Annotated in this window: 51 protein-coding genes (1 of these 51 running past the window's edge); 20 read left to right on the top strand and 31 right to left on the bottom strand. The window is 71.1% G+C overall.

The annotated features are described in order from the left end of the window. Positions 1-1121 carry the 5' portion of an amidase gene (locus IEZ09_RS24530; protein ID WP_189256092.1) on the bottom strand. Its footprint begins 352 nt before the window's first position, so the window shows 1121 of its 1473 coding nt (coding positions 1-1121); it begins with the start codon at positions 1119-1121; its stop codon lies off the left edge, out of view. Between the two features lie 4 nt (positions 1122-1125). Then, positions 1126-2067 carry a patatin-like phospholipase family protein gene (locus tag IEZ09_RS24525; protein WP_189256091.1) on the bottom strand — a complete coding sequence of 314 codons (942 nt, stop codon included), beginning with the start codon at positions 2065-2067 and terminating at the stop codon, positions 1126-1128. 215 nt (positions 2068-2282) lie between these two features. Between IEZ09_RS24525 and IEZ09_RS24520 the strand changes: the two genes are divergently transcribed. The 4 genes from IEZ09_RS24520 (at position 2283) to fxsT (ending at position 9010) form a co-directional block, all read left to right on the top strand. Then, the gene (locus tag IEZ09_RS24520; protein ID WP_189256090.1) at positions 2283-3884 is read left to right on the top strand and encodes an ABC-F family ATP-binding cassette domain-containing protein; all 1602 of its coding nucleotides are present in this window, start codon (positions 2283-2285) and stop codon (positions 3882-3884) included. Then, the gene (locus IEZ09_RS24515) at positions 3877-5460 is read left to right on the top strand and encodes an ABC-F family ATP-binding cassette domain-containing protein (RefSeq protein WP_189256089.1); all 1584 of its coding nucleotides are present in this window, start codon (positions 3877-3879) and stop codon (positions 5458-5460) included. The genes IEZ09_RS24520 and IEZ09_RS24515 overlap by 8 nt, the downstream gene beginning before the upstream one ends. 53 nt (positions 5461-5513) lie before the next feature. Then, positions 5514-5942 (top strand): effector-associated domain 2-containing protein, encoded by a 429-nt coding sequence (locus IEZ09_RS24510; RefSeq protein WP_189256088.1) that lies wholly within the window; start codon positions 5514-5516, stop codon positions 5940-5942. Positions 5943-6502: 560 nt separating this feature from the next. Next, positions 6503-9010 carry an FxSxx-COOH system tetratricopeptide repeat protein gene (fxsT, locus tag IEZ09_RS24505; protein WP_189256087.1) on the top strand — a complete coding sequence of 836 codons (2508 nt, stop codon included), beginning with the start codon at positions 6503-6505 and terminating at the stop codon, positions 9008-9010. A 60-nt stretch (positions 9011-9070) separates the two neighbouring features. On the opposite strand, the gene IEZ09_RS24500 is transcribed toward fxsT, so the two are convergent. After that, on the bottom strand, positions 9071-9808 hold the full coding sequence (locus IEZ09_RS24500; RefSeq protein WP_189256086.1) for a class I SAM-dependent methyltransferase: 738 nt from the start codon (positions 9806-9808) through the stop codon (positions 9071-9073). A 68-nt stretch (positions 9809-9876) separates the two neighbouring features. Between IEZ09_RS24500 and IEZ09_RS24495 the strand changes: the two genes are divergently transcribed. From IEZ09_RS24495 to IEZ09_RS24485, 3 genes are all read left to right on the top strand, one after another. After that, positions 9877-11076 (top strand): GNAT family N-acetyltransferase, encoded by a 1200-nt coding sequence (locus tag IEZ09_RS24495; protein ID WP_189256085.1) that lies wholly within the window; start codon positions 9877-9879, stop codon positions 11074-11076. A 188-nt stretch (positions 11077-11264) separates the two neighbouring features. Further along, positions 11265-12527, top strand: a complete 1263-nt coding sequence (locus IEZ09_RS24490; RefSeq protein WP_229812907.1) for a cytochrome P450 — start codon at positions 11265-11267, stop codon at positions 12525-12527. A gap of 135 nt (positions 12528-12662) precedes the next feature. Then, positions 12663-13589 carry a hypothetical protein gene (locus IEZ09_RS24485; protein ID WP_189256084.1) on the top strand — a complete coding sequence of 309 codons (927 nt, stop codon included), beginning with the start codon at positions 12663-12665 and terminating at the stop codon, positions 13587-13589. A gap of 50 nt (positions 13590-13639) precedes the next feature. On the opposite strand, the gene IEZ09_RS24480 is transcribed toward IEZ09_RS24485, so the two are convergent. From IEZ09_RS24480 to IEZ09_RS24470, 3 genes are all read right to left on the bottom strand, one after another. Next, positions 13640-16123: an FtsX-like permease family protein gene (locus tag IEZ09_RS24480; RefSeq protein ID WP_189256083.1), complete on the bottom strand. Its 2484-nt coding sequence runs from the start codon at positions 16121-16123 to the stop codon at positions 13640-13642. Between the two features lie 3 nt (positions 16124-16126). Continuing rightward, positions 16127-16858: an ABC transporter ATP-binding protein gene (locus IEZ09_RS24475; RefSeq protein ID WP_189256082.1), complete on the bottom strand. Its 732-nt coding sequence runs from the start codon at positions 16856-16858 to the stop codon at positions 16127-16129. A gap of 105 nt (positions 16859-16963) precedes the next feature. Continuing rightward, on the bottom strand, positions 16964-17836 hold the full coding sequence (locus IEZ09_RS24470; protein ID WP_189256081.1) for a LysR family transcriptional regulator: 873 nt from the start codon (positions 17834-17836) through the stop codon (positions 16964-16966). Between the two features lie 69 nt (positions 17837-17905). Between IEZ09_RS24470 and IEZ09_RS24465 the strand changes: the two genes are divergently transcribed. After that, positions 17906-18502, top strand: coding sequence for a short chain dehydrogenase (locus tag IEZ09_RS24465; protein ID WP_189256080.1), 597 nt, complete (start codon positions 17906-17908; stop codon positions 18500-18502). Here IEZ09_RS24465 and IEZ09_RS46700 read toward each other — a convergent pair. Then, positions 18490-18738 (bottom strand): hypothetical protein, encoded by a 249-nt coding sequence (locus IEZ09_RS46700; protein ID WP_229812906.1) that lies wholly within the window; start codon positions 18736-18738, stop codon positions 18490-18492. The genes IEZ09_RS24465 and IEZ09_RS46700 overlap by 13 nt on opposite strands. After that, entirely contained in the window at positions 18717-18980 is a 264-nt protein-coding gene (locus tag IEZ09_RS46695; RefSeq protein ID WP_229812905.1) for a TetR/AcrR family transcriptional regulator, read from the bottom strand. The genes IEZ09_RS46700 and IEZ09_RS46695 overlap by 22 nt, the downstream gene beginning before the upstream one ends. A 140-nt stretch (positions 18981-19120) precedes the next feature. Between IEZ09_RS46695 and IEZ09_RS24455 the strand changes: the two genes are divergently transcribed. Beyond that, positions 19121-20644, top strand: coding sequence for an MDR family MFS transporter (locus IEZ09_RS24455; RefSeq protein WP_189256113.1), 1524 nt, complete (start codon positions 19121-19123; stop codon positions 20642-20644). 8 nt (positions 20645-20652) lie between these two features. Beyond that, positions 20653-21126: a universal stress protein gene (locus IEZ09_RS24450; protein ID WP_189256079.1), complete on the top strand. Its 474-nt coding sequence runs from the start codon at positions 20653-20655 to the stop codon at positions 21124-21126. 7 nt (positions 21127-21133) lie between these two features. On the opposite strand, the gene IEZ09_RS24445 is transcribed toward IEZ09_RS24450, so the two are convergent. Beyond that, positions 21134-22678, bottom strand: a complete 1545-nt coding sequence (locus IEZ09_RS24445) for a S8 family serine peptidase (protein WP_189256078.1) — start codon at positions 22676-22678, stop codon at positions 21134-21136. 161 nt (positions 22679-22839) lie between these two features. On the opposite strand from IEZ09_RS24445, the gene IEZ09_RS24440 reads away from it, so the two are divergent. Next, positions 22840-25683 (top strand): ATP-binding protein, encoded by a 2844-nt coding sequence (locus IEZ09_RS24440; protein WP_189256077.1) that lies wholly within the window; start codon positions 22840-22842, stop codon positions 25681-25683. Positions 25684-25690: 7 nt separating this feature from the next. Here the strand turns inward: IEZ09_RS24440 and IEZ09_RS24435 are convergent, their stop codons facing one another. Next, positions 25691-26263: a TetR/AcrR family transcriptional regulator gene (locus tag IEZ09_RS24435; protein ID WP_189256076.1), complete on the bottom strand. Its 573-nt coding sequence runs from the start codon at positions 26261-26263 to the stop codon at positions 25691-25693. Between the two features lie 54 nt (positions 26264-26317). Between IEZ09_RS24435 and IEZ09_RS24430 the strand changes: the two genes are divergently transcribed. After that, positions 26318-27568 carry an FAD-dependent monooxygenase gene (locus tag IEZ09_RS24430; RefSeq protein ID WP_189256075.1) on the top strand — a complete coding sequence of 417 codons (1251 nt, stop codon included), beginning with the start codon at positions 26318-26320 and terminating at the stop codon, positions 27566-27568. On the opposite strand, the gene IEZ09_RS24425 is transcribed toward IEZ09_RS24430, so the two are convergent. From IEZ09_RS24425 to IEZ09_RS24410, 4 genes are read right to left on the bottom strand one after another with little or no spacing between them, the layout of a single operon-like run. Further along, entirely contained in the window at positions 27553-28467 is a 915-nt protein-coding gene (locus IEZ09_RS24425) for a carbamate kinase (protein ID WP_189256074.1), read from the bottom strand. The two genes, IEZ09_RS24430 and IEZ09_RS24425, sit on opposite strands and share 16 nt — an antisense overlap. Beyond that, positions 28467-29459 (bottom strand): ornithine carbamoyltransferase, encoded by a 993-nt coding sequence (gene argF / locus IEZ09_RS24420; RefSeq protein WP_189256073.1) that lies wholly within the window; start codon positions 29457-29459, stop codon positions 28467-28469. The genes IEZ09_RS24425 and argF overlap by 1 nt, the downstream gene beginning before the upstream one ends. Positions 29460-29471: 12 nt before the next feature. Next, complete coding sequence (locus IEZ09_RS24415; protein ID WP_189256072.1) at positions 29472-30713, bottom strand: arginine deiminase; 1242 nt, start codon at positions 30711-30713, stop codon at positions 29472-29474. Beyond that, complete coding sequence (locus IEZ09_RS24410) at positions 30710-32077, bottom strand: amino acid permease (protein WP_229812904.1); 1368 nt, start codon at positions 32075-32077, stop codon at positions 30710-30712. Before IEZ09_RS24410 ends, IEZ09_RS24415 begins: the two co-directional genes overlap by 4 nt. A gap of 189 nt (positions 32078-32266) precedes the next feature. Here IEZ09_RS24410 and IEZ09_RS24405 point away from each other — a divergent pair, with 189 nt between their 5' ends. Beyond that, on the top strand, positions 32267-33304 hold the full coding sequence (locus IEZ09_RS24405) for a zinc-dependent alcohol dehydrogenase family protein (protein WP_189256071.1): 1038 nt from the start codon (positions 32267-32269) through the stop codon (positions 33302-33304). Here the strand turns inward: IEZ09_RS24405 and IEZ09_RS24400 are convergent. Continuing rightward, positions 33247-33540 carry a hypothetical protein gene (locus IEZ09_RS24400; RefSeq protein WP_189256070.1) on the bottom strand — a complete coding sequence of 98 codons (294 nt, stop codon included), beginning with the start codon at positions 33538-33540 and terminating at the stop codon, positions 33247-33249. The two genes, IEZ09_RS24405 and IEZ09_RS24400, sit on opposite strands and share 58 nt — an antisense overlap. A gap of 133 nt (positions 33541-33673) precedes the next feature. Between IEZ09_RS24400 and IEZ09_RS24395 the strand changes: the two genes are divergently transcribed. Further along, the gene (locus IEZ09_RS24395) at positions 33674-36859 is read left to right on the top strand and encodes a S8 family serine peptidase (protein ID WP_189256069.1); all 3186 of its coding nucleotides are present in this window, start codon (positions 33674-33676) and stop codon (positions 36857-36859) included. On the opposite strand, the gene IEZ09_RS24390 is transcribed toward IEZ09_RS24395, so the two are convergent. Genes IEZ09_RS24390 through IEZ09_RS24380 form a run of 3 tightly spaced genes read right to left on the bottom strand, consistent with a single transcriptional unit; the run spans position 36856 to position 38373 of the window. Next, positions 36856-37068: a PLDc N-terminal domain-containing protein gene (locus IEZ09_RS24390; protein WP_229812903.1), complete on the bottom strand. Its 213-nt coding sequence runs from the start codon at positions 37066-37068 to the stop codon at positions 36856-36858. The two genes, IEZ09_RS24395 and IEZ09_RS24390, sit on opposite strands and share 4 nt — an antisense overlap. 2 nt (positions 37069-37070) lie before the next feature. After that, positions 37071-37661: a CBS domain-containing protein gene (locus IEZ09_RS24385; RefSeq protein ID WP_189256110.1), complete on the bottom strand. Its 591-nt coding sequence runs from the start codon at positions 37659-37661 to the stop codon at positions 37071-37073. A gap of 25 nt (positions 37662-37686) precedes the next feature. Further along, complete coding sequence (locus tag IEZ09_RS24380) at positions 37687-38373, bottom strand: CBS domain-containing protein (protein WP_189256068.1); 687 nt, start codon at positions 38371-38373, stop codon at positions 37687-37689. Between the two features lie 187 nt (positions 38374-38560). Between IEZ09_RS24380 and IEZ09_RS24375 the strand changes: the two genes are divergently transcribed. The 5 genes from IEZ09_RS24375 (at position 38561) to IEZ09_RS24355 (ending at position 44272) form a co-directional block, all read left to right on the top strand. Further along, a complete protein-coding gene (locus IEZ09_RS24375) occupies positions 38561-39556 on the top strand; it encodes an Acg family FMN-binding oxidoreductase (RefSeq protein ID WP_189256067.1) in 996 nt (331 codons plus the stop codon). Then, positions 39553-41811, top strand: a complete 2259-nt coding sequence (ppsA, locus tag IEZ09_RS24370; RefSeq protein ID WP_229812902.1) for a phosphoenolpyruvate synthase — start codon at positions 39553-39555, stop codon at positions 41809-41811. The genes IEZ09_RS24375 and ppsA overlap by 4 nt, the downstream gene beginning before the upstream one ends. Positions 41812-41919: 108 nt before the next feature. Next, entirely contained in the window at positions 41920-42930 is a 1011-nt protein-coding gene (gap, locus tag IEZ09_RS24365) for a type I glyceraldehyde-3-phosphate dehydrogenase (protein WP_189256066.1), read from the top strand. 209 nt (positions 42931-43139) lie between these two features. Next, complete coding sequence (locus IEZ09_RS24360) at positions 43140-43634, top strand: flavodoxin domain-containing protein (protein ID WP_189256065.1); 495 nt, start codon at positions 43140-43142, stop codon at positions 43632-43634. Positions 43635-43720: 86 nt separating this feature from the next. Beyond that, positions 43721-44272 carry a DoxX family membrane protein gene (locus IEZ09_RS24355; protein WP_189256064.1) on the top strand — a complete coding sequence of 184 codons (552 nt, stop codon included), beginning with the start codon at positions 43721-43723 and terminating at the stop codon, positions 44270-44272. On the opposite strand, the gene IEZ09_RS24350 is transcribed toward IEZ09_RS24355, so the two are convergent. The 10 genes from IEZ09_RS24350 to IEZ09_RS24305 all read right to left on the bottom strand — a co-directional run bounded on the left by IEZ09_RS24350 (position 44237) and on the right by IEZ09_RS24305 (position 54865). Then, positions 44237-45229, bottom strand: a complete 993-nt coding sequence (locus IEZ09_RS24350) for a universal stress protein (RefSeq protein WP_189256063.1) — start codon at positions 45227-45229, stop codon at positions 44237-44239. The genes IEZ09_RS24355 and IEZ09_RS24350 overlap by 36 nt on opposite strands. Before the next feature lie 5 nt (positions 45230-45234). Beyond that, on the bottom strand, positions 45235-45828 hold the full coding sequence (locus tag IEZ09_RS24345; RefSeq protein ID WP_189256062.1) for an Rv1733c family protein: 594 nt from the start codon (positions 45826-45828) through the stop codon (positions 45235-45237). A 282-nt stretch (positions 45829-46110) separates the two neighbouring features. Next, positions 46111-46902, bottom strand: a complete 792-nt coding sequence (ppk2, locus tag IEZ09_RS24340) for a polyphosphate kinase 2 (RefSeq protein WP_189256061.1) — start codon at positions 46900-46902, stop codon at positions 46111-46113. Continuing rightward, positions 46902-49427 (bottom strand): HAD-IC family P-type ATPase, encoded by a 2526-nt coding sequence (locus tag IEZ09_RS24335; protein WP_189256060.1) that lies wholly within the window; start codon positions 49425-49427, stop codon positions 46902-46904. The genes ppk2 and IEZ09_RS24335 overlap by 1 nt, the downstream gene beginning before the upstream one ends. Next, positions 49408-49812: a CBS domain-containing protein gene (locus IEZ09_RS24330; protein WP_189256059.1), complete on the bottom strand. Its 405-nt coding sequence runs from the start codon at positions 49810-49812 to the stop codon at positions 49408-49410. The genes IEZ09_RS24335 and IEZ09_RS24330 overlap by 20 nt, the downstream gene beginning before the upstream one ends. Then, positions 49809-50264 carry a universal stress protein gene (locus IEZ09_RS24325; RefSeq protein ID WP_229812901.1) on the bottom strand — a complete coding sequence of 152 codons (456 nt, stop codon included), beginning with the start codon at positions 50262-50264 and terminating at the stop codon, positions 49809-49811. The genes IEZ09_RS24330 and IEZ09_RS24325 overlap by 4 nt, the downstream gene beginning before the upstream one ends. A gap of 23 nt (positions 50265-50287) precedes the next feature. Then, a complete protein-coding gene (locus tag IEZ09_RS24320) occupies positions 50288-52867 on the bottom strand; it encodes a bifunctional acetate--CoA ligase family protein/GNAT family N-acetyltransferase (protein WP_189256057.1) in 2580 nt (859 codons plus the stop codon). Continuing rightward, a complete protein-coding gene (locus IEZ09_RS24315) occupies positions 52864-53367 on the bottom strand; it encodes a universal stress protein (RefSeq protein WP_189256056.1) in 504 nt (167 codons plus the stop codon). Before IEZ09_RS24315 ends, IEZ09_RS24320 begins: the two co-directional genes overlap by 4 nt. A 70-nt stretch (positions 53368-53437) precedes the next feature. Continuing rightward, complete coding sequence (locus IEZ09_RS24310; protein WP_189256055.1) at positions 53438-54649, bottom strand: MgtC/SapB family protein; 1212 nt, start codon at positions 54647-54649, stop codon at positions 53438-53440. A gap of 3 nt (positions 54650-54652) precedes the next feature. Next, positions 54653-54865, bottom strand: coding sequence for a DUF1918 domain-containing protein (locus tag IEZ09_RS24305; RefSeq protein WP_189256054.1), 213 nt, complete (start codon positions 54863-54865; stop codon positions 54653-54655). Between the two features lie 139 nt (positions 54866-55004). Here IEZ09_RS24305 and IEZ09_RS24300 point away from each other — a divergent pair, with 139 nt between their 5' ends. Further along, a complete protein-coding gene (locus tag IEZ09_RS24300; protein ID WP_189256053.1) occupies positions 55005-55451 on the top strand; it encodes a universal stress protein in 447 nt (148 codons plus the stop codon). Positions 55452-55496: 45 nt separating this feature from the next. On the opposite strand, the gene IEZ09_RS24295 is transcribed toward IEZ09_RS24300, so the two are convergent. Genes IEZ09_RS24295 through IEZ09_RS24285 form a run of 3 tightly spaced genes read right to left on the bottom strand, consistent with a single transcriptional unit; the run spans position 55497 to position 57662 of the window. Then, a complete protein-coding gene (locus tag IEZ09_RS24295) occupies positions 55497-56375 on the bottom strand; it encodes a universal stress protein (RefSeq protein WP_189256052.1) in 879 nt (292 codons plus the stop codon). Then, a complete protein-coding gene (locus tag IEZ09_RS24290) occupies positions 56372-56941 on the bottom strand; it encodes a CBS domain-containing protein (RefSeq protein ID WP_189256051.1) in 570 nt (189 codons plus the stop codon). Before IEZ09_RS24290 ends, IEZ09_RS24295 begins: the two co-directional genes overlap by 4 nt. A gap of 28 nt (positions 56942-56969) precedes the next feature. Next, positions 56970-57662, bottom strand: coding sequence for a hypothetical protein (locus IEZ09_RS24285; RefSeq protein ID WP_189256050.1), 693 nt, complete (start codon positions 57660-57662; stop codon positions 56970-56972). Positions 57663-57671 lie beyond the last annotated feature (9 nt).

The raw sequence follows: 57671 nt of genomic DNA, 5'->3' as shown, positions 1-57671 counted from the left end.
AGCAGGTCGTAGGACTCGAAGAACGTGCTGAGCCGCCGAGTGTGCTCGTGCCGCCGCTGGACGGCGTCCACGTAGTCGACCGGGCTCGTGGCCCGTCCCAGCGCGGCCATCAGCAGCGTGTCGCGCTCGAACGCGATGTCCGGCGCCCCGGACACCCGCTTCGCGTCGGCGACCTTCCAGGCGAGGTTCACGAACCACGTCAGCAGGAAGTCGCGGGCCAGCGCGGCGTCGTCGAACGGCGCCTCCGGCAGCTCCTCGACGTGGTGGCCGAGATCGGTCAGCACCCGCACGGCGTTCTCGACGGCCGCGTAGGCCTCGGCGTGCGGCTGTGGGTTGATCGCGGACGGCACCCGTACGCCGATCCGCAGCTTCCCCGGATCCTCGCCGACGCACGACGCGAACGACGCCGGCGGCATGGCCGGCGAGTACGGCCCGGACGGCTCGCCGCCGCAGATGACGTCGAGCATCGCGGCCGTGTCCCGCACGGTCCGCGACACCACGCCCTGCACCGCCGCGCCGTGCATCATCTCGGCGGACTCCGGGCCGAACGGCGTGAGCCCGCGTCCCGGCTTGAGCCCGACGAGCCCGCAGCACGCCGCCGGAATCCGCGTCGAGCCACCGCCGTCGTTCGCACCGGCGCACGGCACGATCCCGGCGGCAACCGCGGCCGCCGATCCGCCAGACGAGCCACCGGGTGTGCGTTCCAGATCCCACGGGTTGCGCGCGGGACCCCAGGCGAGCGACTCGCTGATCGCCTTCGCTCCGAACTCCGGCAGGTTCGTCTTGCCGAAGATCACGAGACCGGCGTCGAGCCAGCGGCGGACCACCGTCGAGTGCTCGGCGACCGGGTGCGCCTTGAGCGAGCGCGATCCGTTCGACGTGGGCAGGCCCGCGTAGTCCTGGCCGAGGTCCTTGATCAGGAACGGCACCCCGGCGAACGGTCCGGTGAGGTCTGGCGACGGCTCGGCCGGAACGTCCCGCACGATCGCGTTGATCCGCGGGTTGACCTCCGCCGCGCGCTCCCGTGCCACGGCCAGCAGTTCGGCCGCGGACACCTCCTTCGCGGCGACCAGCTGCGCCAGCCCGGTGGCGTCGTGTTTCCGGTACTCGTCGAAGTCCATCCGGTCAAAGTAGCCGCTCAGCGCCCCTGGGGATCGCCAACGCGGTCGCCGCCGCCTCGATGCCGATGTCGACGACGGCGCGCAGCACCTCGGGCCGTCGTTCGGTGCGCCCGACCCGCAGGCTGCCGAGCGGCGGGCGGATCTGCAGGCACGCGGGGTGCGATGCGAGCAGGTGCTCCTCCTCGACCCTGAGCTCCTTGTGGCGCAACCATGTCTGAGCGACTCCCGGGGCGTGCCGGGCGAACCACCGCGACAGCACGATCCGTTCGCCGCGGGACGGGGCTGACGGCATCTCGTCGCTGCGGCGGGTGCGCAGGGCGACGATGTGCGTGGCCTTCTGGGCGAGTGCGGTCCGCACGCCGAACGACTCGCTCAGGCCCGCGTCGACGTACGGGCGGCCGTCGATCACGACCGGTTTGCCGGCGAGCAGCGGCATCGCGGTCGACGCCCTCAGCGCGGCCTGCAGGCTCGGGACGTCGTGGATCGTCGCGTGCAGGTCGGCGGGCTCGCCGGTGAGGGCGTCGGTGGCGATCGGGTGGAACTCGACGGGGTTGTCGAGGATGTCCTGGAAGCCCATCGGCATGATCTGCGTGTAGACGGTGTGCACGAGGTGCTTGGTGTCCACGACCGGTTGCCGGATCAGCGCGCGCAGCGGGTTGATGGTCGTCCGCATCACGCGCGGGTCCCACCACGCGTGTTTGGTGCTCTCGGCCCGGCCGCACAACAGCCACGCGGCGTTCAGCGAACCCGCCGAGCTGCCGTAGACCGCGTCGAACACCGGCAGCAGGCCGAGGCGTTCGATCGCGACGGTCATGCCGCTGGAGTACGCGCCGCGCGAGCTTCCGCCCTCGATGAGCAGCACCAGGCGTGCGTCGTCGGTGCGCAGGCCCGGGGTGCTGTGGTGCTGCGCGCGGTCTCGGATCAGCTGCAGAACGGCGTCGGACATCTTTCGACTGTCTCACGCCGTGAATTGCTTCGTCCTGCTAGCGTGGAGGAGAGATCAACGCCTCGTGGAGGAGTTCGACGTGCTGCTGGTGGGTGAAGACGACATCTCCGGGTGAGCCCGAGATGTGACAGGCCATCGCTCGTGATGGCCGTTTCGTCGTCCCCTTTTCCACTCGCGCGCCGTCGTCGCGCGCAGCACACTCCGAGGTCTCACCCATGTCCATCGTTCTGTCCAACCTGTCCTTCGCCTGGCCGGACAACACCGCGGTGTTCGACGGCCTGTCCGCGACGGTGCCGGACGGCCGCACCGGTCTCGTCGCCCCGAACGGCGCGGGGAAGTCGACGCTGCTCAAGCTCGTCGCGGGGGTGTTGACGCCGTCCGGCGGCAGCGTGTCCGTCGACGGCGTGCTCGGGCATCTGCCGCAGGACCTGCCGTTGACCGCGGACCTGACCGTGGCCCAGGTGCTCGGGGTGGCGGACGTGCTCGACGCGATCGCGGCCGTCGAATCCGGTGACGTCGACGAGGAGCACTTCACCGTCATCGGCAACGACTGGGACATCGAGGAGCGCACGCGCGCGCAGCTCGACCGGCTCGGACTCGGTGATCTCGCGCTGGACCGGCGGCTCGGCACGGTGAGCGGCGGGCAGATCGTGTCGCTCGGGCTCGCGGCGCAGTTGCTGCGGCAGCCGGACGTGCTGCTGCTGGACGAGCCGACCAACAACCTCGACCTGGCTGCCCGGCACCGGCTCTACGACGTGCTGGCCGACTGGCGCGGGTGTCTGCTGGTGGTGAGCCACGACCGGGCGCTGCTCGACCGGATGGACCGCATCGCGGAGCTCGACGGCGGCGAGATCCGGTTCTACGGCGGCAACTTCAGCGAGTACTCCGAGGCGGTCGCGGCCGAGCGCGAGGTGGCGGAGAAGAACATCCGCAGTGCCGAGCAGGAGGTCAAGCGCGAGAAGCGGGAGATGCAGCAGGCGCGCGAACGGGCGGCGCGGCGGGCGAGCAACGCGCAGCGCACCCTCTCGAACGCCGGTCTGCCGCGGATCTTCGCCGGCAACATGAAGCGCAACGCCGAGGTGTCCGCCGCCAGGGCCGACGGCACGCACGCGGCCCGGCTCAGCGCCGCCAAGACCCGGCTGGACCAGGCCGAACGGGCGCTCAAGGACGAGCAGAAGATCAGCCTGGAGCTGCCGCAGACCGCCGTTCCCGCCGGGCGCACGCTGTTCCTCGGCTCCGGCATCCGGGTGCGGGAGCTGTTCGACGGCGTGGATCTCGCGATCCGCGGGCCGGAACGCATCGCGCTGGCCGCCCCGAACGGCGCGGGCAAGTCGACGTTGCTGCGGGTGATCCACGGGTCGCTGGAGCCGGACAGCGGTGAGGTCAAGCGGGCCGACGGGCGGGTCGCCTACCTGTCGCAGCGGCTGGACCTGCTCGACGACGCCCGCACCGTGGCGGAGAACCTGGCCGCGTTCGCCCCTGCCATGCCGCCGGCCGAGCGGATGAACCTGTTGGCGCGCTTCCTCTTCCGGGGCGCGCGGGCACATCTGCCGGTCGGGGTGCTGTCCGGCGGGGAACGGCTGCGCGCCACGCTGGCGTGCGTCCTGTTCGCCGAACCCGCGCCGCAGCTGCTGTTGCTCGACGAACCCACGAACAACCTCGACCTGGTCAGCGCCGGGCAGCTGGAGAGCGCGCTGAACGCGTACCAGGGCGCGTTCGTCGTCGTCAGCCACGACGAGCGGTTCCTGAGCGAGGTGAGGATCGACCGGTGGCTGCGGCTGGACAACGGCACGCTGCTGGAGTCCGGCAATGGCTGAGGTCGCGCTCGTCGCGCACGACCTGGTACGGGTCTTCGGCGGCCGCCGGGTGCTCGACGGGGTGTCGCTGACCGCGGCACCCGGCCGCCGGATCGGGCTGATCGGCGAGAACGGCGCCGGGAAGTCGACGCTGCTACGGCTGCTCGCGGGCGTCGACCAGCCCGACGGCGGCACCGTGGAACGCCCGCCGGACCTGGGTTTCCTGCACCAGGAGATGCCGTTCGCCCAGTCCGCCGCGGTCGCCGACGTCGTCGACGACGCGCTGGCCCAGGCGCGGGCGGACCTCGCCGAGCTGGAGCGCCTCGGGGCGTTGCTGGCCACGTCCGAGGACGCCGCGGCCGCGTACGCGGAACGGCTCGAACTGGCCCAGCGGCACGAGGCGTGGGACGCGGACCGCAGGGCGGGGATCGTCCTCAATGGACTCGGACTCGGTGACGTGGCCGGGGAACGCCCGCTCGGGTCGCTGTCGGGCGGCGAGCTCCGCAGGCTGGCGGTGGCCGCGCTCCTGGTGCGCAGACCGTCCGCGCTGCTGCTGGACGAACCGACGAACCACCTCGACGACGCCGCGGCCGAGTTCCTCGCGGACCAGCTGCGCGGACTGCCCGGCGCCGTCGTCCTGGCGAGCCACGACCGGGCGTTCCTCGACGCGGTGTGCACCGACCTCGTCGACCTCGACCCGTCGGTCGACGGCCCTGTCCGGTTCGGCGGCACCTACAGCGACTACGTGCGGCAGAAACGCGCCGACCGCGCCCGCTGGGAACGCCGCTACCTCGAAGAGCAGGAGGAGCTGGCCGAACTGCGCGAGTCGCTCGGCATCACCGCACACCGGGTCGCGCCGAACCGCGTGCCGCGCGACAGCGAGAAGATGGGGTACGGCGTGCGCGCCAACCGCGTGCAGAGCCAGATCTCCCGCCGCGTCCGCAACACCACGCGCCGCATCGAGGACCTGGAACGCCGTCGCGTGCCCGCTCCCCCACGGCCGCTGAGCTTCACCCCTGACGCGCTGACGTCCGTGCCCGCCGGCTCGGTTCTGGTGTCACTGCGGCAAGTTCACGTTCCCGGCCGGCTGCGACTCGACCAGCTCGACGTCCGCGACGGCGCCCGGCTGCTCGTGACCGGCCCCAACGGCGCGGGCAAGTCGACCCTGCTGCTGGTCCTGGCCGGTCGGCTCCAGGCCGACGGCGTGCGGCGGCATCCCGATCTCCGCGTCGGCCTGCTCGCCCAGGACACCGAGTTCGCCAACCCGCGCCTCACCCCGCGCGCCACCTACGGCCGGGCGCTCGGCGCGGAGCGGGTCGCCAGGGTGCCGCTGGAGTCGTTGGGGCTGCTGCACAAACGCGACCTGGGCAAACCGGTCGGCGCGCTGTCCGTCGGCCAGCAACGCCGCCTCGCGCTCGCGCTGCTCGTGGCCTCGCCGCCGCACCTGCTGCTGCTCGACGAGCCCACCAACCACCTGTCACCGACGCTGTGCGACGAACTGGAGGACGCGCTGGGACCGGGGCCCGGCGCGATCGTGCTGGCCAGTCACGACCGGTGGCTGCGGCGGCGGTGGCAAGGCGAGTCTCTGGCGCTCTGACCGACCACAGTGGACAGTCGCCTTCCCGGGCGGAGCTGTGTCACGCTGCGAACGTGAACGAGCCCGAGGACACACCCGACGTGAGCAACCACGTGACGGACGCGGGCGACGGCCTGGTCCTGCAGGCGGGCACCGTGCACGGCGGGATCCACGTGTACGGCGCCGCCGCACCACGGCCAGGACCGTCCACCGGCGACGCGTTCGGGGCACTCGTCGACGCGCTGCTCGCGGTGCCGTCCGTGCGCGACGAGGCGAGCCGCAGGCTGGTGCTGGCGGGGATGCGGCGGGAGATCGCCGAGGCGGTGCCGCATCACGATCGCGCCCGGCTGCACGTGGTCGCGCTGGTGCGGACCTGTCTGGACTACGACGACGGGCTCGGTGATCTGCTGCGGGTGCTGCGGGAATTGGAAGGGGAATCCATCCCGGTGCGCCGTTCGGCGGAAGCCGTGCTCCTGCTTACAGAGGAAAGTCCTCGAAATTGACTACCGTGGGTAATACACGATCGGGATAAACCGACACCCACAGGTCGATCGATCGCTGCCATACTCCGAACACGATCTCGACAGGAGGGCAGACGTGGTGCGGGCGGAGGAAATGCCGAACCAGGCACTCCGCGCCCTCATGCCGACGTCTGCAGAAAAATCGCCAGTTCCAAGCTCGCCGACGTCGCCGCAAGCCGAAACCGCTCTACACTCGAAACGGCGAACTTGCTGGCCCTTCCTCTCCCCGAGCTCATAGAATGACCACCCGCCCCGCGCGAACCCGCCCAACACTCGCGAACATCACGCTCGGCGGATCGCTGCAACGGCCACCGGATCGAAACCCGATCCGACTCGAGTCGCCGACGAGTTGCATGGCGGCGTACACGAGGAACTGCTTGCGGCAGACGAACGAAAATTCTTTCCACCTGCACTCGAATACGAGGTTTCTGTATCGATTCAGACGATGACCGGTAAAACCGTCAGGAAGAGAACGAGGATGCAGAGTTCAAACCCCCTTCAACTACGGAGAACACGTGACCGCCCCGAGATCCCCTCTTACGGTGGAAACACGACGCGCCGGCGTCAGCGAGCCCCAGGTGTGGGGCCATGTCCCGCTGCGAAATCCTGATTTCGTCGGCAGGGAGCAGTTGCTGGAAACCCTCCGCCGGCGCCTGCTCGAACCGGGCACCACGGCTGTTCTTCCGGAGGCGCTGCACGGCATGGGCGGTGTCGGAAAGTCGCAGACGGTCGTCGAGTACATCTATCGGCACGCCGCCGAGTACGACGTCGTCTGGTGGATTCCCGCCCACCACCCGGCGCAGATCACGTCCAGCCTGGTCGAGCTGGCGAAGAAGATGGAACTGCCCACGGCGACGACCGCGGACACCGCGATTCCCGCCGTCCTGGAAGCGTTGCGGCGAGGCGAGCCCCACCACCGCTGGCTCCTGGTCTTCGACAACGCCGAACGTCCTGACACCCTGCGGCAGTTCTTCCCCGCGGGGTCCGGTCATGTCGTCGTGACCTCGCGCAACTCCGAGTGGGCCGGCATCGCCAGACCGGTCAACGTCGACGTCTTCACCCGCGACGAGAGCAAACAGCTGTTGAACCGCCGCGGCGGCGCGCTGACCGACGGCGACGCGGAACGTCTGGCAGAAGCTCTGGGCGACCTCCCGCTGGCCGTGGAGCAGGCGGCGGCCTGGCTCGCCCAGACCGGCATGCAGGTCCCGGAGTATCTCGACCTGCTCGAGCACAACCGCACGGAGTTGCTCGAAGCCGGTGCGTCCAGCGACTACCGGCTACCCGTGGCGGCGGCGTGGAACGTCCCGCTGAACCGGCTGAAGCAGGACCACCGCGCGGCCCTGCAGCTGCTGCAACTCTGCGCGTTCTTCGGCCCGGAACCCATCTCCCGCAAGTGGTTCAGCGGCATGCGCGGCGCACCGGTGCCCGCGGCACTCGCCTCGGCGTTCGCCGATCCGATCAAGCTCAACCGGGCGGTGCGCGAGATCAGCCGGTACAGCCTCGCCAAGATCGACCACAGGAACAACACGCTGCAGCTGCACCGGCTCGTCCAGGCGGTGCTGAAGAACCGCCTGGACTCCGACGAGCACGACGTCATGCGGCACGCCGCGCACCTCCTGCTCGTCAACGGTGACCCCGGCGACCCCGACAGCGTGGGCAACTGGTCGCGGTACGCCGCCCTGCTCCCCCACGCGCTCGCGTCATCGGCGTTGAGCTGTCACGACGAATGGGTGCGTGAGCTGGTGATCAACCTCGTCCGCTACCTGCTCGCCAGCGGCGACTACGGCGGCGCGCTCGACTTCGCCGAACGTTCCGTCAGCGTCTGGCGGGCCGCTCTCGGCGAGGCTCACCAGCACACCCTCGAGATGACCCGCCTCTACGCGATCGCGCTGCGCAGGCTCGGCAAGATCAACCAGGCGATGGACCTCAACGAGAAGACACTCGGCCTGGTGCGGGAAGAACTCGGCGAGGACAACGACATGTTCCTCGCCGTGCTCGACACCGTCGCCGCGGACCGCCGCATGAGCGGCAGGTTCGCCGAGGAACGCGAACTGCAGCAGACCGTCTACGACAGGTCGTGCGACATCCTCGGCGAGAACGAACCGTCCACGCTCTACTACGCGAGCAACCTCGCCAGCTGCTACCGGATCACGGGTGACTTCTTCCGCGCCCGCGAGCTCGACCAGGAAACCCTCCGTCGTCGCGCTGTCGTGCTGGGCGAGGACCACATCCTCACCTACCGCTCCCGCAACGCGCTCGCCATGGACGTCCGCGAGTGCGGGGACTACGCCGGTGCCCGCGAGCTGCAGGAGGAGACGCTGGAGAAGCAGAAGGAGCTCTTCGGCGAGGACCACCCGTACACGCTCGGCGCCATCCGCAACATGGCGGTCGCGCTGCGCAAGGCGGGCGACGCCGAAGGGGCGCGGCGGCACTCGGAGCAGTGCGTGGCCCTCTACCGGCGGCGGCACGGTGACAAGCACCTCGACACGGTGACGTCGTTGATGTGCCTGTCCACGGACCTGGGGCTCGCGGGTGAGCTGGAGGAGTCTCGCGAACTCGCGGAGCGGAGTCACCGCCTGTTCCAGGAGATTCGTGGCGAGAACCACCCGTACACGCAGATCGCCGCGACGAACCTGGCGGTGGCGTGCCGGCTGACCGGCGACGTCACGCGGGCCCGCGTGGTGAACGAGAAGGCCGTCACGTCGCTGCGGGACGTGTTCGGCGAGAACCACCCGTGGACCATGGTCGCGACGACGAACCTCGCCAGCGACCTCGCGGCGCTCGGCGAGTTCGAGCACGCGCGCAGGCTCGACGCGGATCTGCTCGCGCGGTCGGGCCGCGTGCTCGGCGAGGAACACCCCGCCACGCTCGCCGTGTCGCTCAACCTGTCGATCGACCTCACCGGCGTGGGGCGGCCAGACGAAGCGGCGATCCTGCACGCGAACACCACGGGCGGCTTCCGCAAGGCGTTGGGTGACGACCACCCGGCGACCGTCGCGGCGAGCCGGTCCGTCCGCGCGAACTGCGACGCGGACACGATGGAGCTTTGAGAGAGCAGCTCGCCGTCAGCCAGGCGGCGAGCTCTCCACGGCCGTACGCGCGCAGATGCCTCAGGTCAGCGGTGCGGTCGCCCTGGCGAGCACGCGCCGTCGCCCGTCGGACGCGTTCAGCACGCGCCGCGCTTCCTCCTGCATCGACTGAATCGCGAGATCGTCACCGGCGTCGAGGGTGAGCGACTCCTCCCAGAACCGCGTCTCCATCGCCTGCCACTCCGGCTTTTCGACGACCGAGACGTCGGCGAACCCTGCTTCCGGCAGCTGCGAGGCGAGGTTCAGCTGCCGCATCCGGGCCGGCAGCCGTTCGTCTGCGGGATCGATGGCCTCCCACGTCGTGAGGACCAGGCGCCCGCCGGGCCGCAGCACGCGGAGGCATTCCCGCAGCGCGTCGAGCGCGGGCTCGGCGAACTGGATGGCGTCGACGACGAGCACGGCGTCGACGGATGCCGTGTCCAGGCCGGTGCCGGTCATGGTGCCCACGCGGAAGTCGGCGTCGGCGCGGCGGTGGGCCTGTGCGATCGCGACGGCGGAGAAGTCCACGCCGATCAGCCGGCAGCCGGTGCGGCGGGCGATCTCCAGGCCGTAGCCGCCGCGGCCGCACGCCAGGTCCAGCAGGACCTGGCCGGGGCGCGGGGCGAGGATCGCCACGACCTCGTCCAGGCCGGCGCCGCCGAGCAGGCTCGTCGACTGCAGGCCGGGTGGCAGGCCGAGCACGCGCCGCACGAGGTCGTCCGCCACCGGTGATTCGACGCGCTCGGCGTACCAGCGGTCGAAGTGCTCAGCGCTCGTCACCCTTCGACCCTGCCACAACGGGCTAATTCGCTTGATCTCGCCGAGCCCTCACCGTTCCACTGTGGCCCGTGAAGATCCGTTCCACGACCAGCCTCGACCTCGACGTCCTCGTCGACACCGTGCACACCGCTTTCGGGCGGTTCCCGGAGACGCCCGGCGAGAACGGCGGTGGGCTCTGGTGGTCGGCGGTCGAGATGGACCGCGGCGTGCTGGCGTTCACCGACGACGGGAAGGCCGTCGGTACCGCCACCGCGTACTCGTTCGAGCTGACGCTGCCCGGTGACGTGCTCGTTCCCGCCGCGGGGATCACCGGCGTCGGTGTGCTGCCCACGCATCGGCGTCAGGGCGTGCTCACCGGGATGATGCGGTTCCAGCTCGCCGAACTGCGGCAGCGCGGCGAATTCCTCGCCGTTCTGCTGGCGACCGAGGGCGGCATCTACGGCAGGTTCGGCTACGGGCCCGCGACCTACACGCGGCGGTTGACGGTGCAGCGCAGCCAGGGCGCGTTCCGGGCGGATCGCGCGGTCAGCGGGTCGATCGAGGTGCTGAAGCGGCCGGAGTGCGGCGGGATCATGGAAGAGGTCTACGACCGCTACCGCCGCGCACAGCCCGGCGCGTTGTCGAGGCCGCGGCGCTGGTGGGAGCTGGGTGCGGGGATGCCACCGGTGGTCCCGGCGCCGCGTTACGTCGCCGTTCACCGCGACGCCGACGGTGTGCCGGACGGGTATGCCGGCTACACGCTCACCGACGGCAGCCTGGTGATCGACGAGACGATCACCGGTGACGACGCGGTCTTCACCGCGCTGGCCCGGTTCGCGCTCGACCACGACCTGGTCACCGAGGTGACGTTCAAGCACTTCCCCACCGGACATCCGCTGCGCTGGCAGCTCGCCGACATCAACGCCGGTCAGCTGAGCAGCGAGATCGACTGGCTGTGGGTGCGGCTGCTGGACGTGCCGCGGGCGCTCACGGCACGCGGCTACGTCGGCGACGGCGAGCTGGTGCTGGACGTCGACGACCCGTTCCTCGGTGAGCACGGCCGCTACCTGCTGACCGTCCGGGACGGCCGGGCCGAGTGCGTGCCGACGGACCGCGCGCAGGACCTGTCGCTCGACGTGCGCGACCTGGGGTCGATCTACCTCGGCGGCACCACGCCGAGCACGTTGATCAGGGCAGGACACCTGCGGGCGCACAGCTCCGCGGCGGCGCTCACGGCCGACTCGCTGTTCCGCTCGGCACACCCGCCGCACTGCCTGCACTGGTTCTGATCAACACCTGGACCAAAGTATGACGGCGCGTTAGGCCCAGGTATGACGACGTGCGAGCGGCCACGTCGTTATTGTCCGATCCGGTGGCGACCAGGCGCCACGACCACCCTTTCCGCCGAAGGGACAGCCGCCTCATGAGGGAAGTTCTGCAGTCAGCGACGGACATGCGTTCGCGGGTGACCGGATGGATGGGGAAGCGGCTGCTCGCGCACCTCAGCCGGACCGGGTTCGACCTGGAGTCGTCGTGGTTCGTGCCCTCGCGCGTGCTGGCACCGCTGCGGCGCAACGGGTTGAACCCGGTGCCGGAGCTCGCGCGGATGCAGGCCCAGGGGCCGATCACGCGGCTGCCGCTGCCGGTGACGGTGTGGCTCGTGACCGGCTACGAGGCGTCCAAGCAGGTGCTGGTCGACAGCGACTCGTTCAGCAACGACTTCGGCAACCTCAAGGAGCTGGGGTTGTTCGCCGACGAGGCGCCGGGCGGGCTCGGGTTCAGCGACCCGCCGGAGCACACGCGGCTGCGCAAGGTCCTGACGCCCGAGTTCACCATGCGGCGGCTCTCGCGGCTCGTGCCGCGCATCGAGGCCATCGTCAACGACCAGCTCGACCTGATGTCCATGAAGGACGGCCCGGTCGACCTCGTCGAGGACTTCGCCATGCCGGTGCCCGCGCTCACGATCTGCGAGCTGCTGGGCGTGCCGGCGAGCGAGCGCGAGGAGTTCCAGCGGCGCAGCGTGGCCCGGTTCGACCTGGGTGGTGCGGCCACGGCGTCGTTGTCCGCGGTGTCGGAGTCGGTCGTGTACTTCCGGGAGCTGGTGCGCGCGCAGCGGCTGGCGCCCACCGACGGGCTGCTCGGCGAGCTGGTGCGCAAGCACGGTGACGAGCTGGCGGACGACGAGCTGGCCGGGCTCGCCGACGGGCTGCTCACCGGCGGGTTCGAAACGACGGCGAGCATGATCTCCCTCGGCACTCTCGCGATGCTGCGTTCCCCCGAGCTGTTCGACCGCGTGCGGGGTGACGAGGAGGCCGTGGGCGGCGTGGTCGACGAACTGCTGCGCCACCAGTCCGTCGTGCAGGTGGCGTTCCTGCGCATCGCCCGCAAGGACGTCGAGGTCGCCGGGACGCGGATCCGCGCGGGTGACATCGTGGCGTGCTCGCTGTCGCAGGCCAACCGCGACCCGAGCGTGTACGCGCAGCCGGACGAGATCCTCCCGGAGAGGGCAGCCGGTCAGCACCTCGCGTTCGGGTACGGCGCCCACCGCTGCATCGGCGCCGAGCTCGCCAAGATGGAGCTGCGGATCGCCTACCCGGCGCTGGCCCGCCGCTTCCCGGAGATGCGGCTCGCGGTCGACCCCGGCGCGCTGTCGTTCCGCAAGCTCTCCATCGTCTACGGGCTGCACTCGCTGCCGATTCACCTGGGCAGCGACACCAGTCCCGCCCAGCTGGATCTTTAACGGAGCCGGGTGGGGGATGGCCTGATACACCCAACTTCGCGCGGCCGGGGTTGAGGGATCATCCCTCATGCCTTCGTGTTCGCGTTCGAAGAGTCTTTACCTGCCAACGCAATCCGCGAACGGAAGGTAAGGACCATGATCCGCAAGGCCATCATCGCCGCCGCCACCCTCTCGACCCTCGCGCTCCCTGCCGTCGCGTCCGCCGACCCGGTCATCGGCCAGCCGGCGCCGTGCACGAAGGTCGTCGACCTGGTGGGCCCGGACTTCTCCGTGAAGCAGTGCGGGGTCAGCGACGTCGACCAGCACCGCGCGGGTCTGGAGAACAACGGCAGCGCCTACTGCGGCCCGACGTCGCTGTACAACGTGCTGCACTACTGGGCGCACGAGAAGAACGCGCCAGTCGGCTGGCTGACCACCAAGGTCAAGAACCTCGACCCCCAGGACCAGGCCGACTACAACGTCGTCACCAACTCGATCTGGCGGATCGGTGAGGACGCCAAGTACGACGGCGGCACCAACATGTACAACCTGCGCGCGGCCTGGAACATCGCGGCTCAACCCGCCCGTGACGCCGGCTGGACCGCGGTCACGGCGGGCGTGAGCACCGACGGCGCCGCGGACTTCGGCGGCGACCTGGCTCGCAAGCTCGCCCGCGGCCCGGTGCAGATGGTGTACGGCCGTTACTCGGCCGGTCCGAAGGCCGGCAGCCTGCAGCGCGGCGGCGGCCACATCGTCACGCTCGTGCAGGTCGACGGTTCCTTCAACGGCGACACCCTGCAGGTCCGCTACATGGACCCCGGCCGCGCCTCTGACCACGGCGTCGGCGACTACCTGAAGACCCAGTCCGACTACGCGACGCTCAACGCGACCCTGACGAAGAAGACCGTCGTCGAGTGGGTCCCGACCAAGAACAACCCCGACAACGACCTGGGCGACATCGCCATTCCCGGCACCTACCGCACCGTGACCCGCTGGCAGCTCACGACGCCGGGCTCGACCGCGACGACCACGCAGCTGGTCGAGGGCTACAACTGGTTCGACATGGCGCCGCCGGTCGGCTGATCACACGCCTGAAGGCCACCCCCTCGGTTCGGGGGTGGCCTTCTCGGCGTTCACTCACGGATGCCGATCGTGTCGACGGGCTTGGCGCGCAACGACAAGCGGGTGGACACGGCGATCGACACGACACCCAGCAGGGCGGCACCGGCGAGCACGCCCAGGTAGACCCAGATCGGGCCGGTGGGCAGCGGGGTGCCGGTGAAGCCGATCGCCAGCAGGGTCAGCGGCAGTGCGGCGACCGTCGTGCCGAGCGCCGCGGCGAGTCCGACGGTGATCAGCGCTTCCACCCGCATCATCCGCACCACCTGGCGGCGTCCGGTGCCGACCAGGCGCAGGAGGGCGAACTCGCGTCGCCGTGCCGCCGTCGACATCACCAGCGTGTTGGACACCGAGATGGCGACGTAGCCGAGGATCACGCCGACCGCGACCAGGTTGAGCAGGAACTGGGTTCGCTGGTCGCCCTGGTCCTGCGCGGTGATCCGCTCGGTCACGGTCAGGCCGGGATAGCGGCTGATCAGGTTCTGCAGCGCGGCTGTGGTGCCGGCTTCGACCAGTACCGCGCTGTCCGTGCCCGCGGTCGTGTGGGCGCGGGCGTCGGCGGCGGACAGCACGTGGTCGCCGAACGCGAGGTCGTGCTCGTAGGTGGCGACGACGCGCAGCCGGGCCGGCTGGCCGTCCGCGAACCAGAACTCCGCCGTGTCACCGACCTTCTTCCCCAGCGCGTCGCTCACCGCGACCGTTCCCGCCGTGAGGTCCTCGAGGCGGCCCGAGGTGATGCCGAGGTCGACGGTGTTCCCGGCGCGTGCGTCGAGGCCGTTGGCCGGTCCGCGGTTCACGTCGACGCTGTCACCGGTCTTGCTCGCGGTGATCACCTGGGTGCGCACCAACGACGTCGCGGCTGTCACGCCCGGCAGTGTCCGCGCCGCTTCGGCCACTTCGGCTGGCACGCCGGCCGGGCCGGTGATCACGTGGTCGGCGGTGATCGATTTGACCGTTTCCTGGTGCACGGCGGCGGTGAACGTCGTCTGGCTGTAGAAGTTCACCACGGCGAAGCCGATGGCCAGCATCAACGGCGTGACGGCCGCGGCCAGCCTGCGCGAGTTCTTCGTGACGTTCGCCGCCGCGAGGTAACCGCTCACGGACCCGCTGAACATCGGCACGATCAGGCGAACCGCGCCGCCCACGATCCTCGGTCCGACCAGGGTGAGGCCGATGATCAGCACGAGTGCGGCCATGACCGACATCGCCGCGCCGAGCTGGCCGCGCAGGAACAACGGGAGCGTCGTCGCCGCCGCGCCGATCGCCAGCAGGACCCAGCCGATGGTCAGGCGGACCCGGCCCAGGTCCCTGCGCTGGATCGCCGCCTCCCCCAGCGCCTCGACCGGCTTGATCGAGGACGGGCGCCGCGCCGCGCTCCAGGCGGCCACCCGTGCCGCGGCCAGGCCGATCAGGAGGGCGGCGAGCAACGGGATCGGGCTGATCGACAGGGCGAAGTCGTGCGGTACCACGCCGATCGCGGCGAACGCGCTGCGCAGTCCGTGACTGACGGCGATGCTCAGCAGACTGCCGAGCACACCGGCCGCCAGCGAGACCACCAGCGTCTCCAGGCCGATCATCGTCCGGATCTGGCGCGGGGTAGCGCCGACCGCGCGCAGGAGGGCGAACTCGCGGCGGCGTTGTTCGACGGTCAGGGCCAGGGTGCTGGCGACGACGAAGATCGCGACCAGGACCGCGTAGCCGCCGAACGACCCCGCGATGAGCGCGAGGATCGCCTTGGTCTGGCTGACGTCGTCGAACTCGGCGGCACTGCGGTCGGCACCGGTCGACACCGTGACGTGGTCGTCGGCCAGCATGTCCTCGATGCGATCGGTGACGTCGCCCGTGGTCAGGACGCCGATGGCGCTGACCTGATCAGGGCGTCCGGCGAGCTCGGAAGCCTTGGCGGAGCTGAAGAACACCGACGCCTGCCGATCTCCCCTTCCTTCGGCGACTCCGCTCACGCGGTACGACACCGGCGCGGACCGGGTCATCACCTTCACCTCGCCGCCGACCTGGGTTCCCGCCCGCGCCGCCAGACCGGAGTCGAGCACCACCTCGTCGTCCGCGGCGGGAGCACGCCCCTGCGTCAGGGTGAACGGCGCCAGCACGGCCGACTCCCAGTTGTGACCGAAGGACGGCTTGTCCACCACGGCCTGCCCATCCGGCCCGACCACCACGGCGGGGAACGTCCGCTCCGGCACGACGCCCTTCACGCCCGGCACCGCGGCAATTCTGGTAGCCAGCGCGGCGGGAATCGCCGGTTGTTCGGCGGCGTGCTCGAACGCGAGCACGTCGCCACCCGGCGGGCGCACCGTGCGATCGCCGGTGACGACCACGTCGGCTGCCGCATAGCGCTGGGTCGGCACTCCGCCGCGAAACCCGGACTCCATGAGGATCCCGCAGGCCGCGACCAGCGCGGTGCCGCACAGGATGGCGACGAACGCGCCGATGAACCCGCTGGTGCGGGCCTTGACCGTCTGCCACGCAAGGGTCAGCACCGCTCACCACTCCCCCAGACGCGTCATGCGCTCGGCGACCTTCTCCGGCGTCGGCGAGACCAGCTCGCCCGCCAGCCTCCCGTCCGCGAGGAACAACACGCTGTGCGCGGCGGACGCGGCAACCGGGTCGTGCGTGACCATCAGCACGGTCTGCCCCATTTCGTCCACAATGGACCGCAGCAACGTCAGCACCTGGTGCGCCGGCCGCGAGTCCAGCGCCCCGGTGGGCTCGTCAGCCAGCACGACCTCGGGCCGCGCCACCAGTGCGCGGGCGATGGCAACCCGTTGCTGCTGCCCGCCGGACAGCTCCGCCGGGTGGTGGTCGAGCCGTCCGTCGAGACCGACCCTGCTCACGATCTCGCGCAGCCAGCCCTGATCGGCGCGGCGGCCGGCCAGCCGCAGGGGCAGCGTGATGTTCTGCAGCACGGTCAGCGACGGCAGCAGGTTGTAGGCCTGGAACACGAAGCCGATCCGGTCCCTGCGGACCTCGGTCAGCTTCGCCTCCTTCAGCGCGCCGAGGTCGGTGTCGCCCAGCAGGACACGGCCGGAGGTCGGCCGGTCCATGCCCGACGCGCAGTGCAGGAAGGTGCTCTTGCCCGAACCGGACGGGCCCATCACCGCGGTGAAGGTGCCTCGCCGGATGCCGACGGTCACCTCGTGCAACGCCGTGACCGCGCCACCGCCCGTGCCGTACACCTTCCGCACCGCCTGCAGCGACAGCGCGTCTGCCCTCATCACGTTCTCCTTGGCTCGCAACGACTTCCACGGAGAAACGTAATTTCCGAGAGCACGCGGAACGATCACGCAGGCTGCCCGGACCGAGGTGGAGCCTGCTCTACCTCACGCAAGGTTCGTCGGCGCGTCTGTGGCGGCCAGGTGCCGCCGAGCCAGCGCCACGAACGCCGCCGTCGACGGATGCGCGGGCGGTGACGGCCAGGCCAGGTGCACGGTGATCGGCTCGGCGTCGGTCAGCGGCAGGTAGGTCACGCCGGGGTGCGGGTTGTGGTGGCTGGTGCCGGCGGCCGTGACCCCGACGGTCGCTCCGGTCGAGATCGACGTGAGCCACTCGACGACACCGGGCACGTCCACGGACTTCGGCCGTGCCCCTGCCGGCCAGAGATCAGCGGTCGTCGTCCCCGCCGTCTCGCACATCGCGACGCACTCGCCCACCAGGTCGCCGAGTGAGATCGCCGCACGGGTGGCGAGCGGGTGGTCGTCCGCGACCGCCGCGACGCGGGGTTCCTCGATCAACGCCACGTGCTCCACCCCGGAGCGCGCGGGTTCGGTGCGCAGCACCGCCACGTCCGCCTCGCCGCGCCGCAGGGACGCCTCGGGATCGTCGGACCGGCGGATGCGGACGAGCACGTCCGGGTGCCGCGCGCGCCACTCGCGCAGGAACGGGATCGTGAACCGGCCGAGCGCGGCCCAGGCGAAGGTCAGCCGCAGCGGCTGGGGGCGCACCGCCTCGGCCAGGGCGGTGTCCAGCTCGGCGAGGATGCGGTGGCTGTGCTCCCACAGGCGGTGGCCGGTGTCGGTCAGGGCGACGTGCCGGGTGGTCCGTTCCACGAGTCGCACGCCGAGCCGTCGTTCGAACTGGTCGAGCGTGCGCGAGAGAGCGGGCTGCGTGACGTGCAGCGACTCCGCGGCCGCCGTGATCGACCGGTGGTCGCCGATGGCGGCCAGCGCGCGGAGGTGGCGCAGCTCGACATTCATGACTGCCGATCATAAGTGCTGCGTGAACGGCATTTCACCGGCGCTGGAAGCGGACCTAGCGTCGACGGCATGAGGATTCTGCTCGTAGGAGCCACCGGCACGCTGGGGACCGCGGTCCACCAGGAGCTCGTCGAACGCAAGCACGACGTCGTCACCGTCTCCCGCACCGGAGGCGACCTGCAGTACGACGTGACCGACCCGGCCCAGGTCGCCGAGCTGTACCAGACGGTCGGCCAGGTCGACGCCGTGGCGAGCGCGGCGGGCTCGGTTCCGTTCAAGCCGCTGGCCGAACTGACCGCGCAGGACCACCAGGCGGCGTTCACCGGCAAGGTGCTGTCGCAGGTGACGCTGGTGAAGGAAGGTCTTGCGCACGTCACGCCACACGGCTCGTTCACGCTGATCACCGGTGTGCTCGCGCGCGAACCGATCGTCACCGGCGCTGCCGCGTCGCTCGCCAACGGCGCGGTGGAGGCGTTCGTGCGTGCGGCGGCCATCGAGATCGCGCCGCAGCGGATCAACGCGGTCAGCCCGACCGTGTTCACCGAGTCGCTCGACGTCTACGGCGACTTCTTCCCCGGCATGAAGCCCGTGCCGCTCGCCGACGTGGTGCGGGCGTACGTCAGGTCGATCGAGGGACGGCAGACCGGGCAGGTCTACGAGCTCTGAACGCGGAGCCGGCGGTCGACGAGGGCGGGCGGAGGCCGCTCTCCCCCACCCTCCAGCCACAGCGCGGTCCCGGTGCGGACGGCGGCGAGGAACGTCGCCGCCGTCCGCCGCGCCACTTCCCCGTCCGGTCCGCGCGTGGTCAGCACGGCACTCACGTCGCGTTCGAGCGCGACCTGGTCGGCTGCCTGGCGTGCGAGCAGTGACGGGTGCCGCCTCAGCAGCCGCAGCTGAGCCATCCACTCCACGTCCGGGACGGCCAGGTGCGGTACAGCTCCGCCGTCGCCGCGCGCAGGGCCTGCCACGGCTCCTCGCCCGGCGGCCTCGACCCGACCAGCGCGACCAGCGCTTGGAACCGCTCGCGGTCGGCGTCCAGTACCGCGTCCTCCTTGCTGGTGAAGTAGCTGGAGAACGTCCGGCGCGAGACACCGGCCTCATCGGCGATGTCCTCGACCGTCACCCCGTCCAGCCCCCGCTCCATCGTCGGCGGCAGCGCAGCGTGGTGAGGGTCTCCATGCGATCAGGCCGGACCCGGAGTAAGTTGCCTATTGTGCAAATTTGCACGGCGCGCAAGAATTGTGAGGAACGAAGGGGCGGTACGTGAAGATCGAGACTCGGGCGATGGGGCACCGGCAGGTGCTCGAGTCGCTGTCCGGGCTGCTGCTCGCGTTGTTCGTGGCCATGGTCAGCTCGACGGTCGTGTCCACCGCGCTGCCGCGGATCATCGGCTCGCTGAACGGCACCCAGACGCAGTACACGTGGGTGGTCACGGCGACCCTGCTCACGGCGACGGCGACCACGCCGATCTGGGGCAGGCTGGCCGACCTGTTCAACAAGAAGACGCTGGTCCAGGCCGCCATCGTGATCTTCGTGATCGGCTCGCTGCTCAGCGGCTTCGCCCAGGACACCGGTCAGCTGATCGCCGCCCGCGCGTTCCAGGGCCTCGGCGTCGGCGGCCTGCAGGCGTTGGTGCAGGTCGTGATCGCCGCGATCATCCCGCCCCGCGAACGCGGCCGCTACAACGGCTACCTCGGCGCGGTCATGGCCGTCGCCACCGTCGGCGGCCCGCTGCTCGGCGGCCTGATCGTCGACGTGTCCTGGCTCGGCTGGCGCTGGTGCTTCTGGATCGCCGTGCCGATCGCCGCGCTCGCGTTCGTCGTCCTGCAGGCCACGCTGAAGCTGGAGACCGTCCGCCGCGAGAACGTGCGCATCGACTACCTCGGCGCGGCGCTGATCGCCGCGGGCGTGAGCGTGCTGCTGATCTGGGTCTCGTTCGTCGGCAACTCGTTCGACTGGGTGTCGTGGCAGACCGGGGCCATGGTCGCCGGCGGTCTCGTGCTGCTCGGCGCGGCCGTCCTGGTCGAGCTGCGGGTCAGCGAACCCGTTGTGCCGCTGCACATCGTGGTCCAGCGCACCCCAGCACTCGCGATCATCGCCTCGCTCGCGGTCGGCATGGCGATGTTCGGCGGCTCGGTGTTCCTCGGCCAGTACTTCCAGATCGGCCGCGGCTACACCCCGACGGAGGCGGGCCTGCTGACCATCCCGCTGATGGCGGGCGTGCTCGTGTCGTCCACGATCTCCGGCCGCATGATCAGCCGGTCGGGCGCCATCAAGCCGTACATCGTGTCGGGCACGATCATCCTGGTGCTGGGCTTCCTCGGCCTGGGCACGGTCGACCACGCCACCGCGCTGTGGGTGGTCGGCATCGCGATGGCCGTCGTCGGCATCGGCGTCGGCATGACGATGCAGAACCTCGTGCTGGCCGTGCAGAACAGCGTGCCGTTGAGCGAGCTGGGCGCCGCCAGCGCGTCGGTCACGTTCTTCCGTTCCCTGGGCGGCACCATCGGCGTGTCCGTGCTCGGCGCCGTCCTCGCCAACCGCGTGACCGCCGACCTGTCCACCGCGCTGCACGTGCCCGCGGGCCAGTCGACCGGCGGCACCAGCGCGTTGAACCTCTCCGCCCTGCCGCCGCAGGTGCAGACTATCGTGCACACGGTCTACGGCGACGCGACGGCACACATCTTCCTGATCTCCGCGGCCGTCGCCGTCGTCGGCGTGATCGCCGCACTGCTCCTCAAGCCGATCACCCTGCGCACCACGATCGACCTGGAGCACGAGGAGAAGGACTCAGCGGTCGTGCGCTAGGAGGAGCCGTGAACGCACCCTTCGAATCCACAACGGACTCCTACGGTCCCACTCCCCTGCCGGCCGCGCGCACGATCCTCGTCGGCGTCGACGGCTCCGACACGGCGATGCGCGCGGCGGCCTTCGCGTTCGGCATGGCGCGGCGCCAGGGCGCCCGCCTGGTCGTCGCCTTCGTCGCCTCGCACTCCTCGCTCGCGGTGCTGACCCCGGCCGCCGCCTCGGTGTACGAGCACGAGGCGACGGCCAGGCTCCACGCCGAGCTGCGCGAACAGGCGCGGTCCGCGGCGGAGGAACTCGACGTGCCGGTGACGTTCGTGAAGACGTTCGGGGACCCGTACACGACCCTGCGGGACGCCGCCGACCGCTGCCAGGCCGACGTGGTGGTGGTCGGGGCGTCGCAGCAGGCGGGGCACCGGTTCGCCGGGTCGGTGGCCACGCGACTGATCAGGTCGGGGCACTGGCCGGTGCTCGTGGTCCCCTGACCCGCGGTCAGAGCGTCAGGCTCCAGCTGTCCAGCGTGCCGGTGTCGTACCGGTAGAGGTCCTGCACGCCGAGCTTCCAGTCGCCGTTGCGCTGCTCCGCCGAGAGGTTGGCGGTGAACGTCGTGCGCACGTCGTCGGCGTGGTCGACGGTGCTGGCCTCCTTGAGCCGGTAGGTGCTGCCGTCCGGAGCGATCAGCGTGAGCACCAGGTCACCGCGGTAGGGGTGGCTGATCGCCACCTCGACCTGCGCGGACGCCGAACCGGTGCCCTCGCAGCCGGAAATGGTGATGGTGCTGGTCACCGCGCTGCCGGCGTCCGGGATGGCGACGTCGGTGTCGTTCGACTTCTTCGCGCACCCCGGCGCACCGGTGATTCCCTTGGTGTACAACAGCTTGTTCGGCGAACCGGGGCCCGCGTTGGTCACCTTTCCGGGCGTGGCGGCGTCGACGATCGCCTTGTTGACCTCCGCCTGCGTCGCGGACGGGTGGCTCTGCAGGTACAGCGCCGCGGCACCGGTGACGAGCGGCGCGGAGAACGACGTGCCCTGGTCGGACCGGGTCGCCGTGTCGCTGCTGTAGCTCGCGCCGGTGTTGCTGCCACCCGGTGCGAACAGGTCGACGCACGTGCCGGTGTTGGAGAAGCCGGAACGGGAGTCGTCGCGTTCGGTCGAGGCGACGGTGAGTCCCTCGGTGACGCGGGCCGGGCTGTAGCCGCAGGCGTCGGCGCCGTTGTTGTTGCCGGCGGCGAAGACGTGGACGAAGCCCTTCTGGATCGACGCCCTGATCTGCTCGTCGCCGATGCCCGTCTGGTACTGGCCGAGGCTCATGTTGACCACCGCGGGCTTGCGGCCGTTCGCGTCGATCCACTCGACCGCGTCGACGACCAGGTCGTCCGGGCCGGAGGCGCTGCAGTCGAACACCCGCAGCGCCACCAGTTTCGCCTTCTTCGCCACGCCGTAGGTCTTGCCGACCGACGTGCTGGCGGTGTGCGTGCCGTGGCCGTGGCAGTCCTGCGCGATCGCGTCCCTGTCGAAGAAGTCGTAGCCGTTGGACGCGCGGCCCTCGAACTCGGAGTGCGACACGCGGGTGCCGCTGTCCACGTTGTACACCGTCACGCCCTCACCGGTGGCGTTGTACTCGTACTTGGTGTCCAGCGGCAGGTTCGCCTGGTCGACGCGGTCGATGTTCCACTGCGCGTTGCTCTGCACGTCCGTGCCGCGGGCGGTGCCGGTCTGGTACACCGCCTTCACCGCGGGGTTCCCGGCCAGCCTGCGGGCCGCCTGCTCGGACAGGCCCCGCACCGAGAAGCCCTGGACGGTCCTGCTCCACGTCGACCTGATCGTGCCGCCGTACCGCGCCACCAGCGACTGGGCCGACGACTGGACGCTCGTGGCGGCCGCGTCGTGCAGCCGGACGGTGTACCAGCCCGCCGCCCACGGTTCGCGTGCGGGCACGATCACGCCCTCCTGCGGTGCCGCGACGGCCTGCGGCGTGGCCGCGAGCAGCACCACCGCCAGCGCCGCCAGCACGGTGCGCCTGTTGCTCTGACTCATCTGCGTGACTCCTCGTCCGAGCGGCGGAGGCAGGGGTGTGGCCGCTCGGCCCCACCCTGCATCCACACCGGACGCGGGCACATCGGAGCCCGCATTCATCGGGGATACCCAATCATTGCGGGGCGTCGCGATTCGGTTACTCGTCAGTACCATCAGTGGGCATGACGGTCGGTCTTTCCGCTGCCCGGCCACCGCGCTCGGTCTTCGTCGGCCGCGACGCCGAACTGGCCGAGCTGGCGCGGGTGGCGGTGCGGCCTCCCGCGCTCGCCCTGGTCGAGGGCGAGGCGGGGGTGGGCAAGACCCGGCTCGTCCGGGAGCTGGTGCGGCGCCCGGAGCTCGCCGGGCGGACCGTGCTGCTGGGCTGCTGTCAGCCGATGCGCGAACCGTTCCCCTACGGACCGGTGGTGGACCTGTTGCGCGACACCGCGCCGCTGCTCTCCCGCGTCGCCGGGACCCTCTCGCCGATCGTCGGCGCGTTGCGGCCGTTGCTGCCCGAGCTGGCGCCGCTGCTCCCGCCGGAACCGCCCAGGGGTGACGCCGCCGCGGAACGGCACAAGGTCTTCCGCGCCGTGCGTGATCTGCTCGCCGCGTACGGCCCGGTGATCGTGGTGATCGACGACCTGCACTGGGCCGACGAGGGAACCCAGGACCTGCTGCGGTTCCTGATGAGCCCGCCGACGGCGAACCTCGCGCTGATCGCCGCGTACCGGCGCGAGGCGTACGCGGCGGGGGCCTCCTCGGTGCTGGAGGCGGCGCATCGACTGCTGTCGGACGACAACACCACGTTGTTGCGGCTGCGTCCGTTGGCGGCCACCGACGTCGGCGTGCTGGCCGCCGGGCTGCTCGGCACCCGCGAGGTCGGCCAGGACTTCGCCGCGGCACTGCACCACCGCACGGCGGGGATCCCGTTCGTGATCGAGGAGGTGCTGCGCGAGTTCCGCGAGATGGGCGCCGAACCGCGCTCGCACGCGCTCGACCTGGTCGACATCCCGGTGTTGCTGCGCGACACCATGGCCGACCGGTTGCGGCGGCTGGGCCCGGCCGTGGCCGCCGTGGTGCACGCGGCCGCCGTGCTGGACGCGCCTGCCACCGAGGACGACCTGGCCGTGGTGTCCGGACTGCCACCCGGCCGCGTGGCCAGGGCGCTCACCGACGCGTTGACGGGCGCGGTGCTGTTCGAGGTGGACACCGGCCGCTACGCGCTGCGGCACCCGCTCGCCAGACAGGCCGTCGACGTGTCGATCCCGAGCCCGCAACGCCGGAAGCTGCACGCGCGAGCAGCCGAGCTGCTGGCCGGGCGACCGGACCGCGTGCCGGTGCGGCTGGCGCACCACTACCGCCAGGCCGGTGACATCGCGAACTGGGTGAGCAGGACGGTCGCGGCCGCCGACCACGCCACCGAGGTCTCCGACGCCGCCCTCGCGCTGCAGGTGCTCGAGACGGCGCTGGCCGACACCGCGCTGCCGCCGCGTGCCGCGCGCACGCTCGCGGTGCGGCTGAGCCGGGTGGCGGCCACCGGGATCGCGCGGGTCAGCACCGTCGACCGGCTGCGGGAACTGCTGCGCGACGGCCTGCTCACCGGCACCGCGCGCGGCGAGGTCCGGATCAACCTCGGCAGGCTGCTGATGAACCAGGCCGGCCGCGTCGAGGAGGGCCAGGGCGAGATCGAGATGGCGGTGCACGACCTGGCCGACCGTCCGGCACTGGCCGCACGCGGCGCCGCCGCCCTCGTGCTGCCGACGTTCGGGTGGCGGCCGATCTCCAGCCAGTTCGCCTGGCTGGAGAAGGCGACGAAGCTCGCCGCCGCCGTGCCGCGCGACGACGAGCTCGCCATGGTCGTGCACGCCAACCGGCTGTCGTTGCTGGCGGGCACCGGCGATCCGCGGCTGCGCCCGTTGCTGGACCGGTTGCCCCGCAGCTCCCGCTCGCCCCGCGTGCGCCGCCAGCTCGCCCGTGCGTTCAGCAACGTCGGCGACTCGCTGGCGTGGACGGGCCATTACCCGACAGCGCGGTCGTTGCTGCAGATCAGCAGCACGTTGATGGCGGAGACGGACGTGCCGTACCTGTCGACGCTGCGCACCGGCACCGGGCTGCGCATCGACGCGCTCACCGGGAACTGGGGCACGCTCGACGCCGACGCCGCGCACCTGATCGAGCAGGCGGGTGAGATGCCTTCGCTCGCCATGGACGCGTTGCTCGCGCTGGCGTGGGTGGCCATGGCGCGCGGTGATCGTGACGCGGCCGGCCGGTACCTGGACAGCGCCCACGCCGCCGCCCAGGAAACCGCGCCCCTGCAGATCGCCGTGTCGGCGGCACGGGTAGCTCTCGCGCTGGCCCGCAGCGACGTGGCCGCGGCGGCGGTCGGCGCCGACCGCGCGCTGATCCGGGTGCGTGCCAAGGAGAACTGGGTGTGGGCGGCCGACCTGGTGCCGCAGGCGGTCCGGGCGTTCCAGCGAGCCGGCCGGGACGCCGACGCCGTCAGCCTGGCCGACGAGTACGCGGCGGGTGTCGCGGGCACCGACGCACCCGCGGCTGCCGCGGCTGAAGTGCTGGTCCGGGCGTATCTGGCGGCGGACCCCGCTCAGGCGCTCGACGGCTACCTGCAGGCCGCTGCCGCGTATGCCGCGCTGCCTCAGCCGCACACCGCGGCGACCGTGCACGAGGCGGCCGCGACCGCCGCCATCGCGCTCGGTGATCCGGCCACGGCGCTGTCCTCGCTCACCGCCGCCGTGGAGGCTTACGCCGCATTGGGTTGCACGCGGGATGCCGACCGCTGTCGCCGGGCCAGCCGCCGGTTCCGTCCGGCACGACCGCGTGGCCGCAAGGGGTACGGCGACGAGCTGTCGCCGCGGGAACGGGAGGTCGTGGACCTCGTGGCGGCGGGGCGGACCAACCGGCAGATCGCGGACGAGCTGTTCCTCTCGCCGCGCACGGTCGAGCACCACGTCGCTCGTGCGATGCGGAAGCTGAACGTGGCCTCGCGGGCGGAGTTCGAACGCGACTGACGGCGGGTCAGCGCGCCAGGAGCTTGGCGACGCCGAACTCGAACCGCTCGTCGAACGACTCCTCCGCGAGGAACGGCAGCACCTTCTCCAGCGCCGGCCGTTCCCCCGGCGTGAGGTCGCCGGACGAGCGCTGCGGCAACGCCTGTTCTTCCTGGCACAGACCGAGGACGAAGTAGATGACGCTCCAGCACGTCCAGGCGGCGTCGCGTTCGGACAGACCGCCTTCGAGCAACGCGCCGACGAACGCCTCCGCGACGTCGAGGGTCGCGGGCTCGTTCGCGTAGGTGCCCGCGACGACGGCCGCGCCGTCGCGGTGGGCCAGCAGAGCGCGGCGGTACCGGCGAGCGATCTCCGCGGCGCGTGCGTGCCAGTGCCGCGGCAGGCCGGTCAGGGAGACACCCGCGACGATCGCGTCCGCCATCAGCTCGCTCAGCCGGGCCTTGCTCCTCGCGTGCCACACCACGGAGTTCATGTGCACGTCCAGGCGGCGGGCGATGGCGCGCAACGTGACGGCATCGGCGCCCTCCTCGTCGAGGAGCTCCAGTGCGGCCCGCACGACATCGGCTTGACTCTTGGTCACTGACCAAGTCTACTCGAAGGAAGAGCATTGGTCAGTGACCAAGAGAGGTGTCGCATGGACGTCGTCGTCGTGGGGGCCGGGCCCACCGGGTTGTGGCTCGCCGGAGAACTGAGGCTGGGCGGGGCATCGGTCACGGTGCTGGAGTCGAGAACGCAGCGAGACGCCAACTCGAAGGCGCTCACGATCCACCCGCGCACGCTGGAGATCTTCGACAGCCGCGGTGTCGTGGAGCCGTTCCTCGACGAGGGCATCCGGATTCCGGACGGGCACTTCGCGGGACTGCCGCAGCGGCTCGACTTCTCGGTGCTGGACACGCCGTACCCGTTCACGCTCGTGCTGGTGCAGGCGCGCACGGAGGAGCTGCTCGAAGACCGTGCGAGGCGGATGGGCGCGATCATCCGCCGCGGGTGCCAGGCAACCGGGCTGGCCGAGGGCGGCGTGGTGCTGGCGGACGGGGAAGTCGTGGAGGCCCGTTATGTCGTCGGCTGCGACGGAACGCGCAGCACGATCAGGACCGCGGCGGGAATCGGCTTCCCCGGCACCGGTCCCACCACGTGGGGCTGGCTCGGCGACGTCGTGCTCGACGCGCCGCCGGAGCGCGGGTTCGCCGGCGTCGCCGGGGTGAACGGCGGGCTGATGGTCGTGCCGCTGCCCGGCGGGGTGCACCGGATCGTCGGGGGTGATCCCGGCGCGAACCAGGCCGCGTGGCCAGGTGAGCTCACGCTCGACGAGCTGCGGGCGACGGTCGAGCGGATCGCGGGCACCGACTTCGGGATGCGCGATCCGGTGTGGCTGTCGCGGTTCAGCAACTCGACGCGGCAGGCGGTGACCTACCGCAAGGGCACCGTGCTGCTGGCGGGCGACGCTGCCCACATGCACTTCCCGACCGGCGGAGTCGGCATGAACGTGGGCATCCAGGACGCGCACAACCTCGGGTGGAAGCTCGCCGCGGTCGTCACCGGACGCGCGGACGAGGCGTTGCTCGACACGTACCACGAGGAACGGCATCCGGTGGGCGCCGATCTGCTCGAACACACGAGGGCGCAGACGGCGTTGATGACGACGTTCTCACCGGAAGGGCAGGCGTTGCGGGCGGTGGTGAGCGACCTGATCGCGAAGGCGCCGGACATGTCGCGCGAGCTCGCCGAGCGGTTGTCGGGACTCGGCGTCACCTACCCCACCGGCAGGCGCGCCGGGAACGTGCGGATGCCGGACGGGAGCACGTTGTTCGAGCGTCTGCGCACCGGCGAGCACGTCGCGACCGACGCGGGACTCGTGCGGCCGGACGGTCACCTGGCGGCGTGATCCGGCACGATCGTCGTGCCCGCCACCCCCTTCAGGATCTTCTCCGCGTCCGCCAGCGCACCGATGGCGGCCGGGGAGCCGGTGGCCGTCACGAACCGGCGGCACGCCTCGATCTTCGGTGCCATGGATCCTGCCGGGAACTCGAAGCCGTCGAGGTCGGCCGGCGACAGCTCGGGCAGCGGAACGGCCTCCGGGGTGCCGAAGTCGCACATCACGGCGGGCACGTCGGTCAGCAGCAGCAACCGGTCCGCGTGCAGTGCTATCGCGAGCTGCGCCGACGTGAGGTCTTTGTCCACCACGGCTTCCACGCCGTGGAGACGGCCGTTGTCCGTGACGGGAGCACCTCCGCCGCCCGCGCACACCACGACGGTCCCCGCACGCACCAGCTGGTCGATCGAGTCCTGTTCCACCAGCCGCAGCGGCTCCGGTGACGGGACCACGCGCCGCCAGTGCGTGCCGTCCCGCGCGATGGTCCAGCCGTTCGCGTTGGCCAGGGCCAGTGCTCGCGAGTGGTCGTAGACCGGGCCGATGAACTTGGTCGGGACGGCGAAAGCGGGGTCGGCAGGGTCGACGACGGTCTGCGTGACCAGCGCGAGCACCGGCTTGCGGACGCCCGCGTTGCGCAGCGACTGGGCCAGCCAGTAGCCGATCATGCCCTGGGTCTCCGCGCCGAGGGTGTCGAGCGGGTACGGGCGGCTCAGCGCTCTGTCGGCCTCGCTCTCCAGCGCGAGCAGGCCGATCTGCGGGCCGTTGCCGTGGCAGATCACGAGCTCGTGGCCGGCGGCCAGCGGCGCGAGGGCTCGCGCCGCCGCCTCGACGTGCTGGAGCTGGACGGCGGCGTCGGCGGGTTCGCCACGCATCAGCAGGGCGTTCCCGCCGAGAGCCACGACGATGCGCATCAGGTGGCCAATCCGGCGACGATGACCGCCTTGATGGTGTGGAGCCGGTTCTCTGCCTGGTCGAACACGATCGAGGCCGGCGAGGAGAAGACCTCGTCGGCCACCTCGGCGCCGTCGAGGCCGTACTTCTCGTACACGCGGCGGCCGACCGTCGTGCTGCGGTCGTGGATCGAAGGCAGGCAGTGCAGGAACTTCACGTCCGGGTTGCCGGTGGCCTTCATCAGCCCGGACGTGACGCGGTACGGGGTCAGCTCGGCGACGCGGCTGTCCCAGACCTCGTCCGGGTCGCCCATGCTGACCCACACGTCGGTGTAGACGAAGTCCGCGCCCGCCACGGCTTCCTCCGGGTCGGTGGTCACCCGCACACGGGCACCGCTCGCCGTCGCGAGCTCGTTCGCCTTCTCGGTCACCTCGGCCGGCGGCCACAGCGACAGCGGTGCCGCGACGCGCACGTCCATGCCGAGCAGAGCACCGGTGACGAGCAGCGAGCGGGCGACGTTGTTGTGACCGTCGCCCACGAACGCGAAGCTGATGTTCTCCACCGGGCCGTCGTGGTGCTCGATCATCGTGAGGACGTCGGCGAGCATCTGGGTCGGGTGCCAGGAGTCGGTGAGGCCGTTCCAGACGGGGACGCCGGCGTGGTCGGCCAGTTCCTCGACGGTGTCCTGGGCGAAACCGCGGAACTCGATGGCGTCGAACATGCGGCCCAGCACCTTCGCGGTGTCCGGAACGGACTCCTCCCTGCCCATGTGGGAGCCGGTCGGGTCGAGGTAGGTGACGTGCGCGCCCTGGTCGTGGGCGGCGACCTCGAACGCGCAGCGGGTGCGCGTGGAGCTCTTCTCGAACACCAGCGCGATGTTCTTGCCCTTCAGCAGCTGGTGTTCCGTGCCGGACGCCTTGGCGCGCTTGAGCGCCCGCGCCCGGGAGACGAGGTCGAGGAACTTCTCCTTCGTGAGGTCGAGCTCCTTGAGCAGAGTGCCGCGGTGTCGCATCGAGATGTCCTTTCAGATGCCGTCGCGCTGGATCGGGCAGGTCATGCAGCGGGCGCCGCCGCGACCGCGGCCGAGTTCGTTGCCGGGGATGCCGATCACCTCGATGCCGTGGTCGGTCAGCATCGTGTTGGTGACGGTGTTGCGCTCGTAGCCGACGACGACACCGGGCGCGAGGGCGAGGAAGTTGTTGGCGTCGTCCCACTGTTCGCGTTCGGCGGCACGGGCGTCCTCGGCCGCGCACAGCACGCGGACGCGGGTGCCGAGCTGCTCGGCGATCGTGGTGAACACCGAGTCGCGTTCCTCGACGCGCAGGCCGGCCGAGCCGCGTTCGACGACCTCGCGCGGGTCGGCGGGGGTGATCAGCCACGTCCGCAGCGTCGCCGGGTCGAGCTGCGGGTAGCGGATGAACGTCGCCGTGTCGAGCATGGTCATGACGGTGTCGAGGTGCATGAGCGCGTGCGAGCGCGGCAGCTGCACGGCGATCACCGAGGTGGCCTGGCCGGTGCGGAACAGTTCGCGCGCCAGGATTTCCACGCCCATCGGGGTGGTCCGCTCCCCCATGCCGATCAGCACCGTGCCGCGGCCGAGGACGAGGATGTCGCCGCCTTCGAGCGTCGCGGGTTGGTGGTTGGCGTCGTCGGCGCCGTAGTAGGTGGGGAACGTGGCGTCGGAGAACAGCGGGTGGAAGCGGTAGATCGCCTGGCAGTGCAGGGACTCCCGGCGGCGCGGGGCCTTGGCCATCGGGTTGATCGTGACGCCGCCGTAGATCCACGCCGAGCTGTCGCGCGGGAACAGGGTGTTCGGCAACGGCGGCAGCACGAAGTCGTCCAGGGCGAGCGAGCTCCAGCGCAGGCTGTGCGCGCCGAGCGGCGAGAGGTCGGCGCGGGTGACGCCACCGACGAGCAGCTCGGCCAGCTGGTCGGTGTCGACCTTCTCGGCGAACTCCCGCACCGGGGCCACGAGGGTCGGGCCGAGCAGCTCCGGCGTGCAGACGCGGTCCAGCACGAACGACCGCGCCTCCGGCAGCGCCAGCGTCTCGGCGAGCAGGGTTCCGGTGTGGTGCACGGTGATTCCGCGGCCGCGCAGGACATCCGCGAAGTGGTCGTGTTCCTCCCTGGCCTTCGCGGCCCAGAGCACGTCGTCGAACAGCAGCTCGTCGCAGTTGCGCGGGGTCAGCCTGCTCAGTTCCAGCCCCGGCCGGTGCACGACGACCTGGCGCAGCGTGCCGACCTCCGAGCCGACGCCGAGGGTCATGCCTTCACCTCGCCGTACTCACCGCGGCCGGCCTTGAGCCAGATGTAGAGCGGCACGCCGAGCAGCAGGCAGACCGAGCCGTAGTAGACGGCCTGGTAGCCGCTGCCGGCCAGCGCCCAGAACGCGAAGGCCAGGGCCAGCACCGACACGCCGCCGTCCCGGACCAGGTGCGGCCATTCGGCCCTGCGTCCGCGCACCAGCAGCCAGAACAGCTGCGCGGCGGCGCTGAACAGGTACGGAACCACGGCGGTGAACACCGACAGCAGGACGAGCGTGGTGAAGACCTGCTCGAAGCTGGTGTAGCTGACGACCACGAGAGCCGAGGCCAGCACGGTCGAGCTGATGATGCCGAAGCTCGGGATGTCGCCGCGGGTGCGCAGGAACGCCCTGGGGAACAGCTCGTCCTTCGCCGCGGCCATCGGCATCTCCCCGACGATCAGCGTCCAGCCGATGAGGCAGCCGAGGCCGGAGACGACGGCGGCGATCGCCACGGTCTGCCCTGCCCACTCACCGCCGAAGATCGCGTTGGCCGCGTCCGTGAACGGGGCTTTGGTGTCGCGCAGGGAAGAATTCGGCACGGTGCCGAACACCGTCAGCGTGCCGAGGACGTACACGACGGCACAGCCGATCGTGCCGAGCACCGTGGCGCGGCCGACGTTGCGCTCGGGATCCCGCACACGACCGGCGGCCACCGACGCGGTCTCGATGCCGATGTAGCTGAACAACGCGATCGCCGCGGCCGCCGAGATGGCGCCGCCGATCGACGTGCCGCTGGCGTTGAACGCGCCGAAGTTCGCCGACTTCACGAAGAACAGGCCGATCGTGGCCATGAACAGCAACGGGATGATCTTCAGCACGGTGGACAGGATCTGCGTGACGGCCATGTTCCGCAGTCCGGAGAGGTTCACCAGCGCCGGAATCCACAGGCCGGCCAAGGCGATGACGATCGACCAGCCGACGTTGTGCTCGGTGTTGACGAACACCTCGGCGTACCCGACCAGCGCCACGACGATCGCCGCGTTGCCCGCCCACGCCGTGATCCAGTAGCACCAGGCGTTGAGGAATCCGGCGAACTCGCCGAACGCGTCCCGCGCGTAGGCGTAGGGGCCACCGGAACCGGGGATCCGCTTGGACAGCGCGCCGAACGTCACCGCGAGGGCCAGCGCCCCGATCGTGACGAGCACGAACGCCACGAGGCTGACCGGCCCGAACGGCGCGAGTGCCGCGGGCAGGCCGAACACGCCGGTGCCGATCACCGAACCGACGACGAGCGCGATCGCGGTGGGCAGCCCGAACCGCGACGGGCGTGATCCGCCTGGTCCTGGCTGTGTCGACGCGGCAGGTCCCGCGATCTCTGTGCTCACGGCGGACTCCTCACTCCGATGTGGACTGGTCGCTGTCAGCAGCGTCCGCCGGAAGCCAGGCCGATCCCACCTCCCCAGGGCACGCGGCCGGCGGGCACTAGGTCCTCACCCCGGCGGGACCCCGGTCTCTGCGCGACCCCTCGACGCGCGACAAGCCTTGGGAAGCAAGCGACTCACCAGGAGGTACCGATGAAGGCGCTGGTCTACGGCGGCCCCGGCAGGCGCGAGTGGAAAGAGGTGCCCAGGCCGGAGATCCAGGATGCGACCGACGCGATCGTGCGGGTCACCGCGGTCACGATCTGCGGCACCGATCTGCACATCCTCAAGGGTGACGTGCCCGAGGTCGAGCCGGGCCGGATCCTCGGTCACGAGGCGGTCGGCGTGGTGGAGGAGGTCGGCGCGTCCGTCACCGGACTGCAGCGAGGAGACCGCGTGCTCATCTCGTGCATCACCACGTGCGGGCGGTGCCGGTACTGCCGTACCGGCAGCTACGGCCAGTGCCTCGGTGGCGGCGGCTGGATCCTCGGCCACACGGTCGACGGCGTGCAGGCGGAGTACGTGCGCGTGCCGTTCGCCGACACCTCCACGCACAGGCTGCCCGACGACGTCTCCGACACCTCGGCCGTGGTGCTCGCGGACATCCTGCCCACCGCGTACGAGGTGGGCGTGCTCAACGGCGCGGTGAAACCGGCGGACACCGTCGTCATCGTCGGCGCGGGGCCGATCGGGCTGGCGGCGGTGCAGACCGCGCAGCTCTACAGCCCGAGCCACATCGTCGTCGTCGACCTCTCCCCCACGCGGCTCGACGCGGCCAAGCAGTTCGGTGCCGACATCACCGCGTCGAGCGCGGACGAAGCCGGGCGCGTGGTCCGCGAGGTCACCGGCGGTCTCGGTGCCGACGTGGCGATCGAGGCGGTGGGCGTGCCGGAGACGTTCGAGCTGTGCACGAAGCTCGTGCGGCCGGGCGGGCACGTCGCGAACGTCGGCGTGCACGGCAAACCGGCGACGCTGCACCTGGAGAGCCTGTGGATCCGCAACGTCACGATCACCACCGGGCTCGTGGACACCGCGTCCACGCCGACGTTGCTGCGGATGGTCGAGGCTGGCCGGATCGACGGCGAACGGTTCATCACGCACCGGTTCGCGCTCGACGAGATGGAAAAGGCCTATCAGGTGTTCGAGAACGCGGGCGACAGCGGGGCGCTCAAGGTGGTGCTGCAGGCCTGAGCGCGGGCCGCGGGGATGTCGTCGACCGCCACCACCTCGCGTCCTCCCGCCAGCACCAGGTCGCCGTCCGACGCGGCGGTGAGCATGGCGCGTTTCTCGGCCGGTGACCTCGCCTGGTGGACCACGCCGAGGCGATCGACGCGGATCAGCGTGACGGCCGGGTCCGTCACGCTGAACTCCGCGACACTGCTCAGCCTGCGGACTCCGTCCAGGCTGAAGTGGGCGAACTTCGGCATGACAATTGGTCTACACCAATAACCCGGCCTGACGTAAGGGGCCAGTTGCGACTGGCCCCTGTGCTGCGCCTCAAATTGGCGTAGACCAATCGGTATGCGACTCCGAGCTTGGGCGGTCACGTGCGGACTGTGCGTGTCACTCGCCGTTGCGCCGCCCTCCTCCGCCGATCCGCCGGCGGGCGGTCCAGTGTCCGAAAAGGACAGAACCATCACGCTGATCACCGGGGACCAGGTGGTGGAGCACAGGATTCCAGGCGGCGGAACCACCTATCGTCCACGACCGGCGCGCGGACGTGCCCAGGTCCAGTTCGTCCAGTACGGGATTCCCGGTCACCACTACGTCATTCCCTCCGACGCGGCCCGGCTCGTGGCGACGGGAAAGGTCGACGAGCAGCTGTTCGACGTGCCACAGCTGTTCGCGCAGAATGATCTGCGGGTGGTCGTGCAGCACGGCGACGAGGTCACGTCCCTCGCGTCGGGTGGCGACGCCCGGCACCTGGCGAGCCTGCCTGGTTCCGCCCTGCGCGTGCGGGACGCGGCCGCGACGTGGCCGAAGCTGACGGCGCCCGGCGTGAGCAGGGTGTGGCTCGACCGCAAGGTGCAGGTGTCGCTGCACGAGAGCATGCCGCAGATCGGCATGCCCGCGGCCTGGTCGGCCGGGTACACCGGCAAGGGCGTCAAGGTCGCGGTGCTCGACACCGGTGTGGACGACGGCCATCCCGACCTCACCGGTGCCGTGGTGGCTGCGCGCGACTTCACCGGCAGCACCAGCGGCACCGCCGACCGGTACGGCCACGGAACGCACGTCTCCTCGATCATCCGCAGCACGTCCGGCCGCTATCGCGGTGGTGCGCCGGGAACGTCCCTGCTGTCCGGCAAGGTGCTCGACGACTCGGGCTCCGGCTTCCTGTCGTGGGTCGTCGCGGGCATGGAGTGGGCGACGGCCAACGGCGCCCAGATCGTCAACCTCAGTCTGGGCACCAGCGTGCCCAGCGCCGGTGACGACGTCATGTCCGTCGCGGTCGACCGGCTCACGAAGCAGACCGGGGCGTTGTTCGTCGTCGCCGCGGGGAACAACCCCGCCGTGCTGGGTTCGCCCGCTGCCGCACGGGAAGCGCTCACGGTCGGCGCGGTGACCAAGCAGGACGTCGTCGCCGGGTTCTCCGCACGGGGCCCGCGCGCGATCGACGGCCTGCTCAAGCCCGAGATCACCGCGCCGGGCGTCGACATCACGGCGGCACGGGCGAAGGACACCGAGATGGGCACGCCCGTGGACGACCGCTACACCACGGCGTCGGGCACGTCCATGGCGGCGCCGCACGTGGCCGCGGCGGCCGCGGTGCTGGCCGAGAGCCGTCCTGGCTGGCACGCGCCCGAGCTCAAGGCCGCGCTCATGAGCACGACGAAGGCCGTGGCGGGCGAGACCGTGTACGCACAGGGCGCCGGGCGGGTCGACGTGGCGAGGCTCGTCAGCCAGAACGTCCACGCGAGCCCTGGTGGCGTGAGCTTCGGCCAGGTCTACGACAAGGACTCGAGTCAGGTCGTGACCGTGCACAACACCGGGCGCTCACCGGTGAGCCTCGGCCTCGCCCTGGACGTCCGTGATGCCGCGAAGAACCCCGCTCCGGCGGGCATGTTCATCACGGACGTGCAGCGCGTCGACGTGCCGGCAGGGGGCACCGCGCAGGTCAGCGTGCGCTCGCGGCCCGATCCCCAGGCGCCGGCCGGCAACTACAGCGGATGGCTGACCGGTTCCTCCGCGGAGGAGCGCGACGTGATCCGCGTTCCGATCGCGTTGACCAAGGAAGCCGTGCCGCACCACGACATCGACGTGGTCACGCTCGACACCGCGGGAAAGCCGGTCACCGGCTACCCGGTCTGCGTCAGCCTCGAGACGGGCGAACGCTGCCGCACGGTCGAACGCGGTGACGGCCGGTTGTCGGCACGGGTGCCCGCCGGGCGTCATCTGCTCGCCACGAACGTCTTCGAACCTGGTGCCAGGCCGGACACCTGGCAGGTGTCAGCGATCGTGCGGACCGTATCGGTCGGCAAGGACAGCACGTTCGTCCTCGACGCGCGCACCGCGATCCCGTCCCGGGTCTCCGCGGACCGCACGGACAGCACCGATCTCGGCGCCATGCTCACCGTCGCCTGCGAGACCCCGGCGGGCAAGGCGATGTTCAGCGCCTCGGCGGCACGGCTGGCGGACCTGCGCGTGGCACCGGCGAAGGACGAGGCCGGAGCCGGGTGCCGCAGCACGTTCGGCACGGTGCTCGTGTCCGAAAAGGACAAACTGGCGAGCCCGTGGACCTACCACCTGGTGTTCGAGCAGAAAGGCGACATCCCCGCACCGGTGTGGCAGGTGCGCGACGACCAGCTCGCCGTCGTCGAGGCCCGCAGCGCCGTGCAGGGAACCGTGCGGCAGCACGCCGTCAAGACCGTCTCGCCGATCTCGGACGGCTGGTTCGTCGTCCCGTGGAACTCGCTCGTCACCCCGCTTCCCGGCGTGCGGACCGAATACCGCTCCCCCGGCCCGTGGACCTGGTACACCTACTTCAACACCTACGCCGACGACAACGAGACGTTCCTGTCGCAGCAGATCGCCAACACCACGTATCCGGCGGCAGGTCCGCGGGTCGAACGGTGGAACGCCGCGGTGTTCGGACCGAGCCTCGCCCCCGTGGACAGCACGGCCTACCGCTACGGCAACACGGTCCTCTTCCAGATCCCGCTGTACGGCGACCAGTCACCGGACCACTCCGGCTACCTGCCCGGCATGACCGGCACCGTGTCGTTGTTCCGCGACCACGACCTGATCGGGCCGGGCTCCATCCCGTTCGGCAACGTCAGCGCCTGGGCCCAGGTCCCGCCGGAACCGGGCCGCTACCGGCTGGTCGCCGAGGCGGAGCAGTCGTCGGCGGGCACGCCGCTCTCGCCGAGGATCAGCGCGGAGTGGACGTTCCACTCCGGCCGCGTCGACGACACCACGCAGATGTCGTTGCCGCTGCAGGTGGTCCGCTTCGCGCCGCCGGTCGACGAGCACAACACGGCACCGGCGGGGCAGGACTTCCGCGTGCCGGTGACGGTTCAGCGCGTCGCGGGCGCGCCGCCGTCGCCCGTTATGGGCATCTCGGTGTTCGCCTCCTACGACGAAGGGACCACCTGGTACCCCGTGCAGCTCATTCCCGATGTTGGCGGCTGGGACGCCGTACTGCACCATCCGCCGAACGCCCGCACGGTGTCGTTGCGCGCCACCGCGACCGACGCCGGCGGCAACTCGGTACAGCAGACCATCATGCGCGCCTATGAACTGAGCTAGGCCTTTCTGCCCCAGCGGAAGTAGGCGAGCGGTCCGGCGAAGTTCACCAGGATCGCCCACGCCCACCAGACCTTGCGGCCCTTCACGAACTCGGAGGGCCGCAGGGCCAGGTCGGTCCACGCCGCGCCGGCCAGCAGCACCTGCACGACACCCAGTGCCACGAGGGCCTTGCGCTGTCCCGCCGACAGTTCACTCCAGTGCCTGGCCACGGTCAGATCCGTTCCGGCGCGGCGATCCGGACGTCGGTCACGCCCGCGGTCGCGCGGGCGAGCACCTCGGCGACGTGCCGGTCGGTGGCGTTGTCCATCTTGTCCACAATGGACACGCGGCCGCCGGTCACCTCCACCGTCCAGCGGTGCGGGTCGCCGATCACGCCCAGCCGGTGCCGGATCTCGGCCTCGATGATCCAGTCGGCGCGGCTGATCGAGCGCAGCAGGTCGCGGCGGGTCACGATGCCCGCCAGACGCCCGTCGCGCACCACCGGCACGCTGCGGATGTCGTGCCGCAGCATCAGGTCGGCGACCTCGGCGAGGTCGGTGTTCGGGGTCACCGTCCACGGCTTCGTCATCACCTCGGACACCAGGTCCGCCGGAACGTGCCGTGCCACGGGCGGTTCGCCGTGCACCAGCCAGCGCGGGTCCTGCGGCAGTCGGTCGCGCAGCAGCTCCGCCTCGCTGACGATGCCGACCAGGTCACCGGAGTCGTCGACCACGGGCAGCGCGGTGTACCCGTGATCGGCGAGCAGCCGGGCGGCCTCGCGGGCGGCGGTCTGCGGGTTCACGACCACGACGTCGGTCGTCATCACGTCTCGCGTCCTCATATCGGCCTCACCCGAAGATCTCGGTCTGGCGGGTGTGCACGGTGTCGTTCCAGCTCGGCCGCAACCGGTTGTGCACGTCCACCACGCCCGGCAACGAGCGCACGAGGTGTTCGGCGATCTCGACCTCGCTCTGGCGTTCGAGGTCTCCGTTCAGCGTCACCACGCCCTCGGCCACCTCGACGTCGACGCTGAACGGATCCACCCACAGCATCCGGCCGAAGATCTCGTCACGGATCACCGTCCGCAGCTCCTCGTCGTCGCGCAGGAAGAGCTTCAGCAGATCGCGGCGGGACAGCACGCCGACCAGCGCGCCGTCGGAGTCCATGACGAACAGCCTGCGCACACCGGAGGAAGCGAGCTCCCGTGCCGCGGCGCTGGCCGTGGTGTCCGGCGCGATGCTCTTGACCGGGCTGGTCATCACGTCGCGGGCGGTCACTCCGCCGGACTGCTCGAAGCGGTGCTTCTCCGCGCGCCCGGCGAACAGGCCGGGTGCCTCGGTCGTGCCGCCCCGGTACTCCTCCTTCGGCATCAGGTCGGCCTCCGACACGACGCCGACGGGATACCCGCCGTCGAGGATCGGGACCGCGCTGATCCCGTTGTCCTCCAGCAGCTGCACGAGCTCCTTGAACGAGGCGCCGACGTCCGCGGTGATCACCTCCCGCGTCATCAGCGAGGAAACAGTCGGTTCACGCATGACATCCTCCGGCGATCCGTGGTTCTGGTCGGCTCCAGCCTTCCCGCGGTGGAATGCGGCGGACACGTGCCAAAGGCGTCGTCGCGCGGGACCCCGGTCCCGCCTCGCCGGGGACCTAGGCCCCTCACCCGCGACCTGCGGCGCTGCGAGGTTTGAGCGGAGGGACTTCGACCTGGAGGTGAGCCGGATGGACCGCGGTCAGCCGGACGAGAACACGGTGCGGGCGGCACTGGCACTCGCCTGCCGCGCGCCCTCGGTGCACAACTCCCAGCCGTGGCGCTGGGAACTCGGTGCGCACAGCCTGCACCTTTACGCCGACCTCGCGCGCAACCTGCCCGCGATCGACCCGCTGGGCGCGGATCTGGTCGTCAGCTGCGGTGCCGCGTTGCACCACCTGCGCGTCGGGCTGGCCGCGCTGGGGTGGAAGGCGATCGTGCACCGGCTGCCCAACCCCGCGATGCCGGACCACCTGGCCGCCGTCGAGTTCGAGGCCCGCCAGCCCAGGGAACCGCACATCGCCCTCGCGGCGGCGATTCCGCGCCGGCGCACGGACCGTCGCGCGTTCTCGTCGTGGTCCGTGCCAGAGGGGATCATCGACCAGCTGGTCAGGGCCGCGCGTGCCGAAGGCGTGGAAGCTCACGAGGTCGTCGGCAGGGCCCGTTCCGAACTGCTGGCGGCGGTCGTCAGGGCTGCCGAAGCGCAGGAGTCGGATCCGGCGTACCGGGCCGAGATCCGCGAGTGGACCGGTGTCTACCCCGGCGCCACCGCGGGCGTTCCCGCGGCGAACATCCCGGCCGGGTCGCGGCAGTACGGCGATCTGCGGCTGCGCGAGTTCGCGCCCGGTGAGCTGCTCCAGGCCGACAACCGGCTGCTCGGCCAGGACGCCGGGTCGTTGCTGGTGCTGAGCACCTCGTCCGACGACGTGCTGTCGCGGCTGCGCGCCGGCGAGGCGACGAGCGCGGTGCTGCTCGAGGCCACGTCGGCCGGGCTCGCGACGTGCCCGCTCAGCCAGCCGCTGGAGGTCGTCGAGACCAGGGAGCTCGTGCGCGACCAGGTGCTCGGCGGGTCGACCTGCCCTCAGCTCGTGATCCGCGTCGGCTGGGCCGCCTTCAACGCCGACCCGCTGCCCGCCACGCCCCGCCGCCCCCTCGTCGACGTCCTCACCCGTCAGGAGCAGAAGTGACCACCACCGTGACCACCTACATCCGCGACTTCGGCACGCTCGGCAAGAACGACACCGGCATCGCGGGCGGGAAAGGCGCGAACCTCGGTGAGCTGACCAGGGCCGGGCTGCCGGTACCGCCCGGTTTCGTCGTCACCGCCGACGCGTTCCTCACCTCCATGAGCCAGGTCCGCGACGACCTCGCCGCGGAGCTCATGATCGCGCTGGACCGCGCGACTCCGCCGGAGCGGCTGGAGGAGTGCGCCGAGCGGATGCGCGAGCTGGTGCGCAAGGCCGGGGTCTCCGACGACGTGCGGCACGCGGTGCTGCAGGCCTACCGCGACCTCGGCCACGACGAGTCCGTGGCCGTCAGGTCGTCGGCCACCTCCGAGGACACCGCCGGTTCGTCGTTCGCGGGCATGAACGCCACGTTCACCAACACCAGGGGCCCGCACGCGCTGCTGGACCGGCTGCTGGACTGCTGGGTGTCGTTGTTCGGCACGCGGTCGATCGCCTACCGCGCCGAACAGGGCATCACCGACGAGCCCGCGATCGCCGTCGTGGTGCAGAAGATGGTGAACTCCGAGCGTTCCGGCGTCATGTTCACCGCCGACCCGTCCACCGGCGACCGCGACAAGATGCTCGTCGAGGCGTCGTTCGGGCTGGGCGAGGTCGTGGTCAGCGGTTCGGTCGAGCCGGACACGTACGTGTTGCGCCGCAACGGCGACACCGTGTCCCTTGTGGACACTCGAATCGGCCGCAAGACGCACAAGATCGTGCGCGGGGCGAACGGCAACGACGAGCGGATCGAGCTCACCACCGAGGAGTCCCACGCCCAGGTGCTCACCGAGGCGGAGGCGATCTCCATCGGGCAGCTCGGCACGCGGGTGCAGCGCCACTACGGCGAACCCCAGGACACCGAGTGGGCTATCGCCGACGGCAAGACCTGGCTGGTCCAGTCGCGGCCCATCACGACGCTGCCCGACGCGGCGGCTGTCTCGAACGGCCCGCTCGTCGCCGGTCTGGGCGCCTCACCGGGCATCGTGTCCGGCCGCGTGCGGGTGCTGCGCTCCCCCGACGAGGGCGGGCGGCTGCGCGACGGCGAGGTGCTGGTCGCGGAGATGACCAACCCCGACTGGGTGCCGACGATGCGGCGTGCCTCGGCCGTGGTGACCGACGGCGGTGGCATCACGTGTCACGCCGCGATCGTGGCCCGCGAGCTGCGCGTGCCGTGCGTCGTCGGCACCGGTTCGGCCACCTCGGTGTTGAAGGAGGGCCAGCAGGTCACCGTCGACGGCAGTGCCGGAGAGGTCCGCGCGGGCGCGGCACCGATCACCACGGCGCCGCGGATCGTCGCCCCCGCCACGCCGTCGTTCGAGGCTCTTGGCACACGGGTCTACGTGAACCTCGCGCTTCCCGAGCACGCCGCCGAGGTGGCCGCGATGCCGGTCGACGGAGTCGGCCTGCTGCGCGCGGAGTTCATGCTGACCGAGGCGCTCGGAGCCGAGCACCCGCGCCGGTTCCTCGCCCAGCGCGGAGCCGACGACTTCCTGAACGCGATGACGACGTCGTTGCTGCAGATCACCCACGCGTTCGCGCCACGCCCGGTCGTCTACCGGACGATGGACTTCCGCACCAACGAGTTCCGTGAGCTCAAGGGCGGCGACGAGTTCGAGAAGCACGAGCACAACCCGATGATCGGCTACCGCGGCTGCTACCGATACGTCGACGACCCGATGCTCTTCGGCCTCGAACTCGAAGCGCTGGCACGGGTTCGCGAGCAGACGCCCAACCTGCACCTGATGATCCCGTTCGTCCGCACGAAGTGGGAGCTCGACGCCTGCCTGGAGCAGATCGACCGCAGCCCGCTCGGCCGCCAGCGCGGCCTGCACCGGTGGGTCATGGCCGAGGTTCCCTCGGTGGCGTACTGGATCCCCGAGTACGCGCGGTCCGGCATCGACGGGGTTTCGATCGGCAGCAACGACCTCACGCAGCTGATGCTCGGCGTCGACCGCGACTCCGAGCTGTGCGCGGACCTGTTCGACGAGTCCGATCCCGCCGTGCTGGACATGATCGGCCGCATCGTCGGTGCCGCACGGGACGCGGGCATCACGTCGTCGCTGTGCGGACAGGCACCGTCCAACAAGCCGGAGTTCGCCGAGAAGCTCGTCGAGTTCGGCATCACGTCGATCTCGGTCAACCCCGACGCCGTGCCGGCGGCCCGAGCGGCGATCGGGTCGGCCGAACGCCGGCTCCTGCTGCGCAACCACCGCTGATCCCAGGAAGCTTCCACGACCACGCCCGGTCCGAGACGCCGCGCGTCACCACGCTCGGAGCCGATGGCACCCGCTCCGCTCCCCGTTCCCCGCTAAGGAGACCCCATCATGCCGGTTCGCGTTGCCATCAACGGGTTCGGCCGCATCGGCCGGGACGTGCTGCGCGCCGCCGTCGACCGTCACGACACGGCGATCGAGATCGTCGCCGTCAACGACATCACGACCCCGGACACGCTCGCCCACCTGCTCGCGTTCGACTCGACGTACGGGCCGTGGCGCCGGCACGTCACCGCCGACCACGACAGGATCACCGTCGACGAGCACAGCATCCTGGTCACCGGGCACGCCGATCCTCACGACCTCAACTGGGGCGTGCTCGGTGTCGACATCGTCATCGAGGCGACGGGCAGGTTCCGCACCCGTGAGGCGGCGGGCGTCCACATCGAACGCGGTGCGCGCAAGGTGCTCATCACCGCTCCCGGCAAGGACGTCGACGCCACGATCGTGCTGGGCGTCAACGAGGACACCTACGTCCCGGGGTCGCACCACATCATCTCGAACGCCTCCTGCACCACGAACTGCGCGGCGCCGATGGCCTCCGTGCTGGACGAGTCGTTCGGGATCGTCGAGGGCCTGATGACGACGATCCACAGCTACACCAACGACCAGGCGTTGCTCGACAGCCCGCACAAGGACCTGCGCCGGGCCCGGTCCGCGGCGGTGAACATCATCCCGACGTCCACCGGCGCGGCCCGCGCGATCGGCCAGGTCATCCCGTCGCTCGACGGGAAGCTCGACGGGCTCGCCGTGCGGGTGCCGGTGGAGGACGGCTCGCTGACCGACCTCACCGTGCGGCTCGCCGAACCGGCCACCGCCGGGCAGGTCAACAGCGCGTTCGCCGAGGCGGCCGCCCGGCACCTGAAGGGCATCCTGCGCTACACCACGGATCCCGTCGTGTCCCGCGACATCATCGCCGACCCGGCGTCGTGCGTGTTCGACGCGTCGCTCACCAAGGCGCAGGGGAACATCGTCAAGGTGATGGGCTGGTACGACAACGAGTGGGGCTACGCCAACCGCACGATCGATCTCGCCGACCTGATCGCGCGCACCCTGCCGTGACACGACGGAGCCGGGCAACGCGCAACGCGCTGCCCGGCTCCGTCAGCCGTCGGTCACCTCGTCCACGGACGCAACACCACCTCGTGCCCGCACGCCTTCAGCCCGCCGCGGTCGCGCAGGCCACCAGATCGACGTCAGCACCCGGTGTCCCGGCGCCGAGGAGCACAAGGGCTCTGTCCCGGCCGGACGGTGCCGTCGAAAGTGGTGGTATGACTGAGATTCTCGTCGCCTATGCGACCAAGATGTCCGGCACCAGGGAGATCGCCGAGGCGATCGCCGCACGGATCCGCGCGTCCTCGCACGAGGTGGACGTGCTCGACGCCGCCGACGTCCGCTCCGTCCTGCCCTACAAGGCGGTCATCGTCGGCAGCGCGCTCTACGCGGGACGCTGGCGGCCGGAGGCGGTCAAGCTGTTGCAGCGCAACGCGGATCTGCTCGCGCGGCGTCCGGTGTGGCTGTTCCACAGCGGACCGCTGGGCACGGAACAGGTCCCGCAACGCGCTCCGCGCAAGGTCAGGGACCTGGCGGCACGGATCGGAGCGGACGAACCGAAGACGTTCGGCGGAAGGCTCACGCCGCAGACCGCTGTCGGATTCTTCGCGAAGAAGATGGCCAACGGTCCGATGGCGGGCGACTACCGCGACTGGGACGAGATCGAACTGTGGGCGTACGAAATCGCGCAACAGCTCGTCTCCGCCCGCTGAGGTCCCAAGGACCCTGGGTCCGCGTCCCCTCGCGAGCGAAGCTCGCACCACGCCGCCGACGACTCGAAAACAATTGGGAGGTAACGATGTCCACTGTTCACGCAGCAGTCCGCACGCGCACCGACGTAGGCGCCGCGTCCCTCGCGGTGCTGCGCATCGCGACGGGCCTGCTGTTCCTGTGGGCGTTCTTCGACAAGGCCTTCGGCCTCGGTTACGCCACGCAGGAGAAGAACGCGTGGTTCTCCGGAGGCTCGCCCACCAAGGGGTTCCTGGGCCGTGTCAACGTGGGACCGTTCCAGGAGACGTTCCGCGACTGGGCCGGCGCCTGGTGGGCCGACACGCTGTTCATGGTGGGGCTGCTGGCGATCGGTGTCGCGCTGGTGCTCGGCATCGGCCTGAGGGTCGCCGCCGTCACCGGCTCGCTGATGATGCTGCTGATGTGGGCCGCCGAGTGGCCGCCCGCGCAGCACGACTCCGCCGGTGAGCTCACGATGTCCACCAACCCGCTCATCGAGTACCACGTCATCTACGCGCTCGTGCTGATCGTGGTGGCCGCCACGGCCTCGGGCGCCACGTGGGGCCTCGCCACCTGGTGGGCAGGCCTACCGCTGGTCAAGTCCAACCCCTGGCTGCGGTGACGGCACCGCGGAAACGGGGCACCGCGATCGGCGGCGCCCCGTTTCCCAGTCGGCTCCGCCGACGGCGCCCATCTGTTCGTCCAGGGCAGGCCGCACGAGAAGCACAGGACACGGCGCCTGCCGCAGCACCGCCTGGCTCGTCGACCCGAGCAGCGTCCCCCGCAGGCCACCGGCGCCCCGTGAGCCGACCACGAGCAGGGAGGCCCCCTGCGCGTGCTCGACGAGCCGCTGAGCGGGCGAACCGTGCACGACGTGCGTTTCCACCCGCACGCCCGGATGCCGGTCGGCACAGGCTTCCAGGCGCTGCCGTACGAGCGCTTGGCGGACGTTGTCGAGCTCAGTCCACACGATGCCGATGGACTCCGCGATCCGTGCGTTGCGCATCGGTGGATGCCAGGCGTGCACGCCCACCAGCCACGTGCCGCGTGCTTCCGCCTCCTCGAACGCGCGGTCCAGGACGTGCCAGTTCTGCGGGGAGCCGTTGATCCCGACGACCACCGGCCCGTCCGGCACCGGGTCCGCGCCGCGAACCACGACGAGCGGGCACTTCGCGTGGCACGACAACGCGACGGCGACCGACCCGACCATCAGGCCGGTGAACCCGCCGAGGCCGCGCGAGCCGACCACCACGAGCGCGGCGGTCGCGGACTCCTGCTCCAGCAACCAGGCGGCGGTGTTCACCTCGACGTGCACCTGGACGTCGACTCCCGGTGCGACCTCCTGCGCCTCCGCGGCGGCCTTCTGCACCCAGGACATCGCTTCCTCGTGCAACGCGGCGCGCGCCATGCCCGTCATGTCGAGCGCGTCGGCGGGCAGCGCCAGCTCGGCGTGCACGATGCGCAAGGGCGCACCTCGCCGCACGGCCTCCACGGCGGCCCAGCGGACGGCACGCTCCGCGGAGTCCGATCCGTCGAGCCCGACCACGACGACGTTCTCGTGTCCGATGGGGACGCTCACCAGGCTCACCGCCCCGTCCACTCCGGAGCGATCCGCAGCCATTCGGTCCCCCACCGGCGCTCGCGGATCCGCTGGTGCGCGAACCTCACGGCCAGGTACAGCAACGTCATCGAACCGGCGGTGCCGCCCCACAGCAGGAGGGCGAGCAGGATCGCGTTGATCGCGGCACCCTCGTTCGTCATGGGCGGCACGGTCACCGCGCCGTTCCGGTCGATCCAGACCGGCACCTTCGCGCCCGCCTTCGCGTCGTAGTGCGCCTGCACCACGCCTTCGCGGGCACTGCCGTCCGGCAGCCGCCAACGCGCGAGCACGGGCGTCGACTCGACGACGCCACCACGCTCGGTGGAGCCGATCGTCGGCGGCGCGTCCTCGATCAGCACGGCGTCCACGTGGTGTCTGCTCGCCTGCTCGACGGCGACCTGGGCCCGGTGCGTCGCGTAGACCTCGGAGCCGGTCGCGGCCACCACCGGTACGGCCAGCAACGCGACCGCGACACCCGCCGCGAGCACGGCACCCTCGATCCGGTCACCTGTCGTCGCGAGCTTGTTGCGGTAGGGAAAGGCCTGATGGACGAGCCTGGTCATCGGTTTCGCGGTCATGGTCCACCTCCGGTACCAAGATTTCCGCGTGGGCGCCCGGATCCCCAGGGACCTTGGTCGCGTCACGGATGAGCCCGTGGTCTCGGGGTCAAAGGAGTCGCCGTGCGGTGGTCGCCACCGTCGGCGGGGCCGGAGTCTGAAACGGACTTCGAAAGCCCTGCAGAACGTCCGTCCGCGACCGCCGTCTCGCCGTGATGCCGGCCGAGGAGGACACGGCGCGCGCCTCGTGCCGGCAGCACCGCCGATGGCCGCGTCACTACGTGCAGTCCGCGGACCAGGTGATCACGGCGTGACGTCGAGGCCGCCGGCCCAGTCCGGCACCTCCCGCTGCAACGCACGAGGCGTGCGGTGATAGCCCTGCGACGCAGGGCGTTGCGGCAGCACGATCTCCTGCGCCTGCACGTCGTGACGCTCGATCGTGCCGAGCAGGTGCGCGATCATGTTGATCCGCGCGCGCCGCTTGTCGTCTCCTTCGACGACGTACCAAGGGGATTCGGCGATGTCGGTGTGCACCATCATCTCGTCCTTGGCGCGGGAGTAGTCCTCCCAGCGCGCGAACGACTCGAGGTCCATCGGTGAGAGCTTCCACCGCTTCAACGGGTCCGAGAGGCGCTTGCGGAAGCGGCGTTCCTGCTCGGCGTCGCTGACCGAGAACCAGTACTTGCGCAGCAGCAGCCCGTCCTCCACGAGCATCCGCTCGAACACGGGGCACTGCCGGAGGAACACCCTGTGCTCGTCCGGCGTGCAGAAGCCCATCACCCGCTCGACGCCCGCGCGGTTGTACCAGCTGCGGTCGAACAGCACGATCTCGCCGGCCGCGGGCAGATGGGCCACGTAGCGCTGGAAGTACCACTGGGTGCGCTCACGTTCGCTCGGTGCGGGCAGCGCGGCGATCCTGGCGACGCGCGGGTTGAGGTGCTCGGTGATCCGTTTGATCGCCGAGCCCTTGCCCGCCGCGTCCCTGCCCTCGAACAGGACCACGAGCCGGGCCCCGGTGTCGCGCACCCACTCCTGCAGCCGCACCAGCTCGATCTGCAGCCGCAGCAGCTCCCGTTCGTAGACCTCCCGCTTCATCACGAACCCCGCAGCAGGCGGTGCCGCCACTTGTCCAGCTCCACCAGCACGTACGAGACCGCGCTCAACCCGAACACCACGAGCCACGGCTGCCAGCCGAGCGGAGCCGTGTGGAACAACGAGTTCATGAACGGCACGTAGGTCAGCAGCAACTGCAGGCCGATGGTCAGCGCCACTCCCACGAGCAGCCACCGGTTCGGGCCGGTGCGCGGCCGGATCCGCACCAGCGAACGACAGTTGGCCAGGTAGGAGATCTGGGCACCGACGAACACGTTGACCGCGACCGTGCGCGCGACCTCCAGCGACGCGCCGGCCGACAGCTGCCAGCGGAACGCCCAGAACGAGCACGCCAGCAGGATCGCCGACACGAACAGGATCCGGCCCACGAGCGTGCGCGTCAGCAGCGGCAACGACGGCGGGAGCGGTGGTCTGCGCATCACGTCCGGCTCGCGCGGTTCGAAGGCGAGCGTCAGTCCCAGCGCGACGGCGGTCGTCATGTTGATCCACAGGATCTGCACCGGCAGGATCGGCAGTGCCGCGCCGAGCAGGATCGCGGTGAGGATCACCAGGCCTTCCGCCATGTTCGTGGGCAACGTCCAGATGATGAACTTGCGCAGGTTGTCGAAGACGGCCCGGCCCTCCTCGACGGCGGCGCGGATCGAGGCGAAGTTGTCGTCGGTCAGCACCATGTCCGCCGCCTGCTTGGCGACCTCCGTGCCGCCGCGGCCCATCGCCACGCCGATGTCCGCTCGCCGCAGCGCGGGAGCGTCGTTCACGCCGTCACCGGTCATGGCGACGACCTGGCCGTCCGCCTGGAACTGCGTGACCAGCCTGAGCTTCTCCTCCGGCGCGACGCGGGCGTGCACGTCGGAGATGCCGAACTCGGCGGCGATCACGCGGGCCGTGGCCGGGTGGTCGCCGGTGATCATCTTGACCTCGATGCCGGCGGCCTGGCAGGCGTGCACGGCCTCGATCGCCTCGGGGCGGGCCGGGTCGTGCATCGCGACGAAACCCAGCAGCTCCACGGTTCCCCGCAGGCCTTCCTCGGTCAGCTCGGCGCCGGCAGCGCGGCCGATCGCGAGCACCCGCAGCCCCGCGGCCGCGAGTTCCTCCGCTTCGGCGCTGTGCCCCAGCCCGGCGAGGTCCAGGACGCGTTCGACGGCGCCCTTCACGTAGATCACGTCGTTCGCGTGCCTGGTCGCCATGAACAGCCGTTCCGAGCTGAACGGCAGCACGTCGACCCGCTCCGGCACGTCCTCGGCGCTCAGCCCAGCCTTGCGCGCGGCCACCACGAGCGCGGCCTCGGTCGGGTCGCCCACGGGCTGCCAGCGGCCGTCGTCCTCGACGATCCGGGCGTCGTTGCACGCCAGTCCGGCGAGCAGGCAGTCGCGCACGGCCGCGTTCGCCGACGGTGTGAACGTTCCTGTTGGCGCGTAACCGATTCCGGACACGTCGTACCGCACACCACCGACCACGACCGCGTTCACGGTCATCGCGTTGGCGGTCAGCGTTCCGGTCTTGTCGGTGCAGATCACCGTGGTGCTGCCCAATGTCTCCACCGCGGGCAGTCTGCGGATGATCGCGTTGCGCCGAGCCATCCTCGCCACCCCGATGGCGAGAGTCACGGTGACCGCGGCGGGCAGTCCCTCGGGGATCGCGCCGACGGCCAGCGCCACCGCCGCGGTGACCATCTCGGCGAACGGCTCGCCGCGCAGGACCCCGACCACCACGCTGAACGCGGCGAGGCCCAGGATCACGACCGTCAGCACCTGGCTGAAGTGCGCGAGCTTGCGGGTCAACGGGGTCTGCACGGTCGCCGTCGTGCTCACGAGCCGGTGCACGCGGCCGATCTCGGTCTCCGCGCCGGTGGCCACGACGACCCCGCGCCCGCTGCCGGACGTCACCAGCGTGCCGGAGTAGGCCATGTTCGTGCGATCCGCCAACGCGGTTTCCGGTGGCAGCACAAGAGGATCCTTGGTCACCGGCACGGACTCGCCGGTCAACGCCGACTCGTCGACGCGCAGCTCCCGCGCGCCCACGAGCCGCAGATCGGCGCCCACCTGATCGCCCGCGTCGAGCAGCACGACATCACCGGGAACCAGCTCCGCCGAAGGCACCCGCATCGGCACTCCGTCGCGCACGACGGTCACCTCGGTGCGCACCATCGCGACCAGCGCGTCCAGCGCCCGTTCGGCACGGGCCTCCTGGACGAAACCGATGATCGCGTTGACCACGACGACAGCGAACACCACGGAGGCGTCCACGACCTCGCCGAGCACGGCGGTGATCGTCGCGGCGGCCAGCAGCACGTAGATCAACGGGTGGTGCAGCTGCAGCAGCAGCCGCACCACCCAGCTCTGCCCCCGGCGCGGCGGCAGCTCGTTCGGCCCGAGCTCGGCGAGCCGCTGCCGCCACCGCTCGGTCGAGAGCCCGGTGTCGGAGTCGGTCTCCGTGAGCAGCACGACGTCGGGCACCGGCAGGCCGTGATGCCCGACGTCGTCGCGGTCAACCGTGGTGACCGGCATTGCCGGCTCGCAGATGGGGATCGTCGTGGCTGATGGCCTCAAGAACGTCGCGCCGGGTGACCATGCCGATGACCCGTCCCTCGTCGATGATCGGTACACAGAGGACCTCGTAGAGGCTCATCGCGCTGAAGAGCGTCTCCGCGTCCATGTCCGGGCCCGCGGTGAGCTTCGGTTGCGCCATCACCTGTTCGACCCGCGGTGAGGGCACCCCGTTCCTGCCGAGCACGCAGCCGGACTTCGTCACCACGCCGAGGAAGACGCCGCCCTCGTCGATGACGGGCAGCATCGTGAACGCGAAGTCGTCCATGAGTCCCTCGGCGTGGCGGGCGAAGTCACGCGGCCCCACCGACACGAGGGGCCGCACCACCACCTCCTTCGCCTTCATCGGCTGGTCTCCGCGAGTTCGCGGTCGCGCACCGGGATGACGACGACCGGGGCGTGCGCGTGCCGCACGCAGTGCATGCTGGTCGAGCCCAGCACGATCTGGCGCACCGGGTGACCGGTGTGCGACCCGACGACCAGCATCGCCGCGCCGTCCGACGCCTTCTCGAGCACCTCGGCCGCGAAGCCGCGCAGGCTCTGCCGGACGATCTCCGGCACCTCGGCGCGACCGGCCGACGCCGTCCGCACCGCCTTCTCGATCACCGCTTCCGAGTCGGCCTGCGCCTGCTGGGCACTGGTTTCGTGCCAGTCGGTCAGCGGTTCGTACGTCCAGGCGTGGACGACGGTGAGCGGGCAGCCGCGCACGACCGCCTCGTCCATCGCCCACTGGAGCGCTCGGTCCGATGCCGGTGTCCCGTCGACACCGACGACGACAGGGGCTGAGTTCGTGCTCACTGGATCCTCCTCTTGTGCGGGTCTCAGGGGGTGCGGAGCTGCCGCAGGAACGGGTCGGTCCGGTGTGGCCGCGCCACCCGGACCCTGGCGTCCACCACCAGGCATCCCGTGTCCGTCACGACGAGCGGGTTGATGTCGAGCTCGACGACCTCGGGCAGCGCGGCGGCGAGCTCGGCGACGCGCAGCAGGACGTCGCGCACGGCCTGTGCGTCCACGTCGGCGAGAACGCGGCCGGCGGACCGGAATCCGTGCACCAGGGCATCGGCGTCCGTTGTGGACAGTGGGGCGAGCGCCGCCGCACGGTCGTCGATCAGGTCCGTGTCGACGCCACCGAGCCCGGTGACGAGCAGCGGCCCGAACTTCTCGTCCGTCGCGACGCCGACCAGCAGCTCGCGTCCGCCCGCCGCCATCGGCTGCACGAACACGCCGCGCAGCCGGTCGCCGAAGCGCTCGCGGAAGCCGCGGAAGGCCTCCGCCACCCCGGCCTCGTCGGAGATGCCGAGCACCACGCCACCGCCTTTGCTCTTGTGCAGCAGGTCGTCCGCGACGGCCTTGAGCGCGACCGGTGCGTCGTAGGCGCGTTGGGCGGCCACGGCGTGTTCGGCGGTGGTGACGAGCGTTCCGCCCAGAACGGGCAGGCTGAACGCCTTCAGCAGCCGCACGACCTCGTCCGGCGGGAGCCAGCCGTCGCCCTGCCTCCGCACGATCTCCTCCGCCGTCGCCAGGTCGATCCCGCCGAGATCGGCGAACTCCCTGGGCCGGCCGAGCCACTCCGCGCGTTCGGCGAGCCTGGCCAGAGCCGCGGCGGCCCGCGCCGGTTCGGCGTAGCAGGGCACCTCGTCGGCGAGCCGCTCGGTCTGCCCGGTGCGGACCGCCAGGACCGGTGTGCCGTCGACGCGGTGCACACCGGTGGTCGGGTCGCCGAGCGCGGTCGGGACGGTCACGGTGATCACGGCGTCGACCGCCGGATCCGCGCCGACGAGGTCGAGGCACCGGGCGAACGTCTGCTCGTCCACCGCCGCCGTCGTGTCGATCGGGTTCTGGACGCTCGCCGCGGCGGGCAGCAGCTCGCGCAACGACTTCAGCGTCTCGCCGGACAGTTCGGCCAGGTGCAGCCCTTCGCGCACACAGGCGTCCGCGGCGAGCACGCCGAGACCGCCCGCGTTGCTCAGCACCGCCACCGACCGGCCGCCCGGCACCGGCTGCCAGCTCAACGCCATCACGACGTCGACCAGCTCCGGCACCCCGTCGACGGCGATCACCCCGGCCTGCCGGAACAAGGCGTCGCGCGTGACCGACGGCGTGGCGGTCGAGGCCGTGTGCGAGGCGGCGGCGCGTTGACCGGCCTCGCTGCTGGCGGCGCGGATCGCGAGCACCGGCTTGTGGGCGGCGATCTCCCTGGCCAGGCGGGCGAACTTGCGCGGGTTGCCGAACGACTCGAGGTACAGCGCGATCATCCGGGTCTGGGGGTCCTGGCCCCACCACATGAGCAGGTCGTTGCTGCTGATGTCGAGCTTGTCGCCGGTGGAGACCAGGTTCGACAGGCCGAGGCCGAGCCGCCGCAGCTCCTCCTGCACCGCGATCGCGATGCCGCCGGACTGGGTGACCAGGCCGATGTCGCCCGCGAGCGTGCTGTGGGCGGAGAACGTGGCGTTCATCCGCACGGCCGGAGAGCTCGTCGAGACACCGAGACAGTTCGGCCCGACGAGACGCATTCCGTGTGTGCGCACGATTCGCAGCAGTTCCGCCGGGTTCACGCCCGACGAGATGACGACCAGCGCGCGCACGCCCCGCCGTCCACACTCGTCGGCCACCCGCGGCACGGCTTTCGCCGGCACGCACACGACGGCGAGTTCGGGTGCTTCTGGCAGCTCGGTCACCGAGGCGTAGCAGTCGACGTTCGCGACCGACTTGGCGTGCGGGTTGACCGCGTACAGGTCGCCGGTGAAGGCACCCTCGACGAGGTTGCGCAGCACAGCGTGCCCGACCGAGTCCGGCGACCGGCTCGCGCCCACCACGGCGATCGAGCCGGGCCGCAGCACGTGGCTCAGGCTGGCGGCCTCGGCGACCTGCTCGCGTTCGGCGACGGCCTCCAGGTAGCGCTCGCACGGGTCCAGGCCGAGGTCGACGTGGACGACGTCGCCGTCGGCCACGACCGTCCACACGAGACCCATGTCGGTGAACACGCGCAGCATCCGGAAGTTGATGGCGAGCACCTCCGCCGTGAACCGGCGGATGCCGCGCCCGCGGGCCAGCGACACCAGGTGTTCGAGCAGCAGCGTGCCGACGCCGTGGGTTTGCTCGGCGTGCGACACGACCAGCGCGACCTCGGCGCCGTCGGACTCGCCGACCACCACGTAGCTGGCCGCGCCGAGCAGCCGGTCGCCGCGCATCGCCCCGATCACCACGTGCCGGGGCTCCTCGGGCGACACCATGCGCTCCACGAAGTCCTCGAGCTGCCGCGGTGACGTGCTGAAGAACCGCAGGTACTGGTCCTCCAGCGGCAACGACCGGTGCAGCTGGAGCAACGCCGTGACGTCGCCGGGCCCCAGCTCGCGCACCGTGACGAGCGAGCCGTCGGTGAGCAGCGCGGTCGCGGTCACAGCAGCGGTCCGGGCGTCAGCGGCGCGGCGGCCTCGGCGACCGGCCGCTCCTTCTCCGCCTTCGGCTCGCGGATCACGACCACCGGGCACGACGCGTGGTGCACGCAGTAGGAGCTGACCGAGCCGAGGATCGCCTCGGCGAGCGGGCCGTGGCCGCGGCTGCCGACCACGAGCAGCTCGGCGTCCTTCGACGCGTCGGTGAGGATCGTGCGCGGGTCGCCCTCGACGAGAACGCGGCGGATCTCGACGCCTTCGAGCCCTTCCACGGCACGGTCGAGCACGCTCTGCTGGGCGGAGCGCATGGCCTCCGGCGAGATCCGCATGCCGATCTCCGCGGGCACCGGTCCGATGACGATGCCGTAGTCCGGGTGCCACGCGCTGATCGCGTCGACCCGGCTACCCCGCCTGCGCGCGTCCTCCACGGCCCAGCGGAGGGCTTCCTGCGCGGCGGCTGATCCGTCTACGCCGACCACCACGGGCCGGGATTCCTTCTCGCTCATGACTTCAGCGTCGTCTTCGCGCCAGTGGCGGGTGAGTGCCCGCAGTCCCCCTCACCGAAGGACCTTGGTCCTACCAGGCCAGGGCCAGCGCCACGGCGGCCACGACCGGCACCAGCCACGCGCCGAGCCGCAGCGCGAACCCCAGTCCTCCGGTGGCCGCCGCCAGCACGAGCTTCACGACGGTGTTCGTCGCCAGTGCCGCCCCGCACGCCAGCACGGCGGTGTGCACCGGGATCGACTGCGGGGCAAGGGAAGCGGCCGCGATGGCGGCGGCGTGGGCGTCCGCGAGACCCCCGAGCGCGCCGGCGGCCACCACTCCCCCGCCGCCCAGCCAGTCCGCCGCCGCGCGGGTCACGACGAGGAACAGCACGAGGATCGCGGCCAGCGACAGCGCGGCCCTGATCGACATCGGCCTGCCGACCACGGGTTCGTCGTCGGTCTCGGCGGGTTTCGTGCGCCACACGAGCCAGGCCACCTCCACGAGCAGCACGGCCACGCCCGCGCCGATCGCGGGCAGGAGCCGCAGGGCGACCGGTGGACTCGCGACCGCGGTCACCGCGACGATCTGGGCGAGCGTGGCGAGGTTGACCGCCACCGCCCCCGGGAAAGCCGCGCTGCCGACGTCCCGGTACTTCCGTCCCATCACGGCGGTCGTGGCCGATCCGGACACGAACCCGCCCGCGAACCCGGTGACGAGCAACCCCCAGCGCTGCCCGAAGGCCCGTGCCGCGACGTAGCCGGCCCAGCCGATGACCGTGACCGCCACGACCAGCCACCACACGCGCGCCGGGTTGAGAACCCCGTACGGCCCCAACGGTTTGTTCGGCAGCAACGGCAGCACGACGAACGCGACGACGAACAGGATCATGGCGTCCTTGACGTCCTGATCGCTGATGACCTTGCGCGCGAACCGGTGCAGCGGCCGTTTCGCCGACAGCAACGCGGCCACCACCACTCCGACCGGCACGGCCACCTCCGGCCGTTGCCACGAGAGCGCTCCCAGCAGGAACGTCGTCACCGCCGCGATCTCGGTCGTGGCACCGGGTTCGGTCGTGCGCAGGTACCAGGCGATCACCAGCGCGGCCACCGCCGCAAGGCTCACGCCCAGCGCCACCGGGCCCAGCGCGGCGCCCAGCACCCCGGCCAGCGCGATCAGCGGGAACGTCCGCGACCCCGCCGGCCTGGTGGAGTCGCGGGCGTTGTCGTGCTCGCGTTCCACGCCCAGCAGCAACCCGATCGCGAGCGCCGTCGCGATGTGCACCAGCGCCGCGGTGAGCCCCACCGCTCAGCCCGCGCGCAGCCGTGCAGCGTCCTCCGCCGGGACGACGTGCGCGTCCGGACCGGGAAACACCAAAGCCTCGTGGTCGTTGTCCAGCCACCGCACCACGTACGGCGGCGTGCCGTCCTCGTGCCGCACCTCGACGATCAGCCCCCGCTTGCCGCCGTGGTCGAGCACCGGGCCCTTCACGACGAGCCAGTCACCCGCTTTCGCCTTCATCGCGAACCTCCTCCGGACGAGGTTCGCCCCGAGGCGTCCGCGTCAGCAGTGCGGATGGGCTCGGCCGTCTCATGACGTTGGTCCCTGCCAGCCGGCCGGTCCCGGCGGCGACGCTCGTGCCAAGCGATGGGAGAAGACGATGAGGACACCCGTGATCCTGGTGGGAGTGGACGGCTCCGAGCAGTCGGGCGCCGCGCTGCGGTGGGCGTTGAAGGAAGCGGTGCGCTTCGGCGCGAGGGTGGAGGCCGTGCTCGCCTACCACCAGGAACCCGCGTTCGTGCCGGCGACGTCGATGGGCCTGCACCCGTACGGCGAACAGCCGCACCGGCACCCCGCCCGCGACCTGCACAGGGCCGTCGAGCAGGCGCGCGCCGCCGTGCCCGGTGCGCCGGACGTCGCCGAGACGGTCGTGGTGGGTGATGCGGCGGACCACCTCGCGGAGGCGTCCAAGCACGCCGAGCTGCTCGTCATCGGCACGCACGGGCATGGCGCGCTGGCTCAGGCGTTGCTGGGCGGTGTGGCCGCGAAGTGCCTGCGCGACGCCGAATGCCCGGTCGTCGTCATCCCGCCGCACGCGGCCCGATGAACGCCGAGGCGGCCTCCCGCCACCGAGAGGCCGCCTCGATCCCACTCACTCGGCAGGGCGCACGATCGCCAGCGGGCACGGGGCGTTGTAGACGAGCGCCTGGCTCGTCGACCCGAGCAGCATGCCGGCGAACCCGCCGTGCCCGTGGCTGCCCACAACCACGAGCCGTGCTTCGGCGCCGTACCTCATGAGGGCCCTCACCGGACGGTCCCGCACCACCACGCGGTGCACCGGGACGTCCGGGTACTTCTCCTGCCACCCGGCGAGCCGTTGCGCCAGGAGCCGTTGTTCCTCGGACTCGACCTGGCCCCAGTCGACGGTGAGCGGGGTCGCCGTGTAGGCGCTCTCCACCATGAAGTCCTGCCAGCACATCACGACGGTCAGCGGGCACTCGCGCATCGACGCCGCCTCGAAGGCGAACGCGAGCGCGGCCTCGCTCGTCGGGGAGCCGTCCACGCCGGCCACGACCGGGCCGCCGGGCACCTCGGCGCCGCGCACGACGACGAGCGGGCACTTCCCGTGCGACGCCAGGGCGAGTGCCGTGGAGCCGACCAGCAGGCCCGTCACGTTGCCGAGTCCCTGCGAGCCAAGGACCATCAGCCTGGCGTCGCGCGACTCCTCGATCAGCAGGTGGTTCACGGCGTCACCGACGACCTCCGTGGTCACCTCGACGCCGGGGGCGACGGCACGAGCGGCGGCGACGGCCTCGGTCAGCCAGTCCTGGGCCTGCTCCTCGATGGCGCGCCTGACCTCGTTGCCGGTCAGCACGATCTCCGGATATCCCCTGGTGGGCAGGGAGTACCCGTGCACCAGCCGGAGCGGGGTGTGGTGGCGGGCGCAGTCGGCGGCGGCCCAGCGCACCGCGGCGAGCGCGGACGACGAGCCGTCGACACCGACGACCACCGGGGCGGACGGTCCCTTCATCGCTTTCCTCCTGTCAGCACGCGCACGCGCAGAACGCCGTGCACGGAACCGGCGAGTGCGGTCAGCACCCGTTCGGTCTCCTCGTCCGGGTTCTCCGCCGCGATGACGGCCTCGCCGTCCTGGACCGCGACCGTCCACTTGCGACCGCCGCCGTAGATGTCGAGCACGTGCTGGACCTCCGCCGACACGGTCGTGTCCGTGCGGGCCAGCGCGCGCACGAGATCGCGCCGGGTCACCACGCCGAGGACCTTCGAGCCGTCCACGATCGGGACGCAGCGCACGTGGTCGTCCAGCATCACGCGGGCGAGCACCTCCGCCTGCGCACCGCCGTCCATCGCGAACGCCGGTGTGGTCATCACGTCGCCCACGGTGCTGCCGCGGGTCTCGTCGACGTAGCCGTTGCGCAGCAGGTCGGCCTCGGTCACGATGCCGATCAACCTCTTGTCGCCGTCCACCACGGGCAGCGCGGTGAAGCCGTGCGACACGAGCAGCGCCGCCGCGCCGCGCACGGGTACCTCCGGTGTCACCGTGATGGCCGGACTCGTCATGATGTCGCGAGCACGCATGGCGCTCCTCCCTTCGTCGTTTGCGACGCTAGGAACGCGTCGCGCCCGTGGACGCGGTCGTTGGTCCCGCGCCGTCCGGGTCCTTGGCACCCACGACCAGCACGGCCTGCGGGTAGCCCGCCAGGCCGTGGCGTTCGATCAGGCCGGCGCGCCACTCCTGGCGGTGCATGAGGTGCACGACGGGCCGTACGCGCATGCCAGCCGCCCGCGCGGCGAGCACGGCGGCTTCCAGGGCGGCGCCACCGCGGATGTGGTCGGGCCGTCCGTCGCCCACCGTCACGACGACGAGCGTGTCCTCGGTGACGGGGTGCAGTTCCGTGCCGGCCCAGTGGTTGGCGTACACGAGCTCGCGGGCGTCGCCGTCGCCCGTGCCGTCGCGCAGCAGCATGGCGCGGTGCTGGCTCAGCTCCTGCGGTGTCGGCGGCTGCTTGCCGTCCGCCTTGACGACGGCGATCAGGTCCGGGTTGGCGTAGTCGTGCGGGAACACGACCTTCGCGTGCCACCCGCAGGACCGGACGGCCAGCACGACGTGTTCGAGCGCCGCGCCGCACGTGAGCAGGCGGTCCATCCCCAGCGGGTCGTGCAGCGACTTCTGCGCGACCTCGTACAGGTAGACCGATCGCCCGTGCAGCTCCAGCACCCACGGCTTGCTCCCGCTGTAGACGGGCGCGTTCCTGGCCGCTTCCACGATTTCCGCCGCTTCGGCGGGACTCCAGCGCATGTCTCGACG

Origin of the sequence: Lentzea flava (genome assembly GCF_014648475.1) — a bacterium.
Lineage (GTDB): Bacteria > Actinomycetota > Actinomycetes > Mycobacteriales > Pseudonocardiaceae > Lentzea > Lentzea flava.
This window is presented reverse-complemented; position numbering and strand designations above follow the sequence as displayed.

Coding starts and splice junctions, on each gene's coding strand:
- IEZ09_RS24315 (WP_189256056.1), bottom strand. CDS start 53,367: ATGAGCGAGAAGGAATCCCGGCCCGTGGTGGTCGGCGTAGACGGATCA.
- IEZ09_RS24525 (WP_189256091.1), bottom strand. CDS start 2,067: ATGTCCGACGCCGTTCTGCAGCTGATCCGAGACCGCGCGCAGCACCAC.
- IEZ09_RS46700 (WP_229812906.1), bottom strand. CDS start 18,738: ATGGCTCAGCTGCGGCTGCTGAGGCGGCACCCGTCACTGCTCGCACGC.
- gap (WP_189256066.1), top strand. CDS start 41,920: ATGCCGGTTCGCGTTGCCATCAACGGGTTCGGCCGCATCGGCCGGGAC.
- IEZ09_RS24285 (WP_189256050.1), bottom strand. CDS start 57,662: ATGCGCTGGAGTCCCGCCGAAGCGGCGGAAATCGTGGAAGCGGCCAGG.
- IEZ09_RS24345 (WP_189256062.1), bottom strand. CDS start 45,828: ATGACCGCGAAACCGATGACCAGGCTCGTCCATCAGGCCTTTCCCTAC.
- IEZ09_RS24290 (WP_189256051.1), bottom strand. CDS start 56,941: ATGCGTGCTCGCGACATCATGACGAGTCCGGCCATCACGGTGACACCG.
- IEZ09_RS24330 (WP_189256059.1), bottom strand. CDS start 49,812: ATGAAGGCGAAGGAGGTGGTGGTGCGGCCCCTCGTGTCGGTGGGGCCG.
- IEZ09_RS24515 (WP_189256089.1), top strand. CDS start 3,877: ATGGCTGAGGTCGCGCTCGTCGCGCACGACCTGGTACGGGTCTTCGGC.
- argF (WP_189256073.1), bottom strand. CDS start 29,459: ATGCGACACCGCGGCACTCTGCTCAAGGAGCTCGACCTCACGAAGGAG.
- IEZ09_RS24305 (WP_189256054.1), bottom strand. CDS start 54,865: ATGAAGGCGAAAGCGGGTGACTGGCTCGTCGTGAAGGGCCCGGTGCTC.
- IEZ09_RS24400 (WP_189256070.1), bottom strand. CDS start 33,540: ATGCCGAAGTTCGCCCACTTCAGCCTGGACGGAGTCCGCAGGCTGAGC.
- ppk2 (WP_189256061.1), bottom strand. CDS start 46,902: ATGAAGCGGGAGGTCTACGAACGGGAGCTGCTGCGGCTGCAGATCGAG.
- IEZ09_RS24485 (WP_189256084.1), top strand. CDS start 12,663: ATGATCCGCAAGGCCATCATCGCCGCCGCCACCCTCTCGACCCTCGCG.
- IEZ09_RS24360 (WP_189256065.1), top strand. CDS start 43,140: ATGACTGAGATTCTCGTCGCCTATGCGACCAAGATGTCCGGCACCAGG.
- IEZ09_RS46695 (WP_229812905.1), bottom strand. CDS start 18,980: ATGGAGCGGGGGCTGGACGGGGTGACGGTCGAGGACATCGCCGATGAG.
- IEZ09_RS24375 (WP_189256067.1), top strand. CDS start 38,561: ATGGACCGCGGTCAGCCGGACGAGAACACGGTGCGGGCGGCACTGGCA.
- IEZ09_RS24415 (WP_189256072.1), bottom strand. CDS start 30,713: ATGACCCTCGGCGTCGGCTCGGAGGTCGGCACGCTGCGCCAGGTCGTC.
- IEZ09_RS24355 (WP_189256064.1), top strand. CDS start 43,721: ATGTCCACTGTTCACGCAGCAGTCCGCACGCGCACCGACGTAGGCGCC.
- IEZ09_RS24425 (WP_189256074.1), bottom strand. CDS start 28,467: ATGCGCATCGTCGTGGCTCTCGGCGGGAACGCCCTGCTGATGCGTGGC.
- IEZ09_RS24385 (WP_189256110.1), bottom strand. CDS start 37,661: ATGACGACCGACGTCGTGGTCGTGAACCCGCAGACCGCCGCCCGCGAG.
- IEZ09_RS24470 (WP_189256081.1), bottom strand. CDS start 17,836: ATGAATGTCGAGCTGCGCCACCTCCGCGCGCTGGCCGCCATCGGCGAC.
- IEZ09_RS24445 (WP_189256078.1), bottom strand. CDS start 22,678: ATGAGTCAGAGCAACAGGCGCACCGTGCTGGCGGCGCTGGCGGTGGTG.
- IEZ09_RS24465 (WP_189256080.1), top strand. CDS start 17,906: ATGAGGATTCTGCTCGTAGGAGCCACCGGCACGCTGGGGACCGCGGTC.
- IEZ09_RS24520 (WP_189256090.1), top strand. CDS start 2,283: ATGTCCATCGTTCTGTCCAACCTGTCCTTCGCCTGGCCGGACAACACC.
- IEZ09_RS24455 (WP_189256113.1), top strand. CDS start 19,121: ATGGGGCACCGGCAGGTGCTCGAGTCGCTGTCCGGGCTGCTGCTCGCG.
- IEZ09_RS24380 (WP_189256068.1), bottom strand. CDS start 38,373: ATGCGTGAACCGACTGTTTCCTCGCTGATGACGCGGGAGGTGATCACC.
- IEZ09_RS24430 (WP_189256075.1), top strand. CDS start 26,318: ATGGACGTCGTCGTCGTGGGGGCCGGGCCCACCGGGTTGTGGCTCGCC.
- IEZ09_RS24295 (WP_189256052.1), bottom strand. CDS start 56,375: ATGAAGGGACCGTCCGCCCCGGTGGTCGTCGGTGTCGACGGCTCGTCG.
- IEZ09_RS24490 (WP_229812907.1), top strand. CDS start 11,265: ATGGGGAAGCGGCTGCTCGCGCACCTCAGCCGGACCGGGTTCGACCTG.
- IEZ09_RS24440 (WP_189256077.1), top strand. CDS start 22,840: ATGACGGTCGGTCTTTCCGCTGCCCGGCCACCGCGCTCGGTCTTCGTC.
- IEZ09_RS24335 (WP_189256060.1), bottom strand. CDS start 49,427: ATGCCGGTCACCACGGTTGACCGCGACGACGTCGGGCATCACGGCCTG.
- IEZ09_RS24405 (WP_189256071.1), top strand. CDS start 32,267: ATGAAGGCGCTGGTCTACGGCGGCCCCGGCAGGCGCGAGTGGAAAGAG.
- IEZ09_RS24300 (WP_189256053.1), top strand. CDS start 55,005: ATGAGGACACCCGTGATCCTGGTGGGAGTGGACGGCTCCGAGCAGTCG.
- IEZ09_RS24475 (WP_189256082.1), bottom strand. CDS start 16,858: ATGAGGGCAGACGCGCTGTCGCTGCAGGCGGTGCGGAAGGTGTACGGC.